Origin of the sequence: Microcoleus sp. N9_A2 (assembly GCF_036701775.1) — a bacterium.
Classification (GTDB): domain Bacteria; phylum Cyanobacteriota; class Cyanobacteriia; order Cyanobacteriales; family Microcoleaceae; genus Microcoleus.
This window is the reverse complement of sequence record NZ_JAUBRH010000010.1, coordinates 57,672-114,626: the sequence shown is the minus strand read 5'-3', so window position 1 is coordinate 114,626 and position 56,955 is coordinate 57,672. Positions and strand designations below refer to the sequence as shown.

The 56,955-nt window shown below is 44.4% G+C and carries 46 protein-coding genes, 1 tRNA gene and 2 pseudogenes (1 of these 49 cut by a window edge); 27 read left to right on the top strand and 22 right to left on the bottom strand.

All coding sequences use genetic code 11. The annotated features are described in order from the left end of the window. Positions 1–209 precede the first annotated feature (209 nt). A complete protein-coding gene (locus QUA44_RS08865) occupies positions 210–1,079 on the bottom strand; it encodes a lipid kinase (protein WP_333251240.1) in 870 nt (289 codons plus the stop codon). Between the two features lie 228 nt (positions 1,080–1,307). Here QUA44_RS08865 and QUA44_RS08860 point away from each other — a divergent pair, with 228 nt between their 5' ends. Next, on the top strand, positions 1,308–2,606 hold the full coding sequence (locus tag QUA44_RS08860; RefSeq protein WP_333251242.1) for a HEAT repeat domain-containing protein: 1,299 nt from the start codon (positions 1,308–1,310) through the stop codon (positions 2,604–2,606). 131 nt (positions 2,607–2,737) lie between these two features. Here QUA44_RS08860 and QUA44_RS08855 read toward each other — a convergent pair whose 3' ends face one another. The 14 genes from QUA44_RS08855 to QUA44_RS08790 form a co-directional block, all read right to left on the bottom strand. Next, positions 2,738–3,874, bottom strand: a complete 1,137-nt coding sequence (locus tag QUA44_RS08855; RefSeq protein WP_333251245.1) for a DegT/DnrJ/EryC1/StrS family aminotransferase — start codon at positions 3,872–3,874, stop codon at positions 2,738–2,740. Between the two features lie 7 nt (positions 3,875–3,881). Beyond that, positions 3,882–4,955, bottom strand: a complete 1,074-nt coding sequence (locus QUA44_RS08850) for a FemAB family protein (RefSeq protein WP_333251247.1) — start codon at positions 4,953–4,955, stop codon at positions 3,882–3,884. Continuing rightward, positions 4,952–5,842, bottom strand: coding sequence for a phytanoyl-CoA dioxygenase family protein (locus tag QUA44_RS08845; protein ID WP_333251249.1), 891 nt, complete (start codon positions 5,840–5,842; stop codon positions 4,952–4,954). Before QUA44_RS08845 ends, QUA44_RS08850 begins: the two co-directional genes overlap by 4 nt. 119 nt (positions 5,843–5,961) lie before the next feature. Beyond that, positions 5,962–6,672 (bottom strand): sugar transferase, encoded by a 711-nt coding sequence (locus tag QUA44_RS08840; RefSeq protein WP_333251251.1) that lies wholly within the window; start codon positions 6,670–6,672, stop codon positions 5,962–5,964. A 238-nt stretch (positions 6,673–6,910) separates the two neighbouring features. After that, positions 6,911–7,672 (bottom strand): class I SAM-dependent methyltransferase, encoded by a 762-nt coding sequence (locus QUA44_RS08835; RefSeq protein WP_333251254.1) that lies wholly within the window; start codon positions 7,670–7,672, stop codon positions 6,911–6,913. 53 nt (positions 7,673–7,725) lie between these two features. Next, positions 7,726–8,799 carry a FemAB family protein gene (locus tag QUA44_RS08830; protein WP_333251257.1) on the bottom strand — a complete coding sequence of 358 codons (1,074 nt, stop codon included), beginning with the start codon at positions 8,797–8,799 and terminating at the stop codon, positions 7,726–7,728. An 85-nt stretch (positions 8,800–8,884) separates the two neighbouring features. Next, positions 8,885–9,832: an NAD-dependent epimerase/dehydratase family protein gene (locus tag QUA44_RS08825; protein ID WP_333251259.1), complete on the bottom strand. Its 948-nt coding sequence runs from the start codon at positions 9,830–9,832 to the stop codon at positions 8,885–8,887. Between the two features lie 76 nt (positions 9,833–9,908). Further along, positions 9,909–11,072, bottom strand: coding sequence for a glycosyltransferase family 4 protein (locus QUA44_RS08820; protein WP_333251261.1), 1,164 nt, complete (start codon positions 11,070–11,072; stop codon positions 9,909–9,911). Positions 11,073–11,110: 38 nt separating this feature from the next. Continuing rightward, positions 11,111–12,307, bottom strand: a complete 1,197-nt coding sequence (locus QUA44_RS08815) for a glycosyltransferase (RefSeq protein WP_333251263.1) — start codon at positions 12,305–12,307, stop codon at positions 11,111–11,113. A 23-nt stretch (positions 12,308–12,330) separates the two neighbouring features. Next, positions 12,331–13,485, bottom strand: coding sequence for a hypothetical protein (locus QUA44_RS08810; protein ID WP_333309639.1), 1,155 nt, complete (start codon positions 13,483–13,485; stop codon positions 12,331–12,333). A 187-nt stretch (positions 13,486–13,672) separates the two neighbouring features. Further along, a complete protein-coding gene (locus tag QUA44_RS08805; protein ID WP_333251268.1) occupies positions 13,673–14,779 on the bottom strand; it encodes a hypothetical protein in 1,107 nt (368 codons plus the stop codon). 63 nt (positions 14,780–14,842) lie between these two features. Next, complete coding sequence (locus QUA44_RS08800) at positions 14,843–16,042, bottom strand: glycosyltransferase family 1 protein (protein ID WP_333251270.1); 1,200 nt, start codon at positions 16,040–16,042, stop codon at positions 14,843–14,845. Further along, positions 15,990–17,324 (bottom strand): oligosaccharide flippase family protein, encoded by a 1,335-nt coding sequence (locus tag QUA44_RS08795; RefSeq protein WP_333251273.1) that lies wholly within the window; start codon positions 17,322–17,324, stop codon positions 15,990–15,992. Before QUA44_RS08795 ends, QUA44_RS08800 begins: the two co-directional genes overlap by 53 nt. An 80-nt stretch (positions 17,325–17,404) precedes the next feature. After that, complete coding sequence (locus tag QUA44_RS08790) at positions 17,405–20,191, bottom strand: polysaccharide biosynthesis protein (protein WP_333251276.1); 2,787 nt, start codon at positions 20,189–20,191, stop codon at positions 17,405–17,407. Positions 20,192–20,605: 414 nt separating this feature from the next. Here QUA44_RS08790 and QUA44_RS08785 point away from each other — a divergent pair, with 414 nt between their 5' ends. Continuing rightward, positions 20,606–22,822 carry a polysaccharide biosynthesis tyrosine autokinase gene (locus tag QUA44_RS08785; RefSeq protein WP_333251278.1) on the top strand — a complete coding sequence of 739 codons (2,217 nt, stop codon included), beginning with the start codon at positions 20,606–20,608 and terminating at the stop codon, positions 22,820–22,822. A gap of 27 nt (positions 22,823–22,849) precedes the next feature. Here the strand turns inward: QUA44_RS08785 and QUA44_RS08780 are convergent, their stop codons facing one another. Next, complete coding sequence (locus QUA44_RS08780; RefSeq protein WP_333251281.1) at positions 22,850–26,272, bottom strand: PAS domain S-box protein; 3,423 nt, start codon at positions 26,270–26,272, stop codon at positions 22,850–22,852. An 820-nt stretch (positions 26,273–27,092) separates the two neighbouring features. Here QUA44_RS08780 and QUA44_RS08775 point away from each other — a divergent pair. Together QUA44_RS08775 and QUA44_RS08770 are read left to right on the top strand one after the other, a co-directional pair. After that, positions 27,093–28,067 carry a LysR family transcriptional regulator gene (locus QUA44_RS08775; RefSeq protein ID WP_333251283.1) on the top strand — a complete coding sequence of 325 codons (975 nt, stop codon included), beginning with the start codon at positions 27,093–27,095 and terminating at the stop codon, positions 28,065–28,067. Between the two features lie 121 nt (positions 28,068–28,188). Then, a complete protein-coding gene (locus tag QUA44_RS08770) occupies positions 28,189–29,253 on the top strand; it encodes an anthranilate phosphoribosyltransferase family protein (RefSeq protein ID WP_333251285.1) in 1,065 nt (354 codons plus the stop codon). Here QUA44_RS08770 and QUA44_RS08765 read toward each other — a convergent pair. Continuing rightward, positions 29,237–29,461 (bottom strand): hypothetical protein, encoded by a 225-nt coding sequence (locus tag QUA44_RS08765; RefSeq protein ID WP_333251288.1) that lies wholly within the window; start codon positions 29,459–29,461, stop codon positions 29,237–29,239. The two genes, QUA44_RS08770 and QUA44_RS08765, sit on opposite strands and share 17 nt — an antisense overlap. On the opposite strand from QUA44_RS08765, the gene QUA44_RS08760 reads away from it, so the two are divergent. From QUA44_RS08760 to QUA44_RS08740, 5 genes are all read left to right on the top strand, one after another. Further along, complete coding sequence (locus tag QUA44_RS08760; RefSeq protein ID WP_333251291.1) at positions 29,450–30,055, top strand: molybdenum cofactor guanylyltransferase; 606 nt, start codon at positions 29,450–29,452, stop codon at positions 30,053–30,055. The two genes, QUA44_RS08765 and QUA44_RS08760, sit on opposite strands and share 12 nt — an antisense overlap. Positions 30,056–30,152: 97 nt before the next feature. Then, complete coding sequence (locus QUA44_RS08755; RefSeq protein WP_333251294.1) at positions 30,153–31,328, top strand: aminotransferase class V-fold PLP-dependent enzyme; 1,176 nt, start codon at positions 30,153–30,155, stop codon at positions 31,326–31,328. A gap of 426 nt (positions 31,329–31,754) precedes the next feature. Then, a complete protein-coding gene (locus tag QUA44_RS08750; RefSeq protein ID WP_333251295.1) occupies positions 31,755–32,102 on the top strand; it encodes a DUF6717 family protein in 348 nt (115 codons plus the stop codon). Between the two features lie 14 nt (positions 32,103–32,116). Continuing rightward, positions 32,117–33,463, top strand: coding sequence for an LCP family protein (locus QUA44_RS08745; RefSeq protein WP_333251298.1), 1,347 nt, complete (start codon positions 32,117–32,119; stop codon positions 33,461–33,463). 20 nt (positions 33,464–33,483) lie between these two features. After that, positions 33,484–34,008: a pentapeptide repeat-containing protein gene (locus QUA44_RS08740; protein WP_333251300.1), complete on the top strand. Its 525-nt coding sequence runs from the start codon at positions 33,484–33,486 to the stop codon at positions 34,006–34,008. A gap of 127 nt (positions 34,009–34,135) precedes the next feature. On the opposite strand, the gene QUA44_RS08735 is transcribed toward QUA44_RS08740, so the two are convergent. The 3 genes from QUA44_RS08735 to QUA44_RS08725 all read right to left on the bottom strand — a co-directional run bounded on the left by QUA44_RS08735 (position 34,136) and on the right by QUA44_RS08725 (position 38,220). After that, entirely contained in the window at positions 34,136–35,389 is a 1,254-nt protein-coding gene (locus QUA44_RS08735) for an S-layer homology domain-containing protein (RefSeq protein WP_333251301.1), read from the bottom strand. Positions 35,390–35,795: 406 nt separating this feature from the next. Further along, positions 35,796–37,367 carry a GmrSD restriction endonuclease domain-containing protein gene (locus tag QUA44_RS08730; RefSeq protein WP_333251303.1) on the bottom strand — a complete coding sequence of 524 codons (1,572 nt, stop codon included), beginning with the start codon at positions 37,365–37,367 and terminating at the stop codon, positions 35,796–35,798. A 160-nt stretch (positions 37,368–37,527) separates the two neighbouring features. Next, positions 37,528–38,220 (bottom strand): GDSL-type esterase/lipase family protein, encoded by a 693-nt coding sequence (locus QUA44_RS08725; protein WP_333251306.1) that lies wholly within the window; start codon positions 38,218–38,220, stop codon positions 37,528–37,530. A gap of 80 nt (positions 38,221–38,300) precedes the next feature. On the opposite strand from QUA44_RS08725, the gene QUA44_RS08720 reads away from it, so the two are divergent. The 9 genes from QUA44_RS08720 (at position 38,301) to QUA44_RS08680 (ending at position 44,164) form a co-directional block, all read left to right on the top strand. Then, positions 38,301–38,534 carry a DNA-directed RNA polymerase subunit omega gene (locus QUA44_RS08720; RefSeq protein WP_333251308.1) on the top strand — a complete coding sequence of 78 codons (234 nt, stop codon included), beginning with the start codon at positions 38,301–38,303 and terminating at the stop codon, positions 38,532–38,534. Positions 38,535–38,786: 252 nt separating this feature from the next. Then, a complete protein-coding gene (locus QUA44_RS08715; protein ID WP_333251310.1) occupies positions 38,787–39,434 on the top strand; it encodes a hypothetical protein in 648 nt (215 codons plus the stop codon). A 401-nt stretch (positions 39,435–39,835) separates the two neighbouring features. After that, positions 39,836–40,204: a DUF1818 family protein gene (locus QUA44_RS08710; RefSeq protein ID WP_333251312.1), complete on the top strand. Its 369-nt coding sequence runs from the start codon at positions 39,836–39,838 to the stop codon at positions 40,202–40,204. Positions 40,205–40,241: 37 nt separating this feature from the next. Next, positions 40,242–40,315: transfer RNA gene (locus QUA44_RS08705), tRNA-Pro, on the top strand. Positions 40,316–40,583: 268 nt separating this feature from the next. After that, entirely contained in the window at positions 40,584–41,597 is a 1,014-nt protein-coding gene (locus tag QUA44_RS08700) for a tyrosine-type recombinase/integrase (protein ID WP_333251315.1), read from the top strand. A gap of 704 nt (positions 41,598–42,301) precedes the next feature. Then, positions 42,302–42,529, top strand: coding sequence for an ISAzo13-like element transposase-related protein (locus tag QUA44_RS08695; protein WP_333251364.1), 228 nt, complete (start codon positions 42,302–42,304; stop codon positions 42,527–42,529). Positions 42,530–42,597: 68 nt separating this feature from the next. Beyond that, entirely contained in the window at positions 42,598–42,810 is a 213-nt protein-coding gene (locus tag QUA44_RS08690) for an ISAzo13-like element transposase-related protein (protein ID WP_333251365.1), read from the top strand. Between the two features lie 22 nt (positions 42,811–42,832). Then, positions 42,833–43,132, top strand: a complete 300-nt coding sequence (locus QUA44_RS08685; protein WP_333276469.1) for an ISAzo13-like element transposase-related protein — start codon at positions 42,833–42,835, stop codon at positions 43,130–43,132. Between the two features lie 309 nt (positions 43,133–43,441). Further along, positions 43,442–44,164, top strand: coding sequence for an HAD-IC family P-type ATPase (locus tag QUA44_RS08680; protein ID WP_333251316.1), 723 nt, complete (start codon positions 43,442–43,444; stop codon positions 44,162–44,164). Here QUA44_RS08680 and QUA44_RS08675 read toward each other — a convergent pair. Then, complete coding sequence (locus tag QUA44_RS08675; protein ID WP_333251319.1) at positions 44,120–45,337, bottom strand: transposase; 1,218 nt, start codon at positions 45,335–45,337, stop codon at positions 44,120–44,122. The genes QUA44_RS08680 and QUA44_RS08675 overlap by 45 nt on opposite strands. Before the next feature lie 330 nt (positions 45,338–45,667). Here QUA44_RS08675 and QUA44_RS08670 point away from each other — a divergent pair, with 330 nt between their 5' ends. The 9 genes and pseudogenes from QUA44_RS08670 (at position 45,668) to QUA44_RS08630 (ending at position 55,324) form a co-directional block, all read left to right on the top strand. After that, a complete protein-coding gene (locus QUA44_RS08670; protein ID WP_333251322.1) occupies positions 45,668–46,339 on the top strand; it encodes a glutathione S-transferase in 672 nt (223 codons plus the stop codon). A 159-nt stretch (positions 46,340–46,498) separates the two neighbouring features. Next, positions 46,499–46,699 (top strand): hypothetical protein, encoded by a 201-nt coding sequence (locus tag QUA44_RS08665; RefSeq protein WP_333251325.1) that lies wholly within the window; start codon positions 46,499–46,501, stop codon positions 46,697–46,699. A 407-nt stretch (positions 46,700–47,106) separates the two neighbouring features. Next, complete coding sequence (locus tag QUA44_RS08660; protein ID WP_333251328.1) at positions 47,107–49,398, top strand: DEAD/DEAH box helicase family protein; 2,292 nt, start codon at positions 47,107–47,109, stop codon at positions 49,396–49,398. A gap of 568 nt (positions 49,399–49,966) precedes the next feature. Next, positions 49,967–50,722, top strand: coding sequence for a DUF6920 family protein (locus QUA44_RS08655; protein ID WP_333251330.1), 756 nt, complete (start codon positions 49,967–49,969; stop codon positions 50,720–50,722). 11 nt (positions 50,723–50,733) lie between these two features. After that, complete coding sequence (locus QUA44_RS08650; RefSeq protein WP_333251332.1) at positions 50,734–51,756, top strand: NADP-dependent oxidoreductase; 1,023 nt, start codon at positions 50,734–50,736, stop codon at positions 51,754–51,756. A 355-nt stretch (positions 51,757–52,111) separates the two neighbouring features. After that, positions 52,112–53,095: a J domain-containing protein gene (locus QUA44_RS08645; RefSeq protein WP_333251333.1), complete on the top strand. Its 984-nt coding sequence runs from the start codon at positions 52,112–52,114 to the stop codon at positions 53,093–53,095. Then, complete coding sequence (locus QUA44_RS08640; RefSeq protein ID WP_333251335.1) at positions 53,092–53,388, top strand: chaperone modulator CbpM; 297 nt, start codon at positions 53,092–53,094, stop codon at positions 53,386–53,388. Before QUA44_RS08645 ends, QUA44_RS08640 begins: the two co-directional genes overlap by 4 nt. A gap of 438 nt (positions 53,389–53,826) precedes the next feature. Continuing rightward, a pseudogene (locus QUA44_RS08635) lies at positions 53,827–54,309 on the top strand (ferrochelatase); the annotation flags it as partial. Positions 54,310–54,366: 57 nt separating this feature from the next. Then, positions 54,367–55,324 (top strand): annotated as a pseudogene (locus QUA44_RS08630) (IS701 family transposase). A 166-nt stretch (positions 55,325–55,490) separates the two neighbouring features. Here the strand turns inward: QUA44_RS08630 and QUA44_RS08625 are convergent. Then, positions 55,491–56,955 carry the 3' portion of a mechanosensitive ion channel gene (locus tag QUA44_RS08625; RefSeq protein ID WP_333251338.1) on the bottom strand. The gene runs 212 nt beyond the window's last position, so only the last 1,465 of its 1,677 coding nucleotides appear in the window; its start codon lies beyond the right edge, outside the window — the gene reads right to left on this strand; the stop codon is at positions 55,491–55,493.

The window sequence follows — 56,955 nt, the reverse complement described above, 5'->3', positions numbered from 1 at the left end:
ATATATGAACAGGCAAGATGCCTGTTCCACAACATAATTATATATGAACAGGCAAGATGCCTGTTCCACAACATAATTATATATGAACAGGCAAGATACCTGTTCCACAACATAATTATATATGAACAGGCAAGATACCTGTTCCACAACATAATTATATATGAACAGGCAAGATGCCTGTTCCACAACATAATTATATTAGTTGTGAGTTATGAAGGAGCTATAACTGCTAAAGCTTGGGGAATCACTCGGAACTTTGCAGGCGTGTAAGTTGTGATTTCACCGTCGGTATTAATCGGACGGCGTTTGCTAGTATTAACCTCAAATTCTTGACCGTGCAAGGCGCGAACGTTAGGCCAAGTAGTATGATTTCCTTGCCTCATAGCTGGCAGCAAAGCAATGATTTGCCACCAGTTTTTTGTTTCCAAACTGTACAAATCCAGTCGCTTGTCGTCGATTGTGGCATCCTCGGCTACTGTCATTCCACCGCCGTAGTAGCGGCCGTTGCCAATAGCAATTTGAATGGTTTTAACATTAAAAGATTGATTATTTACCTTAATTTCGGCTCGAAACGGTCGCGCTGACAAAATTGTCTGCAAAGCAGTAAAAGCATAAGCTAAAACTCCCCAGCGCTGCTTTACGTCTTTAGTTAGCCGCTGGGTAATTTCCACGCTCAATCCCAAACTTGCCACATTAAAAAAATGTTGGGCGTTCACCCAACCTAAGTCTATTAGCCGAACTTTACCGCTGGCAATTACTTGACAAGCTGCTGATAAATCTGTAGGAATTCCCAGAGTGCGAGCGAGGTCGTTCGCAGTTCCCATCGGCAAAATACCCAAGGGTAATTTGGTGTCTATCAAACCTTCTATGGCGGCGTTGAGAGTGCCGTCGCCGCCGCCGATTATTACTAATTCGACTTGATTTTGGTAGCGCCGAATTGTGTCGGGAAGTTCGCGGGCGTGGTCGGTAGATTCTAGAATTAACTCAAAACCCAGTGCTTCTAATTGTACAGTGGCTTGAGATAATAGCTTTTGCCCTTTTCGGGAGTGCTGGTTTACTAAAAGTAGAGCTTTCTTCATTTGTTAATTTTTAATTAGGAATATTGCGTATTTTAAATTACAAAAAGTATAGCTTGATGCCTTAACTGCATGAAATTAATGCTTTACTTCCATTTTACCAGTTATGATGGATTGACAAAAATGTTAAAAAATGGATAATTGTAGCAAAAGATTCGTAAAAAGTAGCTCCCTCCCGCTCTGACCTAGCAGCAAAAAACCTCGCTTCTCGATCGAACTTAATTTAAAATCATGTATAATTTTTTACAAAAAGCCCAAGTCGCTGCCGATCGCCAAAACTGGCCCCTGTTAGTCGAATGCTTGCAGCAAGTGACAGCCAAGGCCGGCAAGCCGCAGGAACAACACATTTTAGAGCAAGCTGTCAGTTTAGCAATACAAGCCTTGGAATGGGGCGATTTTCAAGACCGTTGGGAAATTGCTAAAGTATTGCCCAATCTGGGAAATGGCGCGATCGCACCTTTAATTGCCGTGCTCGAAGACGAAGACGCAGACACGGAACCCCGGTGGTTCGCCGCCCGCATTCTCGGAAAGTTCGATCGCCCGGAAGTGATGCAAGCTTTAGTAAAATTGGTCAAAAATTCCGACGAAGAATTGAGCCAAATCGCCGCCGAAACCCTAGGGAATTTCGGCCCGACAGCCGTAGAATCCCTCGCAACTCTCCTACTCCAAGAAGACTCGCGACAGTTCGCAACAGCAGCACTCGCCCAAATTCGCCGCACCGAAACCATCGCACCGCTGTTGAGCGTAGTCGGAGACTCTCAAGTTGCGGTGCGGGCGCACGCAATCGAGGCCCTGAGCAGCTTTCACGATTCCCGCATCCCGCCGTTACTGGTAGCAGCACTCAAAGATCCGGCGACAGCAGTCAGAAAAGAAGCCGTGCGAGCTCTCGGGGTGCGCGCCTATTTAGATGCAGAATTAGATTTAGTTAACTTGCTCAAACCTTTGCTTTCGGACATCCGATTAGAAATTTGTCAGCAAGCGGCGATCGCGATCGGGCGAGTGAAAACCGATGCTGCAGCGGCTGCTTTATTTGAATTGCTGCGATCGCCCATAACTCCGGTTGAATTGCAAATCGAAACTGTGCGCGCCCTAAGCTGGAGCGAAACTGCAACCGCTTTAGCATATTTGCAGCAAACCTTAATTGCCGAATTAACCAACACAAACTCTCCTGTTTGTCAAGAGATTGTCACTGTTTTAGGGCGAGTGGAAAAGCCGGAATTAAAAGCCAAAGCTGCTGAAATTATGCTCAATTTGCTCGCAAGCAATCATCCCGCCGTGGAGTCTGTGGAAATCAAACAATCTTTAGCTTTAGGGTTAGGGAAATTAGGGGATATGAGAGCGCTAGATGTCCTGATTAAAATGTTAGCAGACGCCGACACAAGCATCAGGCTACACTGCATGGCAGCCCTCAAACAGCTAGGTGCTGCCGAAACGAGGCAGCAATTAGAAAGTTTAGTTAAGCAAGAGAGTCTCGAACCAAGATTAAAACAGGGAATTGCGATCGCCCTGCAAGAATGGCAAGAAAATTAATCAAAAGACAGAATACCCAAATCCCCAACTTCTTGAAGAAGTCGGGGATCTAATAGCGATCGCATCTTTCTTCTTCCTGACCTCCGTTACATCCGTCGAGCGAATCCGTAGCCGAACTTCCTTCGGCTATATCATCGATTTTCTTTGTGAATTTGGGCGATCGCACTTGTCACCCGCTCTAAATCTTCATCAGTTAAATTAGAGCCAGAAGGCAAACAAAGCCCGTACTCAAATAACTCTTGGGCCACCGCACCTTCAATACATTCGCAATCGGCAAATACTGGTTGTAAGTGTAAAGGTTTCCAAACCGGACGCGCTTCTATTTTCTCTTGAGCAAGTGCTAAACGAACTTGTTCTCTATCTGCACCGAAAGCTGCCGGATCGATTGTTAAACAAGTCAGCCAGCGAGTAGATTTTCCAAAAGCAGCTTCCGGCATAAATTCAATTCCCGGCAAGTTTCCTAAAGCTTGTTTGTAAAAGTCAAAATTGTGTCGTCTCGCTTCAACTCGCTCCTCCAAAACTCGTAATTGACCGCGACCAATTCCCGCCAAAACATTGCTGAGACGATAATTGTAGCCAATTTCTGAATGTTGGTAATGAGGAGCGGGGTCGCGGGCTTGTGTTGCCAAAAAACGAGCTTTTTCTACCAGTTTTTGGTCATCAGAAACTAACATTCCGCCGCCGGAAGTGGTAATAATTTTATTGCCATTGAATGAGAAAATGCCAATTTTACCAAAGCTTCCAGGCGATCTATTTTTGTAGCTAGCCCCTAAAGATTCGGCCGCATCTTCTATTAGCGGAATTTCATAAGCATTGCAAGCTTCCAGAATTGGGTCGATATCGCAACTTTGACCGTAGAGGTGTACGATAACCACAGCTTTGGGTAATTTACCAATTTTTGCTCGTTTCTCAAGCGCTTCTCGGAACAAATCGGGGTTGAGATTCCAAGAAGTGCGATCGCTATCAATAAAAACTGGTTTTGCGCCAAGATAAGTAATTGGGCTAGCAGTCGCAATAAAAGTCAGAGTCGAGCAAAAAACCTCATCTCCCGAACCGACACCAATTAATTGTAAAGCCAAATGCAAAGCTGCGGTACCGGAACTAACAGCCGCTGCGTGTTTAGCGCCAACTACCTCGCAGAATTCTTGCTCGAAAGCGTCTACATGGGGGCCGACGGGGGCGATCCAGTTGGTATCAAAGGCTTCTTTGACAAACTCTTGTTCGAGGGAACCCATGTGAGGTGTTGAGAGGAGGATTTGTTTTGTCATCTTATCTTCAGTTGGGAGCTCGATAGGCAGGAAAAAAGTTTGACTTGAGGAGTTCTTCAGGCTGAATGTTTAAAAAATTTGCCCGCACTCCCACTAAATAATTATATTTTTCTTGGTCTGCAATCAGCCGCCCTGTAAGAAAATTGTGTCTTTGTCGGGAGAAACCTGACTTGAAAGTGTACAGCCTATCTTGAGAGCCTCCTACACCCCCTCCTAAATGTAAAAATTCATTGCCCCGTTCTTTTGCCCAGTATCGGACATAATCTAACAATAAATTAAAAGGAGAATCGTGCAAAAACTGAGTTTTCGTTCCGCCCAAATGAGCTTGAACTATCCCGCAGCATTCAAAAAACAAACAAGCAGCAGTAACTTGCTCTTCCCATTCTACAATACATAAATGAATTGCTTCGCCGAAGTTGAACAGTTGTGCAAAGTAATCTGGTTTATAATAATAAGATTGGCTCGATTCTACGCGATTCATTGTCTCTTCATAGATTTTTTTTAATTCATTCATATATTGCTCCACAGGAACCATTCTGGCAGTAAAACCAAGTCGCTTGCACTTATTAATTGTACTTTGATGACCTCTTCTAGTATGAGCCCACAGTTCAGCCTCAGAAAGTTTTAAATTAACTGAGACAGTTTCTCCGCTGACCGTGAAATTTCCCGGCTCAAAAATTTCATTAAACTTGCAGTTAAGGATTGGATGCAGCCGAAAAAAAGCTGAACACACACTTTTGCTTTTTAACGCACCTGTCAGTTCATTCATTGCCAAATCAGGAAAACCAGGAGTGTTAGCTGCTGCTTCACTTAATAAAATTCCCGGGTATCCATAGGGTGAGACAGCATCAAAAATTGCCTCGGATGTTGATTCTGGAGGCAGGATGTCATCACACCGACGCAGCAAATAAGGTACAAAGAAAATTTTGTCGCCGTCAACTATCACAACAGCTTCAGGATTTGTATTGGTTCTGCTCGATTCCAAAGCAGCGTACTCAGGCAAATCATAAACGTCGTGGCGCAGTTTTTGCAGAGTTTTCAGCCACAAAGTATTTTGTAGATCGATGATTTGAACATTCATAGTTTATCTTCTTCCGACCACAAGACGGGAAACACTGCTGGATCGCTGAAATCCGGGTCGCCGTTGGGCAATTTTCTACACAAAACTTCGTCAAAGATATGAATCTGCTTTCCTTGCTTGTTCCAAAAAGGCTGATAGTGGTTTGCCCGATCTTGGAGGTGGACTCCCATTGCTAAGCGGAAAGAATCGCTGTTATTGGGGTAGCTGCCGTGAATCGTCCAACGATGGTGAAAGCTTACTTGACCTTTTTTTAATGTCATAGCTATTTTTACCACTTGCTTTCCTTCTTGGCGAAATTTTTCTTCAAAATCCTCCAGGTTTGTGTGATTGAAAAACCGCACATTTTCGAGACCAGACCACTTGTGACTGCGATCGAGTACAACCAGCGGCCCTCTAGCTTCGTCGAAGTCGTGAAAGGGAATCCAAGCTGTTAGCAAGTTGTGGGAACTGCAAGTGGCCCAGTAAGCGCCATCTGCGTGCCAGCCGACTGTAGTTTTACGCTCTTTTGTTGGTGGTTTGTAAACTAGCTGATCGTCCAATAATCGAATCTGTTTTGTTCTGGCCAGACGCGCCGCGATCGCGCCAATTATTGGGTGAAGCCCCAATTTGCTAAGTTGCTTATTTTGCAAAGAAACAAATTCGTTATTGCGAACTAGATCCCAGCCATCTTCTGGCTTCCAGTCGCTATATCCTTTGCTGACGGGAAGTTGTGCGTCTCGTTCTCCTCGGTAGAACCTTTCGCTGCCTGAAATTGCCTCGTCAATAAGCTGATCTGGGAGTACCTTTTTTGAGATATACCAGCCGTGTTCTTCGTAAAAAGCGATATCGGCTTCCGTAGGTAAAAGTGCTAGCTGTTCCTCCGAAAGACCGTAGGTAAAACTCTCCATTTTTAGTGTCTTCTAGATTAGGCAATAAGACAAGCCAGGGATTAAATCCCCTGGCTCATAGCTTAAGTCCTTTTTAGAGGACTCTCAAAAATCTTTAGTCTGTTTTAATAAACGAACCGCTACCGGATCTCACTGCTAGTTTGGCGATCGTCAAGCAGACCTGTGAATTCTGGAGCTGTAGTATAGCCTTCTTGGTTAATTCCGTCTCTTTTCAAGACTTTCAATACTGTCAGAAACAGAATTTTTAAGTCAAACCACAGAGTCCAATTATCGACATAGCAAACATCAAGTTTGAATTTAGCATCCCAGCTAATAGTATTGCGACCATTGACTTGAGCCCAACCAGTAATTCCAGGCATAACATCGTGGCGGCGCGCTTGTTCTGGAGTATAGCGATCGAGGTATCTGACGAGTAAAGGACGAGGCCCAACAAAACTCATGTCACCTTTGAGAACGTTCCAGAGTTGAGGGAGTTCGTCCAGACTTGTTTTGCGAAGAAATTGACCTAGGGGTATGAGACGCTGTTCGTCGGGCAGCAAATTGCCATCAGCGTCGCAATCGCTGGTCATAGTGCGAAACTTGTAGAAATTGAAAACGCGACCGTTTTTACCGGGACGGGGTTGGCAGAAAAAGATTGGCCCGCCCATGCGGATGTAAATGGCGATCGCAACTATTAATATTACGGGAGAGAAAACCAAAAGGGCGATCGCTGCACATAATCTATCTAATACCCACTTAACTAATTGGCTGGCTTTTTTGGGATTTACTCGTTGATTAAGTTGCGATATTTGTGAGTTTGATTTGATCGGTAGTAATTCGTAAATACTCATGATTATACACCCTAACAGCAATTTACTGTACTTCCCTGAGTCTTGCACGATCGGGGTTTGTACGGTAACGGAGCCTGTCAGCTTTACAGAAACTTTAAATAACTTCGGTGTTTTATGAAGCTTTTGTGAACCTCTGGTTGGGGCGATCGCTTACCTTTACATAACTTTAAAAATTGATAAGGGTGTAATATCTGAAGACACGACACTGCCGTGTCCCTACCCTGTGGTGTACTAGAATCTACTTCTTGCAAACAAAGTAAAGCATCCCTGCAATTGGTTCATTTTTTAACGATTCTATGTCATCACAAATCTTACCTTGGCCAATTTGATAACTAGAACCAACGGAAACTATTTTAAACCCGACTTGTGTCAAACTTTGGTGAGCCTCTTGTACTTTATACCAATATGGGTAAGGGCCGCGATCGAGTAGCGCCCAAAAGTTATATTTTCCGCCCAGCTTAAGCCAAGGAATATATTGAATTGAGCGATTCGCTCCAGATAACCTCCTCAACATACTTAAATATGCTAAATATACTACAAACGGACTTTTGATTCTCGATTCAAAATTTAAAAATGAGAAAAGTGCTGTCCCATCATTTTTGAGAATCCGATAAGCCTCTCTCAAAGCTTTTAATCTTTTTTCATCTTCCTCTATCAAAGACACAATTTGCTGCAAGTAAATTATCTGCTCGAAACCCGAACTTTCGTAACTTAAATCAGTTGCATCCTGCACTTCAAAAGAAATACTCTGACTTGGATCTCTCTGCTTTGCTTGTTCGATCAACTCAGGCACATAATCATAACCGTAAAGCTCTTGAAAACCTAAATCTTTCATTTCCAGCAGAATTCTTCCCCCAGCCGTGCCAGCTTCAACTGTTTTTCCATTTTTATTCAAATATTTGAGAATTAGGTAATTTTCGGCTTCATTGAGACCTTTTTTATCTGCCCAAGCCTCAAACTCTACTGTACTGTAAACTTCTTTGTTGTTGATAATTGGCATATGCTTTTCAAGTGTTCTTCAAAAATGGTGCAAAATTTCAATTTTCTTTAACTTTATTTTGGACAGCGATAAGCAGGAAAAAAAATTGTACTCAGTAGTTCTTCAGCCTCCATATTTAAAGACTTTGCTCGCAATTCAACCAGATGGCGATATTTTTCTTTATCTATAATTAAGCGCAGCGTCAAAAAGGTGTGCGTCTGCTTAGAAAAACCTGCTTTAAAATGATAGAGGCTATCCTTGCCACCTCCAACACCTCCCCCCAAATGAAAAACTTCATTGCCACGTTCTTTAGCCCAAAATCGAACATAATCGAACATCAGCTTGCTGGGTGCTTGTTTAAAAAACTTGTTTCTGGTTCCTCCCAAGTGATATTGAATTATTCCACAACACTCGGTAAATATTCCCAAACAAGTAACTTGTTCCTCTAATTCTACTATACACAAGTGGACTTTTTCACCTAATTTATATAAATCCGAAAAGTATTCATCATCAAAATAGTACGATTGCCCAGCTCCTACCCGATCCATTGTTTCATGGTAAATTGAAATAAACTCGCTGATATACTCCTGAAAGGGAACCATTCTAGCAGTCATTCCCGAACGTTTCAACTTATTAATACTGGTGCGATGTTCCGGTCTAGTTTGACTCCATATTTCTGTTTCTGATAGTTTCAAATTAACAGATACAGTTTCTCCATTTAGGTTGCAAATATCAGGAGATAAAAAATCATTGAAGCCGCTGTTAAGTATGGGATGCAGCCGAAAGAATGCCGAACACACTTTCTTGGCACCTAATGCAGAGATTAGCTGATTGATTGCCAACTCTAAAAACTCTTTCGTAGTAGCTGCCTTATCACTCAACAGAATTCCCGGATAACCATAGGGGGAGACAACATCAAAAACTTCTTGTGTTGTTAAGCGTTGGTCAAAGATGTCATCACACTGACGCAACAAATAAGGCAGAAAAAATATTTTGTCATCTTCCGCTATCAAAATAGCTTCTGCTACGGCGTTGTACCTAACAGACTCTAAATATAGATACTCAGGCAAATGATAGATATCGTGGCGAACTTTTTCCAGAGTCTCTAACCACAAAGAGTCTGATAAACCAATTACTTGAATATTCATTTTATGATCTGCCAAATAAAAATTGATCTCATGTTCGGTTGAATCGCTTCCGGTAGCTGCATCTGTCAAGTAGGTTAAGTAGGCCCTAAGCATACAACGACTGCACCCATTCCCATTCTTGTCTCAATCCTTCCCTCAAAGAAACCTGTGCCTGATATCCCAATATTTTCTGAGCTTTCGATACGTCAGCGCTAGTATCCCGCGCATCTCCTTTGCTCGATTCTAGGTAATTGATGCGAATCGGGCGATCGACAATGTGTTCCATTGTGTGAATAACTTCTGCTAAAGCAACTCGACTTCCCCCTCCTATATTGAAAATTTCGCCCACAGCTTCTGGAACTTTAGCAGCAGCTAAATTAGCAGCAATGCAATCGCTGATAAACGTAAAGTCTCGGGTTTGCTGTCCGTCTCCGTAAATTGAAATCGCTTCGCCGCGCAAAATTGATTTAAAAAATATGTGGAATGCCATATCGGGACGCTGGCGAGGCCCGTAAACGGTGAAATAGCGCAACATGGTTGCCGGAACGCCGAAATTGTGATAATAAAGCGAACACAAACGTTCAGCGGCTAACTTAGTAATTCCGTAGGGAGAAACTGGTTGAGGGCAGGCAGTTTCGCTGGTAGGGAAAGTTTCAGCATTGCCGTACACCGATGAAGAAGAAGCTAGTACAAATCTTTTCAGTTGCGGTGCATCTTTTGCTGCTTCTAAGATTACCTGAGTTGCATTGATATTGCGATCGGTGTAGCTGCGGAAACCCTCTCCCCAACTAGCGCGGACGCCTGCTTGCGCTGCTTGGTGATAAATGACTTCTGTATTAGCTAAGAGCGATCGCCAATCCAAAGATAAAATATTCTCCTCCAGAAGTTTAAAGTTGGGATTTTTTGCAAAATGAGAGAGATTTTTTCTCTTCAATTCGGGATCGTAATAATCGTTGACTTCATCAATGCCGATGACTTTCTCACCTTGCTTTAACAGAGTTTCTACTAAGTGAGAGCCGATAAAACCTGCCGCGCCTGTAACGATATTACTCATTGGTTAATTGTTAATTGTTGATTGTTGGTTGTTGATTATCTATCACCCAAGCCATAGCCTGAAAAACTTTGAAAATTTAGACGTTCGTCACCCCCAGTTCTCGATAGAAATTTTCCAGTCTCTCAAACACAAAAGATTCATCATATTCAGCTTCAACTCGCTGACGACCCGCTTGACCGTAGGCCGATCGCACCTCCGAGTTGGATAGCAATTTCCCCAAAGCTTCTGCTAATTTTTGACTATCTTGAGGTGGGACGATCAAGCCTGTTTCTTCGTGCAAAACTGCTTCTCGACACCCTCGGATATCTGTAGCAACAACTGGCAAACTCATAGACATTGCTTCCACGATAGATCTAGGTAATCCCTCATGGGTGAACGTAGGCAATGTGAAAATATCTAACAGCCCTAAAATTTCTGGTATGTCTTGACGAATCCCTGTCAAAGTAACATTATTTTGGATGCCAAGGGTGCGAATTCGTTCCGTTATTTCCGTATAAAAAGGTTCCGGATCGGTACTGAGTTCGCCACCAATAATCAAAACGTGCAGGTTGGGAAATTGCGAGACTAACTGGGCTGTTGCTTCAATCAGGTATCCGCTGCCTTTTTTGCGAGTTAAACGACCAATCGTACCGATAATTAAGTTGGCAGTATCGGCGATACCTAAAGATTTTCTTAATTGGGCTTGATGATGGGGGTCGAGGCGATCGCGATTAAAGCGATCAATATCCACACCGTTGCCGAGATAAGCAATTTTCTCCGGCGGACAAAGACCTAATTTCTTAGCTGTAGCGATATCTTCATGATTCTGGCTCAGAATCAGGTCAGTTAATAACGCAGCAAATTTTTCAACATTAGAGTATAAAGTATATTCTTTGGGGGATGATTGATCGTGAAAAGGCAAGCCGTGAGAAGTGTAAACGATACGTTTTACCCCAGCTATTTTAGCAGCGATCCGCCCCAAAACCGCAGCAATGGGAGTATGTACGTGAACGAGGTCGTACTGATGTTTTCGGATTAAATTAACCAGAGTATAGATACTTTTAATGTTAAGAAATGGTGAAATTTTCCGGTCTATTGAAATAGGGTGAATCGTGTATCCCTGCTGTTGTAATTTTTCAACATCCGAGTCGGGAGAGCAGGCAACTTCAACTGATAGATTACGGGATAGTAAGTAATCTATCTGAGGTTTCAAAAGCACTTTTGCCGTGGCTCCGAGCGCACAAATATGCAGAATTTTCATTGAGGTTAACGTTTTGGAAGTGAATTTTTACAAAGAATTTAGTTTTCGGTCTTCAGCCATGCTTCTGTCTTCTCTTTTAAATAACGGTAGAAAGCAATCCTCCGATATTGAAGCACTTCGTCTGTATACTCTTTGGCTTTGTTTAAGTTACCAGCCGACATCCGAGCCATGCGATCGGGATCGTTCGCTACCTCGCAAATTTTACTAGCCAAGGCAGCCGCATCCCCTGGCGGCACCAGATCCTCATGCGACAGCAATTCGGGGATGCCACCCACGGTGGAGCCAATACATGGCAGTGCGCGTGCCATCGCCTCGACCATTGCTCTGGGTAAACCCTCCTGGTGGGAGGGCATGATGAAAAGGTCAGCTCGATCCAACTCTGCGCGTACAGCATCACCAGCAGTCAACTGCCCCCGAAAACAGACTCGCTCCCCTAACCCCAGGGTTGTTGCTAGGGCTTCCATTTCCGAGCGGTGCTTGCCGTCTCCAACCCAAACTAACTTGATGTCTAATCCTTCCCGCACGCAGATAGCCACCGCTTCGATCGCCGCATCTGGAGCTTTATATAGTTGAGCCAATGTACCAACAGCAATCATTGTCAGCGGACTACCTGCGGGCTGGGGCGATCGGGGAACAGACACGCAGGTCGTGTCGGACAACTCCGCCATCGAATAGTAGGTGGAGAAAGTGTTTTGTCCCGGCGGATATCGGCGTTGCAGAGCTCTTTCGGTAATATAGGCACTGGTGGTAGCGTTGGCACATTGGCGTCGCAATTGACGCGGGAACCACCAGCGGAAAAACGGGCGCAAAGGGTTCTTTACCGAACCGGGCGCGAAGACATCGTAAGGATCGGCGATGACATATACGCCATAGGGATAGCCTGTTTGCCGCAGTTGGAGTTCGACATTGTTGGCAGCCTGAGAAGAAAGATACAAAATAACAGCATCTTGCCCATTAACGGCATCTCTGGCAGCACGCTGAACCTGCGGCGCTTTCAGGAGATACTGCCACGGGCCTATATAGTACGGTAGGGGGGCTAATGAAACTCTTTCACCGTCGGCGCGTACCCAGTCTGAAGGTACGGTAGGTACGTCGCGGACGCGCGCCGCCACAATTACTTCATCGAAAACACCTAAGTAACGACTCCAGTAGGAATGGGCGAAGCCTGTCTGCGTCCACACCGATCCATCGGGCGTGCGATCGAACCGATGATCTACAGCTACAACAACTTTCATCTTAAATAACTCCTCTGAACCAATTATTTTTCAAGTTTGTAAATATGAACTTCTAAAGGCTTGATTAAGCCAGAAAGCTTGCCATCTTTGACGAACATACCAGCAGGACGATTTTGGAACATCGGTCGTGCCGATTGTAGACCGGCAGGGATTGCAAGAGCAACTTCTTGAGGGCGATCGTAGGACGTATTAATGACAGCAGCCAAAGCTTGCCCTTTAAGTTCCCAAATTCCAGCGAATATATCTCTCGTGCGGGTATTAATTTTCTTCAAACTGCCATCCAGCAACATCGGACTTAGCTGCTTAATTTCCGGCACTAAAGACTTCATGCCCTCCCACAAATCTGGATTGTCTGGCAAATGCCAGCCCCCATAGCCCCGATAGTGATAACTGTAGTAAATAATCCCTTTAGCCCCTGCCAATATGGCTTGATATGTCATATTTCGCACCTCCTCAGCAGTTGGCGGACGTGCGTTCTTGTATTTATCTGAGTCGGCAGTTGCCCAATCGAAAGCCTGTACATTTACGTAAACTGCTTTATTATATTTTACGGCGGCTTTATGAGCAATGGAAACCATTGAATAAGTCGAACCTAAATCCGGATCGCCTTCTCTAATCGGATAGGTTTGAATTGCCAATATATCAGAACAATTGGCAAAATTCCCGATTTGATTTGTGTAGCCCGTCACGTAAGTTACATGATTTGGATCTGTTGCTTTTACCTGTACGTGATATTTTAAAACTTGTTCAGGAGTGCGCTTGCCGTTATCAACATCATCTGCAAGGTTCCAGCCAATAACAGCAGGTTTGCGTTTGAAGGCATTTACCAAAGTAAGTATGTTAAAATCAGGTCTACTAATAACATAAATCCCAAGTCGATGAGCCTCATCGAGAAATTTTTCGTAGTTATTTAGTGTGATGGCGGAGGCGTGAACTATATTGAAACCACCAGCAGCAATTTGCCGGATGTGTTCTATAGGATTATCATCGGGAGATTCCCAGGAAGCTTGATAAAGTCCAAAGGGAAAAAATGGTTGACCATCGACCATCGTAGTACCATCAGCACGAATATAAAACTTCTGATTTCCTTGGGATGCTGCAACAACTTCTGCAGCGCTGCACGAAGAGAATAAATGAGAAATTTTACCATGCTTAAAAGCCCAAACAGCAGAAATCAAAAAAATTGATAAAAGGCAAATTATTAAAAAAATGATGGGCTTATTTTGTCTCAATCTCTTCATATTTACCTAGATTAGTATAACTTTAACTTCATGAATTATCGATAATTATCGATTAATTATCTGCAATTTTTAAAACAAAAAAAACGAGCGAGTGTTTTTTTTCATTTAATTTAATTAAGCGTATTTATCTTTTTGCCATAACAATACCTATAGATATCATGTAAGCAATTGTCATTCCAGTTCCTAGCGATCCAAACATACCTTCCCCCATGGATAAAATCCAGAAACACACTGCAATAATTAATGGAGCAATTGCATAACTATCTTCTTTCGCATAATTTTTAAAATACTGATAAGCATAATAAAAACCTGCGATCGCAAAAAACATCAAGAAATAAGCCGCGATAATGCCGTTTTGCCCGAGGATCTCAATCATACTATTGTGTCCTCCCATCCCAAAGTTAAATTCAAAGTAATCACTACCGTAACCTAGTAAAGTTGAATCGTTTAATGTCTGTTTCCAAATATCATCTCTACCGCTTAGTCCTCCTTGAACTTTATCACCTAAAATCCCATCTACCTCTTTTAATACCCCGTTAATTTGTTCAGTACCTATTACCGCCGTGCAACTAAAAATCGCTATAAATATTGTTCCTATTTTATACAAAATTACAGGATTGGATAATAATTGATAAAGAAATAATCCAAACATGGCACAAAAGGCAAGAATTGATGTTCGGGAATTAGCACAAAGAATTACGTAAAAATTTGTCAGCAACAGTAAAATAATTGCCCAAACATAACTAGAAGATTTTTTGGCTGACAAAGCACCGCTCAACACAATCAATATTCCAGCAGCGACTGTTGCGCCGATCAATCCCATTTGATTCGAGTTTGCAAATACACCTTTATACCGCAAAGTAGTTAATGGGTGCGATACTAGGGACGTAACTATATAAGGAACATTGCCTAAAAAAAGTGCTAGTCCCAGCAGTAGGTTTGCCCGTTCTTTCATCAAATTAGGTATAGCATAAAAGAAAATCAAGTTGGCACCAAGCATCAGCCAGAATCCATCCCTAACAATTGATGAATCGTTATTAGCAATACCAGATGCCACTAAGGCCAAACTGAATAAAATCCACAACAATAGAATCGGTAGAGCTTTACTAGAAAAATTTAATTTATTTAACTCAGACATTAGTAAAAGAATTAGTATGCTTGCGCCAACCATAACATAGCGGAGTTTTAGGATTGCCGGATCTAGAGGCATATCTGAACTACCCAAATTCACGAGAGATGCTCCCCCGAGTAAAACCGCTAAAAGTATCACTATAACTATTTGTCGTAGCATAAATTAACTGGTGACGATCGCAGCGTTTTCATAAAACAATGTCAATTTTTCGATACTATTGGCAATATTAAAAGCGCTGTTTTCCAGGACAGGTAGAGTATCAGCTTGGGAAATAGCTGATGTACCACTCCTTGCAGATATAACCGCCTCTGACCAGTCAGATGCTGACTTTGATAAAGAAACTTGTCGCACTAAATGTTTGACTGCATTAGCTTCCTCTGGAACAACATCTGAAAAGACACAAGGCAGTCCTGCTGCCTGTGCTTCAATTAATACTAAACCCAACGCTTCATGAATCGAAGGCAATAGAAACAAATCCATAGCACCCAACATCAATCGAGGAACGTCCGATCGCAGTCCTGCAAATGTAACGCGGTCAGCCAAGCCATTATTCATTACTTTTTGTTGAATCTCCGATCGCAGCGAACCGTCACCGATAAGCAGCAAGTGAATCTTAGGTTCTCGCTTGGCAACTTCTGTCACAATATCTATCAAAAATTTGTGGTTCTTTTGTTCCTCAAATCTGCCGACATGACCGATGACAAAGGCATCGGCAGGGATGCCGAATTCAGCACGAACGGCAACAGAATCAACTATATCGCGGAAGGGTGTCAAATCTACGCCACAATAAAGAATTCGACAACGCGAGTCCGTTTTCCAAGTTTGGTTGAATAATACTTCTACTACTTGGCAGCTAGCGGCTAAACCAAGTGTTGAATATCGATAGATTAACCATTTGGTTAAAGTTAGATACAAACGCCGATGTAATCCTGCTTTGGCATCAATTGCAGAGGTATCGTTATGGCTGTGGGCAACGCGAATCTGTACGCCTGCTTGTTTCGCCCAATAGAGAACGTAACCGCTAAAGTGGTGAACGTGACTGTGAACAATATCATAGGGCCCGTATTCGCGTAGAATTCGTTTAAAGTTGCGAGCGTACAGCCAAGGTTTGGCAGGATTGAGGCAGGGGATAATCTTGCTACCAAGAGCACGAGCTTCGTCATCGTAAGGGCAGGGTTTCTCAGTGTGAACTACAAAGTCCATCTGGAAGCGATCGCGATCGATATGTCGCAAAACGTGCATCAGCCAAGTTTCCACTCCACCCCGATTCATACCGCCAACGACATGAAGGATGCGGATGGGACGCTGTTTAGTCGATATTTGATTTCGTTCCTTGATATTTGTTGAGTCGGTATAGTGCATGAACAATAACTCCGAAACTAAAAACTGCTTGAACGATCGCCCCAACGATCAGCGCGATCGCCGCCCCTCGGACTCCCTGTGTCGGAATTAACCAGAAACAAGCGATCGCAGAACTCCCCGTTACCAAAACAAACAAAGGCATTTGCACCCGAAAGTATCTAGCCGCCGTCATCCCGTAACCCAAAAAGGAAGAAACGTAACCCAAACCCGCAGCCACCATCAGCCACGCGAACAAATCCGAGCGCTCGGCATACTCCGGTTTATAGAGTAAAGTTAAGATTGGTTTGCCGGCAACAACCGCGACAAAAACGCCTCCCGCACCTAACATCAAGCCAACCCCCACCAGCTTCAGCAAAAGTGTGCGAAAAGCAGTGCTATTTCCCGCTGCATAATATTTTGCTAGTCGCGGACTTGCAGACTCCGCTAGCGCACTCACTACCATTTGCCCAACCACCATCAGGTAAGACATGGCAGCGAAAATGCCCAGTTCGCGTTCGCCCAAATATCGCTCGATAAAATATCGAGGAATATTAGTATTCAGCGAAATCAACATCATCACAAAACCCAGAGGTAAAGCAAGCCAAACTAACTTGCCCAAAGTTTTTCCATCCCAGCGGGGGTACAAGGGATTTTGACTGTTTGCAGGTTCAGCATCGGCAACTAATAAATCTGCTCGCTCTCTCCCATGCGAGGAATTATTTAAAATTAATCTACCATTGCGAAGATCCCAGCCGAAGAGAACTAAACCCCACGCAACTGCTAATCCGATCGCTCCCCCTACAACACTCCCAGTCAGGCAAACTCCGATGCCTAAAAGTAATAACGACAAAGGCCCTTTAATCATCAGGGCGATCGCAATTCGATCCATCCGTTCGTGTTGTTGAATCAGTCCGTAAAATACATCACTGATCGACTCGAAAGCCTTTGCTAAGGCCATCGCCAAAATCACCAGCGAAGTCTCCCACCGATATCCAGCTTTGAGCGTAATTCCCGCAATTATCACCAGTGCTAACCCAGTTCCAATTAACCTCAGACCCAGATAATCACTGAAAACATAGTCCCCTTTCGCATCCGTCGCTTGGACACCCCGCAGTTGCAGATTAGTAAACATGATAACAGGTGCTGTCACCGCAAGACCCAAGGTAAATTGACCCACCATTTCAGGGCTGCCCAATTTAGCAAGCACCACCAACATCCCCCACTGGGAAGCAGCATAAACGAGATTGCCAGTGAAAGTCCAGGAAAAATTTCGGCGCAATGTTAGTGGTTTCAACTGTTGCATTACTAGCTAATTGCCTGCTTGCTGATTAGTTAACTCAAAATCGCGTATTTCAAATCTAAACATTGTTGACAAATTCCCCATTAACTTTTAGCAACCTTAGCCCTCATCAAGTTCCCTACCGCCACGCATTCTACAGGCTTCGAGAAAAAGTATCCCTGTCCGTAGACGCACTTCAGAGCTTTGAGTTCAGCTATTTGCCATCTCGTTTCTACTCCTGTGGCAATCATGTCCATACCTAACTCCTGAGTTATGGCAATAATTTTCCGAAGAATTTCTAAGTTCGGGTTGCTAGCATCTAGCCCGCTGACTAAAGAACAATCTAGCTTCAAACTGTCGAATTTCCCATACTTAAGTCGCGTCAATTGGTAGAGCTGAGTTAATGATACATCACTAAGACCACAGTGGTCGATTTGTACTTGCACTCCTAAAGTTTTAATTTGGACAAACACAGACCCAGCTAACTCAGGATTATCCGTCACAACCTCTTCAGGAATTTCTAACCTTAAACTAGAAGCATCAAGATTTGTTTCCTTCAATATTTTGGTAAGCCTCTCGATTAAGTCGGCGTGGAACAACTGTTTGCTAGTCAAATTCACGCTGACTGTTAAAGGAGAGTTAAGACGAAATTGCGACTGCCAAATCCGCATCTGGCTGCAAGCTTGCCGCAGCACCCACTCGCCAATAGGAACAATTAAGCCAGTTTCTTCTGCGGCTGGTAGGAATTCGTCAGGCCAAAGCAAACCTCGAGTCGGATGCTGCCAGCGCAACAGCGCTTCAAAAGCACTTATCTGATTAGTTTCCAGGCAGACGATCGGCTGATAGTGAATCCGAAACTCCTCATTGGCAAGAGCCACCCGCAAATCATTCTCTAGCTGAACAGACGCTGCACTGCTAATATGAGCCACAGCGGTTGTTTTTTGGGCTGTATTGGCGTGCAAATTGGCGGTTGAATACCCTGGTACATACTCAGGCACTAACTGTTGTAGCAGGGAGACAATTAAATTCGCATCATTACGATCGCCTGCTTGACAAAGAGCTTCTACGTCCTGGTCAATATTTTCTTTCACTATGCGACTGGCATTGCCCAAACTGAGAATTTTTTCGTGTTTAGTGCGGTTGTATTTCTCGCCCGGAATAAACAGTTCTTCAAACAATTTTTCTCCCGGCCGCAGCCCTGTAAACGCGATTTCTATGTCTTTACCCACTTCATATCCTGAGAGCCGAATCAAATCCTTGGCTAAATCAAAAATTCTGATCGGTTCCCCCATCTCAAGCATGAATACTTCCCCACCACCGCCGATGACTGCCGCCTGCAAAACCAGTTGAACAGCCTCGGGAATTGTCATGAAATAGCGAGTGATATCTGGATGGGTAATTGTGATCGGCCCGCCCTCAGCAATTTGTCGCTTGAAAGTAGGTACGACACTACCCCGGCTGCCAAGAACATTACCGAAACGAACCACTACAAACGGGTTTTTGCTTTTTTTTGCTGCTTGCAGCACCAGCATTTCGGCAACTCTTTTGCTAGCTCCCATAATGCTAGTTGGATTCACCGCTTTGTCGGTGGAAATCATCACAAATTGTTCCACATTGTATTTCAATGCCAGATCCAGCAGATTTTTCGTCCCCCGCACATTGTTAGTAATCGCTTCCGGCGGGTTTAATTCCATCATGGGTACGTGTTTGTGAGCTGCCGCATGAAAAATGATGTCTGGTTTCACTGTTAGAAAAACGTACTCTAAGCGATCGCGAAAGCGAATATCGGCCATAAAGGCTGTCACGCGAGTAATATCTGTTTGGGTTTGGCTGTTTTTTTTGAGTTCGGACAGGACTTTTCCTAATTCTTGTTGAATGTTGAATACAGAATTTTCTCCGTGTCCGACGATGATGATTTCCGCAGGAGCGCACTTTAATATTTGCCGACAAAGTTCGCTGCCGATGGAGCCACCCGCACCGGTAATTAGAACTTTTTTGCCTCCAATCAATCCCAAGACTTTCTGGGTATCGGTTTGGATGGGGGCGCGGCGGAGCAAGTCGTCAATCTGGACTTCTCTGAGACTACCTAAACTGACACGACCTTTGATGATTTCATTGAGGCCAGGGAGGGTGCTGGTTGGAATTCCCATTGACTGACAAATTTCTACGATTTCCCTAATCTCTTTTCCCGGAGCTGAGGGGATGGCAATTATGACTTTGGCGATATTTAGCGATCGAACTACTTCCGGAATGTTACAGCGATTGCCGACTACAGTCAGTCTGCCAATCTGCTTGGAGATTTTTTTGGGGTTGTCGTCTATGAAAGCGATTGGATCGAGTCCTACCTCCGGGCTCCTCTGCATCGTTTGCATCAGAGATGTGCCTGCACTGCCCGCACCGACTATCAGGACGCGATTGCGCCGCTGAACTTTCCACCGTTTTGGGCTCCATCTTGCGAGGGCTGGAATGCTGAAACGAATCGCCGCCACTAACAAAAAGCTGATTATAGCGTCTAGTAGCGGCAGCGATCGTGGCAGATGTGCGATCGGCGAATTATTTAGCTGGTAGAGTTGTTGGAACAAGATAATTTCCACTGCTAGGGATATACCTATCAGTATCGTTATTTGTGCCATTTCTTCCACACCCGCATACTGCCAGCAACGCTTGTATAAGCCGCCGGCATAAAATACTATAAGTTTGACTGCTACAAATAGTACGGTAATTACAGCCAGACTCTGTAAGTAGGGAGCCAGATTAAATATGCCATCTAAACGAATTTGCAGGGCCAATAACGGTGCGATCGCCAAACAAATTGCATCGATTATCAAAAAATGACGGGTTTTTAATCCCACCAACACTTTACTGAGTTTTCTTATGTTCCTATTCATCATCACACGCTCTGAGACAACTACTTTACCGTAACTATATCGAGTACCTACTGATGAGTTATTTTTTATACCACCCTTTCCGCTGAAATTAATCAGCCTTTTAATCGGGCATCACTCAAGTGATATCATTAAAACGATTACCAAGAATATGTCCCGTCTCCTAATTTTTTTCTAATTAAATTTTTATATCTTAATTGCTGGGCTGATCTTATCCTGTTACTCGTTCCATCGCTCGTAAATTTATAATTATTTACTTTTATTAACAAAGATATATAATTTTGTCGTTATGGGAGCGCAAACATATTTGTTCAAACCATGACAGTGCTTGACTTAAGTGATACAATCGATATCTTCAACAATAAGTTTAAATGCCTAGGGTGTTAGAGTTTACAAAAAATTATTTTTCTGGAGTAACTGATGGAATCAACTGAAACTGGTATGGGATTTCAGGAATACTGGCAGATTCTCAAGCGCAGGTGGCTGCCAGCCTTAGCTGTGTTTGCCTCGGTTCTGACACTCACAACCTACACCACGCTGAAGGAAAAGCCCATCTATGAAGCAGAAGGAAAGCTGTTATTTAAGAAAACAACTCCTGGATCTGCTTTAACAGAATTAGGAAAAGAAATCGGACAGTTGACTCCTGCGGCGGAGCAAAGTAACCCTCTGACTACCGAGATAGAACTAATTCGTTCTATAGAAAACATCCAAAAAACCATCGATAGACTTCATTTGAAAGACGAAAAAAGGAATCATCTCAAAACAAAAGATTTTTTGAAAAACCTAACAGTAGCTACTATTCGGGGAGCTGATATTTTAACTGTTTCATACAAGGACAAAAACTCAAAAAGAGCAGCAGATGTCGTAAAAACAATGATGAATTTATATATAGATAATAATCAAAAAGTCAATCGCCTAGAAGCTGTGTCTGTTCGACAGTTTATTGAAAGGAAACTGCCTAACTCCGACCAAGCTATGCGGAAAGCAGCGGCAGAATTGAGAAAATTTAAAGAAGAGAATAAAGTTGTAAATCTTGAAGAAGAAGCTAAATCAGCAGTAGCCGTTATGGCGCAACTAGAAAGTCAAATCGACCAAGCTAAGTCGGATTTGCTCAATGCCAGTGCTAAGTCTAAAGCATTTGAATACCAATTACAAATGAATCCCCAGCAAGCATTGACCGCCAGCACTCTCAGCCAATCTAGCACTGTGCAGGAAGCTCTGAAAGAGTACAAACAAATAGAGCGTCAGTTAGCAATTGAGCAAAATCGCTACCAGGATAATTCGCCTATAATAACTAGGTTGGAAACTAATAAAGCTACTATGAAAGCTTTACTAGACCAACAAATACAACAAGTTTTAGGCGGGCGAGAGCCGTTGCAAAATCAAAGTTTACAGATTGGAGAGGTGAAACCAAAACTGATCGAAGAATTTATCAAGGTAGATGTAGAACGTCAGGGTTTGGCTGAGCGAGTTACTATTCTATCAAATGCTCTAGCTGACTACAAGCAGCGGGTAAAAGTTTTGCCGAAGCTAGAGAAGGAAAAGCGGGAACTAGAAAGAAAACTCCAAGAAGCCGAAGCTGATTATGAAGAATTGCAGAAAAAACTCCAGCAAATTCGGATTACTGAAAATCAGCAAGTGGGGAATGCTCGGATTATCCAAAAGCCGAGTGCTCCGGAAGAACCAGTGCGTTCTCGCAAGTCTTTATTGCTGGTATCGGGCAGCTTGTTGGGAACTCTGCTGGCGGTAGCTGCGGCGATGCTTTTAGAGTCTCAAGATAAGTCTGTCAAAACTATTGAAGAGGCGAGGGAATTGTTTGGGTTTACTTTGTTGGGAGTGATTCCTTTTCATAAAAAGCCTGACAAAAATACTCGGCGCAATTCCAGGCGGCTTAAATCTACTTCCCTGGATTTAGAGCCATCTCCCCGACAGATTGTTGTTAGGGATACTCCTCATACTTCGAGCAGTGCTGCTTACCGAATGCTTCAGGCAAATCTGAGGTTTCTGAGTTCTGATAAAGAGCTGAAAGTGATTGTTGTCAGTAGTTCGCTACCGCAAGAAGGCAAGTCTACTGTATCGGCTAATTTGGCTGTAGCTATAGCTCAATTAGGACGGAAGGTTTTGCTGGTAGATGCGGATATGCACTGTCCTGTTCAACATCGGATTTGGGAGCTTCCCAATCAAGTAGGTTTGAGCAATGTGATAGTTGGACAAGCTGGGTTTAAGGATGCGATCGCACAAGTTATGGATAACTTAGATGTGCTGACTTGCGGGGTGATTCCGCCTAATCCAATGGCTCTCTTGGATTCGCAGCGAATCACTTTATTAATTAAGCAATTTTCGGCTAGTTATGATGCAGTGATTATTGATGCTCCTTCTCTGAATGTTGCTGCTGATGCTCTGATTCTGGGGAATAAAGCAGATGGGATTTTATTGGTTGTGCGACCAGGAGTTCTTAATTCTGGTACTGTGGCTTTTGCGAAGGAGCTATTGAAGAAATCAAGCCAGCACGTTCTGGGCTTAGTGGTGAATGGAGTAAGTCCTAAAAACGAACCGCACAGCCATTACTATTTTACCAATGAATCTTACACTCAAGAGCAGAGTCCTGGTATCAATAAAATAACGAATAACCAGTAACCAATAACCAATAACAACAGTTAACAGTTAGCTGTTGACTGTTGTTATTGGCAGCCGCACTCCGAAAGTCGAGCCGAGTCCTTCCCCAGGACTTTCGGCCCAGACACTGCCGCCGTGGAGTTCCACGAGATGGCGGACGATCGCCAATCCCAGTCCCAGGCCGCCGTAATTGCGCGTAGAAGTGCTGTCAGCTTGGCGGAAGCGATCGAACACCAACGGCAAAAACTCCTTGCTAATGCCAATTCCCGTATCGCTGACAACGATCGAAACAGAGTGAACCAGAGACGGCCCAGACAAGATGGCGCCACCCGCCGCTCCCGGTTCCCCATCCTCCGAAAGCCTTATTTCCACGCGACCCGACGGCGGCGTAAACTTAATAGCATTCGAGAGCAAATTAGACACCACCTGCTGCAAACGAGTAGCATCGCCCCTCACCGAGCTCAGCCCTTCGCCACAAAAACTGACCAATTCAATTCCCCTAGCTTCAGCATCAGGAATCAGCGCCTTCACCGCCGTTTCTACAATCCGCACCAAATCTACCGGGAACAGCTTCAAACACACTTTGCCACTGACAATCCGGGAAACGTCCAGCAAATCCTCAATCATCTGAGTCTGCAACCGCGCGTTTCGCTCAATAGTCTCCAAACCCACAGCGGTTTTTTCGGCACTCATCTGGCGCTGCCGCAGCATCTGCGCCCAGCCCAAAATTGCGTTCAGAGGCGTCCGCAACTCGTGAGAAAGCGTTCCCAAAAACTCGTCTTTAATCCGGTTGGCCTCTGCAGCTTCCCGGTAAAGCCGCGCATTGTCGATCGCCACCGCGGCATCCCGCGCCAAATCCTCCAGCAAAACCAAATCGCTCTCCCCGCAGCGACGGCCAGATTCCCCGCACAGCAACGAAATCGCTCCCAGAGTCCGCCCGCGAGCGATTAGCGGCACGCAGATTGCCGACAGCACCTGGGATCGCAGCACCAACTGCAGTTCCCTGTCCGGCACAACCGCCTCGATCACCCATTCCGGTATTTCTGCGTATAGCTTCGACTCCCCAGTCCGCAGCACCTTTGCTACTCCGTGCCGTCCCTGGGGGTCTAGTGGCATACGCCGATCGATTTGCCACAGCAGAGCGACTTTGCTCGGATCTGAGTGAGCAACTGCTTGCAAGCGGATCGAGCCGTCGGCATCAAGCAAATGCACACAGCACCAATCTCCCAGCCCCGGTACTGTTAAATCTGCCAAACCTTGCAGCGCCTTCTCATAATCCAGGGAAGCAGACGACAGCAAAGCCAAAGCTTGAGCGTTAAAATAGGCTGTTTGGGCCGATCGCTGGCGATCGTCAATATCGGTACAAGTCCCGAACCATTTGAGAATTTTCCCCTCCGCGTCCCGCACGGGCAATGCCCTGCCCAGATGCCAGCGGTAAGCCCCGTCAGATGCGCGTTTAAAGCGGTATTCCACCTCGTAAGTCTTCCCTGTCTCCACCGAGGTCTTCCAGCTTTCTACAGCATCTTCCACGTCATCTGGATGCAGGGCTAGCTGCCACCCCCAGCCTTGAGTTTCCTCCAGCGTCAAGCCAGTATATTCAAACCAGCGCTGGTTGTAGTAGTCGAACCAGCCGTCGGCTCTGGCAGTCCAAACTATTTGCGGGATGGCTTCAGCGAGGACGCGGTACAACTGTTCGCTGGCTTCGGCTTGGCGACGGGCGGCCTGTTCCCGCGCCAATGCCCAATTCCGCTGTTCTTCGGCCTCTTTGCGAGCGGTGATGTCGCTAATCACGCCGATCCATTTGCAGGGATTACCTTGTTTGTCAAGCACTGCTTTGCCCCGATCGATCCAGTGGAGCAAGCGGCCCCCTTGGCACTGAACGCGGTATTCCTGAAAAAATGGGGCGGCAGAACTGTCTGGCGCACTCAAATACCGATCGACTGCGGCCAAAACTCGATCGCGGTCGATCGGATGCAAGATACTGTTCCAAGCTTCTCTTGTCCTCGGAAATCCGCCTTTTTTGTACTCCAAATGTTCGTCTACGTGACCGAACCACAGCACGATACCCGTTTCGATATTCCATTCATAAATTAAATCACTGGCACTTTCTGCCGCAATCCGAAACCGCTCTTCAGACTGTCGCAGCACTTCCAGAAATTTAAAGCGTTCCGTCACATCCAAAACCAGAGACAGCACCGATACCAACTGTCCCGAATCGCTGTAAAAAGCCGAATTGTACCACTCGCAGTGTACCAACGAACCCCACTTATTATAATTGCTGTTGCGAACTACATTGCAGCGATTTTCTGGTTGTTTTAAACTATAAATTGCCGATTCTACCTCTGACAAATCGCCCTTAGAAATAAAGTTCCATTCGCTAAAATGCTTGCCTAAAACCTCTATGTTTTCCCAACCAAAAATCCTTTGTGCCGCCGGCGACCACCCGCTGAGACGAAAGTTTTCATCCCACTCAATCACCGCTAGGGGCGTATTTTCAAAATGAGAAGTGAGTTTTTGCAGCGCCTCGCGCAGGGATGCTTCTACTTGCTTGCGCTTAGTAATATCGCCAAAAGAAATAGCAATGCCATCGCCCAATTTAACGGTCATAATCCGAAACCAGCCGACAATGCCTTCGCTGTTGTAATAAATCTCGGTTTCGAGGGGAATTCCTGTTTCTAGAACTTCGACGTAACAGTCGAACAAATTGTTATCTTTATGGCCGGGCAGCACTTGCAGCAAGCGCTTGCCGATTAATTCGCCCGGGGTACTCTGCTGAATTTTTGCCGCTGCGGGATTGACGTATTCCCATTCAAAATCCACAATTGTGGATTCGTCGCGAATGCTGCGGAACACGTTAAATCCGTCTAGAGATAATTCCTGAAAAACGCGGAAGCGTTCTTCGCTTTCTTGCAACTTGTCTACAGTGTCAAGCAGGAGTTCCTCGACTCGCTCGCGCTGCGTTATTTCTGCAAGCAATTGCTGGTTAATTTGCTGGAGTTCGGTTGTGGGGAATGCGAGGGAATTTTTAATGGCAGAGTCGGCTTGCGGTCGATCGACCTTTTCAGTTCCCAGCGCCCTATTTCCTGGAAAAGAGGCCGCCCCAGCCATAGCCAAGAATTGAGAAACCCAGGGTATCAGGGACGCTACAGCCCACAAAGAGATGATAGCCGTAACGGCGGCGATCGAACTTGACAGCCCGTAGCTGGGATGCACCAGCATCCAAACTTGCATCAAGTGAGTTGTCCCCCCGCAGAAAAACCAGGCTCCCAATAGGAGAAACCCCTTGCTCAAAGGCACGTCCCGCTGCTTCCGGGCATAGTATGTCAGAAGTGCTGGAATTGAATAATAAGCCAAGGCAATTAACAAATCGCTTACCGCCTGCAGTCCCATCAACTGGGGCTGCCACTGGCAACATCCATCTTGGGGAATAAAATTGTGGTTAAATGACATAATCGAAAGAAATTGCAGCATTTCGGCTTTCCTGTGCGATCGATCATAGTTGCACTTGTGTTGCTGACCCGCTAATTTCTAGTTTATACAGAAAGAAACAGAAAACAAGAGTGACTTGAATCCGGCGATGAAAGTTCACCGCAGGTTTTAACCTGACTGCAATATTCGTACATTTATTGAGAGGCTGAGAGAGAGTGAGGTACTATAAGACCCAAGGAGGTAAAAAATGGAAGGCGAGTTTTAGAGTCCAAAGCCTAGGGAGAAACCAAGCAATTTAGCGCAATTGATGAAGCGATTATAACGACAAAAAACGGATAAAAGCACCCGACTTAAGTCGTGGAGAGATCAAAGTTTGAGATCCAAATTCAAGCTTCCAGATAAATCTGGGGAGTCAATCTAAAATCTAAAATCGACTGACTGTGCAGTTCATTCAAACCTTTTAGCTAGCAGCTTGCCAAATTCTATAAGTTCATCTTTATTAGGCCTCTTGCATAAATATTTGATTGATGGGTTAACCGCAGATTAAAAGCAAATAAACACAGATAAACCCAGATAATTCAATATAGTATGCGAATGAATGCAAGAGGTCTATTGAAGCCGTTTTTTGAGAGGTTTGCAGATTCAGAAATCCCTTCAACATAGGAGAATCGACCTCTAATTGGAGGCTCAGAAATCCTGCCGGAGCAGATTGATGCTTGGAGCGTAGCATCCCCGCCTCTCGCCCCGGAATCAAAACTAATCTGTACCTGTATCAAAGTGTACTAAATTCTTCTACTAAATCGGTTAATGTCACAGATTATCTTCCAGTAAAATTTCTGAAACCATCTCGAATTAAACCTCCATGCGCTTAGAGCAGCTTCAAGCATTTCTTTCAGTTGCTGAAACGGGTAGCTTTCAGCAAGCGGCCCGGAAGTGCGGCGTTACCCAATCGACTATTAGCCGCCAAGTGCAGGGATTAGAAGCGGAAGTGGGTTTGTCGCTGTTTCACCGCACGGCCCACGCGAAACTGACTGTGGGAGGGGAATGCCTGCTACCTCACGCTCGCAAAATCTGTCAGACTTGGCGAAATGCTGCTGAAGAGTTGGGAGATTTACGGGCAGGAAAGCAGCCGGAACTGTGCGTGGCTGCAATTCATTCGGTTTGCGCTGCTTATTTGCCGCCTGTGCTGCAAAAGTTTTGCCACGACTATCCTAACGTGCAGTTGCGGGTGACTTCCCTGGGGAGCGATCGAGCTCTGAAAGTCCTCAAAGACGGTTTGGTGGACATAGCGGTGGTGATGAACAACCGCTATTTTACTCAAGCCCCGGAAATGTTGGTTGAGGTGCTCTACAATGAGCCGATCGAGGTGTTGATGGCGGCGGGTCATCCCCTGGCCCAGTACGATCGAGTACCTTGGCCGGAATTGATTTGTTACCCGCAAGTGGTGTTTAAGGACGGGTACGGAATGCAGCGGATGGTGCAAGAACAATTTGGACGCATGGGTGCTAAACTTCATGCTGTTTTGGAACTCAACACTCTTGATGCTTTTCGGGGTGTGGTGCGACAGGGGGAATTGATTGCTTTGCTGCCGCATTCAGCTTTGGTGGACGCGAAGGGCGATCACACTTTAGCAATTCGGTTGATCGCCCAAGATCGGTCAAATTCCAAGGTTTCGGCTATCGGTCAATCAGTAGCCGATCCGACTTGGACTCGCGAAGTCGTGTTGGTGACAACTCACGATCGAATGCAAATTCCGCCGATCGCCCATTTCTGGAATCTGGTACGCGAATTTGTGCCGCCATTTGATGTAATCAAGCTAGGAAAATCAGGGAGTTAATTCGATAATTTTGAATTGAGAGTTGGGAATTTTAAATTTAAAACGATTCAAATATTACCAATTACTAACTACCACTTACTAACTACCCACTACCAACTACCAATTACTAACTTCAAAAGTTATGAGTGACGCATTTAGAGAATTGCTGCGAAAAATTGGCAGCGGAGTACACACAGGAGAAAACTTAACTCGCTCCGAAGCAGCAGCAGCCACCCGGATGATGCTGCTGGGAGAAGCAACACCAGCTCAAATCGGAGCTTTTATGATTGCCCACCGCATTAAACGGCCCACCGGTGAAGAATTAGCCGGAATGCTCGATGCTTATGAAGAATTGGGGCCTATGCTTGCCCCTCCAAACCGAGAAAAAGGGTTTTCCGTCTCTACCGTCGCCGTGTTTGGCGTTGCTTACGACGGGCGATCGCGCACGGCTCCAATTAGCCCTTTAACAGCCCTAATTTTAGCCGCTAGGGGCGTCCCAACCATCATGCACGGCGGCGATACCATGCCAACCAAGGAAGGTATTCCCTTGATTGAAATTTGGCGCGGTTTGGGAGTTGACTGGAGAAAACTGAGTTTAGAAAAAGTCCAGCAAGTTTTTGACAGTACGGGTTTAGGTTTTGTTTACCTTCCCAAGCATTTTCCTCAAGCCGCCGCTTTAGTTCCCTACCGCCGCGAAATTGGTAAACGGCCACCTTTTTCGACAATGGAGTTGATGTGGTGTCCCTGTGCCGGCGACGTTAACGTTATATCGGGCTACGTGCACCCGCCGACAGAAGGTATGTTTCAAAAAGCCTTTGAGTTGCGCGGAATCAAAAATTATACCACTGTCAAGGGATTGGAGGGAAGCTGCGATTTGCCGCGCGATCGGACTGCAATTATCGGCATTGCTAAGCCGGGTGCCGAGTTTGAGCGAGTGCTTTTAGCCCACGGAGATTACGGTTTTAGCAGCACAAATCCTCCCTTGGAATCAGCCTCTGAGTTATTAAAACAAATGCAGGAAGTGTTGCTGGGTAAACCATCGGAATTGATGCAGTCCGCTATCTGGAACGGCGGCTTTTATCTGTGGCGCAGTGGAGTTTGTTTGGATATGAGCTCGGGTTTGATTGAGGCAGAAAATTTATTGAGCAGCGGTCAAGTCGTGCAAAAACTTGAGGAAGTTAGCAAAGCCGTTAGTGTTTTGAGTTGAGAATGATTAATCGGGTTGTGTGTGCAGTGGGTACGCTACATTGAGCAGGCTTTGTACACAGCACCCTACCGAGAGAAATTTTTCTTCCTTCTTCCCTATTCCTTCTTCCCTCTTCCTTCTTCCTGACATCCGTTACATCCGTTACATAATCCGTTGCCGAACTTCCTTCTTCCTTCTTCCCTCTTCCTTCTTCCCAATGACAAATCATAAAATTGCTGTAATTGTGCTTGCAGGCGGTCAAAGTTCGCGGATGGGTAGGGATAAAGCTCTGCTGGAAATTGAGGGCAAATCCCTATTGCAGCGGGCGTTGGAAGTTGCAGCAGTAGTAGGGCCAGAAGTTTATGTTCTGACTGCTTGGCCCGATCGCTATCGATCGACCTTAACCGAAACATCCCAATTTCTGGTAGAGTACAATCCGGGCTCCGGGCCCTTGGTTGCATTGACTCAGGGATTGACAGAAATTGCCGCCGAGTGGATTTTACTGTTAGCTTGCGATTTGCCTTTATTGGATGCCCAGATTATTCAAAATTGGGCAAGTCAGTTAACCGAGTTTCCCGCATCAACTTTAGCAGTTGTGCCTTATCAAAATTCGCGCTGGGAGCCTTTGTGTGGCTTCTACCGCCAACAATCTCTGCCAAGTTTGCAAAGTTTTATTGACAAAGGGGGACGTTCCTTTCAAGTGTGGTTAAATCAAATCCCCGCAATCCCTCTACCTGTAGGGGAACGAGAAGCAGTAATGTTATCGAATTGCAATACATTAGAAGAGTTTGAGCAATTAAAAGGTAAAATGGGTAACGGTTGACGGTTGACAGTTGACAGTTGACAGTTGACAGTTGACAGTTGACAGTTGACAGACTAATGACTACTGATTAATTACTAATGACTACTGACTAATACTAATGATTAACCAATATTGGTTGCTCGATCGCAATATAACTTTCCTCAATCACGGCTCTTTTGGGGCCTGTCCGATTCCCGTACTGGAAGCGCAAACCAGTTTTCGGGAACAACTGGAAAGAGAACCCTTGCGCTTTTTAATGCGGGAATTTGAACCATTGTTGGATAATGCAAGAAATCAGTTAGCAGCATTTATCGGTGCGAGTGAGGATGACTTGGTTTTTGTCCCGAATGCAACCACGGGAGTAAATGCAGTTTTGCGATCGCTCTGTTTTTCTCCGGGCGACGAATTGCTAACTACAAATCAGGAATACAACGCTTGCCGCAACACACTTAATTTTGTAGCCGAGCGTACAGGTGCTAAAGTAATAGTAGCAGAAGTCCCCTTTCCAATTGAGTCACCCGACCAAATTATTGAAGCAATAATTAAGTGCGTTTCACGGCAAACAAAGTTAGCTTTATTAGACCACGTTGTCAGCCAAACAGGTTTAATCTTTCCCATCAAACAATTAGTAGGCGAGTTAGCTAACCGTGGCGTGGATGTGTTAGTAGACGGAGCTCACGCGCCGGGAATGGTAGCGCTGAATTTAGATGAAATTGGCGCGGCTTACTATACGGGAAATTGCCACAAGTGGCTGTGCGCGCCCAAAGGTGCGGGCTTTTTATACGTGCGACGCGACAAGCAAGATGCCATTCGGCCAACTACAATCAGTCACGGTGCTAACTCGCCGCGCGCTGATAAATCACGCTTTCAACTAGAATTTGACTGGATGGGAACTGTCGATCCGAGTCCTTATTTGTGCGTGCCTGTAGCTATTGATTTTATGGGTTCTTTATTGAGCGGCGGCTGGCCGGAATTGAGGGCCAAAAATCATGCTTTAGCATTGGCGGGGAGAAAAATATTGGCCGATAAATTAGATTTGCCGCTGCCTTGTCCTGATGAAATGGTGGGTTCAATGGCTGTTGTGCCACTGGCAGACTCCCAATCTGATGCGGTTGCAAAGGGAGGAATTCCACCTTTGCAAGAGGCGCTGTGGGAGATTTTTAAAATAGAAGTTCCGGTGATTCCTTGGCCGGATGCTAGTAAGCAGTTGGTGAGGGTTTCGGCTCAGTTTTACAATACTTTGCCGCAGTACGAATATTTAGCTAAGGCGCTGGTTGAGCTGACGAGAATTTGAGCGCGAGCTTTCCGAAAACAAACATAACACCCAACTACAAACAGTTATAGGTTTGTAGTTAGGGTGTAGTTTTCATAATTGTGGTGAATACAGAGTATTCGTCCTTACTACCCACATAATAATTGTTACAAAACAAGGCACAATTTGATCGCAAAATCCGGCAACGAATAACCTTTAACGCTCTTTAAATTTGCCACCATTTACCTCAACTCAAAAAAAGTCAAAAAAACAGCTCTCAATCCCGATAGCCCTAGATTTCGCCAATCCACCCAATCCTAATAAAGTTTGTAAATAACCCGCGAAATTTCCTAAGTTAAAACAGGGTTGTCAAATCGGATAGCGCACAACTTCCGCGCAACAGAATATAATGTATCAACACTTGCATTTTCGCAGACAAAACAAAGGAAAGGAAAAGAGGAGAATACCATGTCCAATGCCATGATGGTAATTTACCCCTATCGCGAACAGTACACCTGGGTTTTTGACGACGAGCGAGTCGGACTTGTCCGAGAACCATTTGTTCAGGGCGTCCCCGAAATGATTAACGCGCTCGTCGCAGACATTCCCAATGCCGATCGAGGTTTCCGACTTTTATTTTCCGCCAACCCATTTCCCGGATATCAAGCAGAAATGCTGTGGTTGAAAGCAGAATACGGCGGTAACTGGTATCGGTGGGAATCCAAAAATCTCGAAGGCTGGCTGTGTCCGGCTATGTTCAAATACTTTCGAGAAGCACCGCCCAAGTTTTACTGCCAAGCTGAAAAACTGCAATAATCAACAGCAAGTCAATGAAAAACTTGTCAATTTTTAAAAGAAACTTTGTTAAACCAGTCGATAAAACCTCTCGAAAAAAGCCTAAATTATTCCTGTATATATTTGGGCTATTTTTCCTAGTTTTCACAGCCGCCATCTCCGCCGCAATCGGGGCAATTACCGCCCTGTTAGCTCCCGTGGAACCGCCAGTTATCAGTAGAGTCTTAGAGGCTACTGGCTTTAACTATTCATCATCCAACTCTGGATACCGCCTATCGCGCCCAGTTAATATCTTGATATTGGGAATTGACCGCGTGCCGGAAGCTGCAGCCAATGGCCCTAAGATGTTTAACGGTCGCAGCGATACAATCCTCTTATTCCACCTCGATCCTAGAGATAAATCTATTAGTTTGCTTTCTGTTCCGCGAGATACTAAAGTCGAAGTTCCCGGAATTAGCGTCAGCAAAATTAGCGAAGCCAATGCCAGGGGAGGAGCAGCTTTGGCGACGCGATTGGTTAGCAGTATGCTGAACAATACGAGAATTGAAAGATACGTGCGAGTCAGCAGCAGTGCGTTTCGGGAATTAGTCGATTTGTTGGGCGGAGTTGAGGTATTTGTACCTCGCGCAATGTCCTATACAGATACCGCCCAAAAGTTAAAAATAAACTTAGCCAAGGGATGGCAAACTCTCAACGGAGAACAAGCAGAACAATTTGCTCGATTTCGCAACGATGGTTTAGGAGATATTGGTCGCATTCAGCGACAGCAATCTTTAATTCAAGCTATTCGGAACCGCCTCACAAGTCCATCAGTATTGGTGCGCTTGCCACAAATTGTTCGATTGATGCAAAAATATGTGGATACAAACCTAAATTATGAGGAAATATTGACCCTGGCAAATTTCGGTTTGCAATTGGAGCGAGAGAATTTTAAAATGGTAATGTTGCCGGGAAGTTCTAGTTCAGAACAAGCCGATTTGAGGAGTTATTGGATTTTAGATGCGATCGGGCTCGATCGCATTATGACACAATATTTCAACCAGAGCGTGCCGGATTTTGCACAAGGACGATTTCGCAATCCAACCGAGTCTGTTTTGCCCAAAAACCTCAAAATAGCTGTCCAAAACGCTTCTAATAAACCAGCAACCGCAAAAACCGTTGCTGAATTTCTCAGAAAAAAGGGCTTTTTTAATGTATCTGTAGTGCAGGATTCACCGGAGAAGCAGCGTCAAAGTCAAATTATTGTTCAGCAAGGCGATTTAGAGGCAGCGAATCTACTGCAAAAAGAGTTAGGCGGCGGTAAAATAGAAGCATCTTCTACCGGTGAAATCAATTCTGACTTGACACTTCGCGTTGGCGAAGATTGGGTAAAACGATTTTAATTAGTCATGAGTCAATTACCATGAGTGCAATATCTGTGAAAAGTGTCTTCCGAATTTTCCTGAGCCTGTTTGTAAGTTTAGTGTTGGCTTTTGGGTGGGTGCTGCTGAGTGCTACTCCGGCATTTGCCCTGCCGAAAACAAATATTAATTACACAAATATTAATTTGTCCGATCGCGATTTCTCCAATTCTGACTTAGCGGGCGGAACATTTGTCGCGGCCGAAATGCGGGGAACCAACTTTCAAGGCGCTGATTTAACTAATGCGATTTTGACTAAAGGAGTTTTGCTGAATGCCAACTTGTCAGGTGCCAACCTCTCCGGTGCTTTAGTAGATAGAGTTACATTCGACGGCGCTAATTTGACGAATGCGAATTTTTCAGAGGCAATTATGACTCGAACTCGGTTTTATGATGCGGCAATTTCCGGCGCTGATTTTACGGACGCGATTATCGACGCTTATCAAGTTACTCTCCTGTGCGAGAAAGCAGATGGTGTCAATCCCGTGACTGGAGCTTCTACCAGCGAAAGTTTGGGATGTCCGTAGCAATTCACACTTAAAAAAATCCCTGGCTAATTATTTGATTAAATGCACCTGTAGCGAGGTAAAATACACACATTAAAGCCCCTCTCCTGCAAGGCGAGGGGTTTGAAAAAAATTCCAAGTGTCGGCTCTATCGAGCGCTACAAATGCCTGTGCTGGCAGTACCAACTACCAAATCGGAATTCAAAAGCAAATCTAAATCGGTGTCGGGATTAACAGCATACAAATCGACTTTATCTCTACCCAAAAACACCCCGATCAAAGTCCCGATTCCCGCGCCCCCCAGCACCTCTTCAGTCGCGATCGCCCGATCGCCCGTAACACCTGCGATCGCCGCCGCTGCTGCAGCACCCAACGCCGTATTCTTAACCAGATTACCAACATTAACGCCCTTGGTAACAGTTTCTTTCCTAGTAATCAGTTGCGAAGTGGCCACCAGAGGCACTCTGCTGCCGTTGATTATACTTAATTCTTGAGCCACAAACTGAACGCCCGAAGCAGTCGATCGCAATTCGCCGCTAATTTTCGAGCCTTCGGGTATCAGCACTTGGCCATTATTACCCGTGATATCCGCAGCCACAGTCAGCGTAATCGGAGACTTGTCATTGGGGCCGAGCAAAATCTTACCTTTTGCATACTCGATTGGAATAGTCACCCCGCTGGGAATTTTCACAGCCACAGATTCGCTAACATCAATCTTGGCAATGTAAGGAGAATTAATTGCTCTTGCTTGATTGGTACTCACCAATGTTTGATAGATAAAAGCAGCTACTTCAGCTCGCGTTGCTGACTTGTTCGGTTTGAGAGATTTAGGATTGGGATAGCTGACAACCAACTGTTTTTCAGTAGCAGCAGCAACGCTTTTGACAGCATAACTTTGAATCTCACCAGCATCGCTATAGTAGCTGAGAACATCTTGAAAATCGCACGTAGGCTCATAGCCCATGCCGTTATTTAAAGCGACTACAACTTGAACGCGAGGAATCTGCTGTGCCGGTCTGAAAACATTGCCGGGATAGCCAGACATCCATCCCATTTCGTAAGCTTGGGCGATCGCCCCGCTTGCCCAAAAATTAGACGGAACATCGGCAAACCCCACAGCAGCGCGGGTTTTTGCCTTTTTCACAGAACGGATCATTGCCGCGAATTCAGCCCGCGTTACCGGTGCATCCGGGCGGAAAGTGCGATCGGGAAATCCTTTGATAATTCCTCTTTCTGACAAATCTTGAATAAAATCTTTTGCCCAGTAGTTATTATTAACATCCGAAAAAGCTGTCTGAGCAAAAGAAGGCGCGGGAGCTAGCATCGGCGCTGCGGTTCCGGCAACTGTTCCCAATGTTAATAAAACAGATGTACCGGATTTGATGCGATGTAATACAGACATTTTTTGATTCTCCAATTTACACAATTTTTTTATTGAGGAGAACTAAGCTTTTGATAGGCTGATTGATTCTGCCCAACTTGCTTTTTCCCTCTGTTATGTAATCATTATTGAAGAATTTTACTTCGTGTGCGGGGAAGATACGGTCTTTTAAAATAAATATTTTTATGGTGATTGGGTAATTTTAAAATGCTTAAATTCCTTAAAATCCTTATGTTGCTTATCTCCCTTATCTACCTGGTTTCTGCAATTAACAGGATTTACGGACAAAACCGTTTGATATGCGATCGCGATCGCATACCAAATTGTATGAGATTGATTTAACAAAAAAGCAATTGCCTGTCGCTAAAATTTAACCATCGGCGATCGCAATATTTTGGCTCTACATTAAATCGAATACAATTTTTTTTCAATTTTTATAGGTAGTATTGCAGTAGGGGTGAGTTAATTGTGCGTTTTTTAAAGTTCCTAAACCCCCATCAGCTTTTCTTGTAATATGATCGATACTATTAAATCTGCAAGGCAGATACCCTCCACAAATTTTACAAACTGGCCAGCCTGGTAGAGCCTCTCTGATAAACGCAGATGCTTTGGTTTCTCTAGAAAATTCTTTACTCACAATTTCCCCAGTGTCGGCTTTCTTTGGAATTTTCAGAGTCGCAAATCTTTTATCGCCGGATCTTATTTCTGTGATAACATTCTTTTTATCTATACCTCCTGACAACTTATTAATGACTTCTAAGTAGAAGTCTCTCACTAGCTCTCTAGCTTGTAATGCGTCACTCTTCTTGGCAACAAGTTGTGGAACCATATCATAATTCCAAATTACCCATTCAAAGTCTTTTCTTACCTCGATCAATTTAGACCAAGATTTAGTCTGTTGTAAATGTAAAATTAAACTAACCACCCCATAAAAGGAACCAATTTTTGGCTTTCCTTGTTGAGTATAAAAGTATACCAGTGGATGTAAACCCAGAGATGAAGGATCTTTGCTATTGATTCTTTGAGCCACTTTTTTGCACTGCTTTAGTAGCTCAATAGTTTTATCGCCTGTTGAATCTTCTCCCAACTGATTATCGGTTGATATGTTATTGACAATATTTATAAATTCTAAAATCAATTCCAGCTTATCCGAAGATGAAAGATTCCCCACAATTGGTACATCTAAGGTTTTAATGGGATTTGAAAGTTTGGGCTGAAATATAAGTTCGTGTATTTCTTGCGCTACTGTTTCAATCTCATCCTGTTTTTTTTCAGAGAACTCCGACCAATATTTATGACCATTACCACTTCTCACGATCGCACGCGCAGCCACACCATTAGGTGTTTTACGTGCTAGTAGCAACCTCATCTCAGTCTCGCTAATGGGAGCTGCTTTCTGGTTGATTTTGAAAAAAGATTCCTCCGCTTTCATAGCATCACCTTCAACCCATTGAAGTGAAATCGCTGAGGCCCCTAAGTTCCTAGCTCTTTCGAGCATTTTAGGATTAACTTGACCAGGCTGTGAAGTCAATGATTGATAATCTTTGTAAGCTCCTATTTTCTCTTTAATTAGTTTGCGAGTTTCTTTGGCTGCCTCTTTCTGTTCGTCAGTGATGTTGCCGTCATAAAATAGTTTAGAAATTTTACCATCCCCATAATCATCATTAATCCAAGCAAGTAACGAACTCAGTCGATGAGAACCATCAACAACAAAATAGTGGCTACTACCTCGCCAAAGAATAACTGCGGGAATTAAATCTCCATCTAAAAAACTTTCAATAAACTCGCATATTTTTGCTGCATCCCATTCATTACTTTCTCTTTGAAAATCCGGTTTTCGCAAAAACGGATAGAAAAAAGAACTTTGTTCTAGGTCGCGAATACCTATAGTGAGGATACTTCTTCCCATATTGCGTTCGGGCTGATCTTTAATCTCAAATGCGTCTCGGGGAATAAGTGCATCTAGACTAACTGGGGAATTTTTGGATAATTTTGCCATTTTAGGTACCGATTGTTACTTTTTAGTATTTCTTGAGTTTTCGCTTAATAAGCTTCCGTTTGAGCGTTGCAAGCCAGGTCAATTTTGATGGCTGGAGCAGGTGGCATATTGAGAGTTCAGAATGCCACGGAAGTCAGCCATGATGACGAATGACTACTGACTAATGACTAATAGAGACTAGCGGCTCCCAACTCGTTGCATCTTCAAATAAAGATTGATACCCCGCTGCATTGGGATGCAGCCCATCTGCAATCAGGCGCGATCGCCACCAATCACTCCCCCGATCGATCCATTTATCAAAAATATCTAAATAGAGAATTCCCCGCAACTCACAAGCTAATTTCGTTGCTTCTTTATACCGATATTGGTCAGCATGACTGTAATACAAACAATCTTGAAAAGGCATTTTACTTTCATCCACCGGCACCATCCCGACAAATATTACCGGGCAAAGTTGTTGGGATAGGTTTAATAAATTATCCAAAACAGTTTTAAAATGTTCAAAATCAGTATAGCTGCGCCCCGTCGGTGACTGCACCCTCGCCGAATCGTTGAGGCCGACGGAAAGTATCATAGCATCCGGGACGCGGTTTCTGAGCTCGCCCCGGTGGCGAAACTCGTTTTCGAGCCGCTGGGAGACTTGATAGGTGCGATCGCCCCGAACGCCCAAATTGTATAAAACGTGTCCTGCACTCTCCGGTAACATCCACTGGCGCCGCAATCTTTCCACCCAGCCACCGCCTACACCGTCGCCGAAACCGTAGATTAAGCTGTCGCCGAAAGCAACCAATTTGAGGGGATGAGAATTTACCCGATGCAAGTTACCAAAGGAATAGGCTGTTGCTGCCTGCATAAGCAATGATACTCAGTTAATAAATTATGAATCTTGACATACTAGACTAGAATGTAACATTACATAAAGTAGGGAGTCTCATGGCTAATAAGCGTCCACCCTTCGATTCAACTCAGCTTACCCGTCGGGCGGAAGAGTTGATTAACGGTGCATCCAACCGCTATCGGATTACGGTGCAGGTGGCGAACCGCGCAAAACGCCGTCGCTATGAAGATTTTGACAATATGGACGACCATCAAATGAAACCTGTAATGCGGGCGATATTTGAGATGTCGGACGAACTGACTCAGCCGGAAATTATCGGAGACATCTAGACTTTGGGAGTTTTGGGTTTTGAGTGGTGAATTGCGAGCAATTTTTGTCAACTCAAAACTCACAACTTTTTCCAACTAGACTTGGGCGCACGGGACGAGAAACCCGGTTTATTCCTAGCTGCCTCGTTAACAAAACTCTGATTTTTCTAATAAACCGGGTTGAGGAGTGTAAATCCTAAAATTAGAAACTAGGACATCTGCTTGGGGGTAAGTTTATGAAATTATTCTATTTTTCAAATTTTTGTCAAAACCGTGAATATATTAAAGCAGGGCTTAAGTTTTCTGTTGGTTACTTTGAGTGTAGCGATTTTCACGCTTTTGAGTTGGGTATTGGAATCCGGGGAACTGAGTCTGTCGGCTTTGGAACCTTCGCTGCTGCGGAGTTCTGAGTCTGCCTCAGTGCAGCGGGTGGCTCAACAATCTGCACCGCCGCAAGTGAGGGTGCAAGATGCGTGGAAATTTGTGTACGAAAAATTGCCGGATTTCCCGATCGAGAATAACTACATTTCCAAAGAAACAGGAAAAGTCGATCCTACTAATACTTTAGTCGGGCGGTTGATTCGATATCACGTATTTGTCAAAGGACGGCCGCCCAATTACCGCTTAGATTGGAAGTTGACTTTAGCTGACTATTTGGGGGCGACTCCCGATTATTTGGTGGAAAGTGTGTATCCCGGAAACGACGTTTTGCGATCAAATCCAATGGAACAGGATCGTGGTGCTATTCAAAGGTTAAATAGATCACAGCGGGATGCTTTGGTTCAAGCTTTGGTTGATGTTTTTACGGAGAATTCCGAGCGTGGGCCCACACCGGCGGCGGGGGAAAAACCACAAGGGCGATCGAATTCGCCGGAGATACCGCAGCCGCAGCCGGGAGATGCGAAGTTGCTGGCACCTTAATACTCAGGAATGCAGAAACCTGGTTTTTTACGGAAATACTGCATCCCGGCCTTTGAAAATGGTAAAAAACCCGGTTTCTTTCGTATTTATGGGTAATATCAAATCTGTTAGCATCGGAATTATTCCTATCTCTATTCTCGACATCTGCGTGAATCAGCGTCAATCCATTGTCATCTGCGGCCTGAGAAATTATCTTTTTTTTACCACCGCAGATACAGGCAGATGCAACACAGATTAACGCAGATGAATTAGATCAATTTCGGTTTCACCATCGGGAATTGTTGACCCTTCGGCTTCGCTCATGGCATCGCTGTTGACGGGATTTGACTCTTCCGATGCAACCGGAATTGATATAAGTCCTACTAATCCAAAATCTAAAATCTAAAATCTAAAAACCCTCAATGGTGGAACGTGTAATTAAGACTGGTAGCGGATGGCGTTTGGGATGGAACCCGGAGGCGGAGGAGTTTAAGGGTTTGGTGGCTGGCGACGGTTGGGCGATCGAACTAACGGAGGCTGAGTTGAACGATTTTTGCCGATTGTTGGGGCAATTAGCCGGCACAATGAGTCAGATGGCCTCTGAGTTGATGGACGAGGAAAAAATAGCCATTGAAGCCGAAAGCGATTTGCTGTGGGTGCAGGTGGAAGGCTATCCCGAAGCTTACAGTGTGCAGTTGATCTTGAATGCTGGCCGTCGCTGCGAGGGTTTTTGGGCGGCGGCTGCGGTTCCGAGTTTGGTGCAGGCTGCAAAAGTTTTAAAAGTTTTTTGACTTTTTTGGGAATTCTATGCTAAGCTATTAAAGCTGTCGGGGCGTAGCGCAGCTTGGTAGCGCACTACTTTGGGGTAGTAGGGGTCGTGGGTTCAAATCCCGCCGCTCCGATAGATGGAATCCTTATTTTATAAGGGTTCCATTATTTTTACTAGATAAATCGTAGGTTACGCATTCTCAATAAGGGGCCGACAAAGGGTGACATACTCAGACAGAAAGTGCGATAAATCAGGGATATGCCAAAAGGCTCAGTAAATATAGAAGTTTTCAAAGATCGGTTACGGCTTGCCTGGTCATGGGAGGGGGAAACGCTTCTGGCTCTATCTCGGTTTGCCGGATTCGATCGTCAACCGTAAAGCCGCTTCCATCAAAGCTTGACATGACCAGTGGGAATTTTGACCCATCTCTGGCAAAATACAAACCCCAGAAACAAGAATCCATCTCTGTTTCTGACCTGTTTCACCAATTTATCGAGTACAAGCGCCGGAAAATCGAGCCTGCTACTTTCGCTAAATATCTTGGACTTCAAAAACACGTTTCTGTGTTTTTCAACAACAAAACAACAATTTCTGTTTCTGAAAATGTTGCTGAGAAATTTAGAGATTGGCTATTATCCGATCGCTCCCTTGAACCGGTGACGGTACGCGAACGGATTGTGATGATGAACGCTTGCTGGGAATGGGCACAGAAAAAGAAGCTGGTTCTCGAAAATCCTTGGGAGAAAGTCAAAGTCTCGGTCGCGCCCAAACAGCGCCCAGAACCGTTCACGCTGAAAGAAATAAGCGCGATCGTCCAGAAATTCCGCTCTGACTCAAATCTGACACATTATGCGGACTATGTGGAATTCAAATTTGGTGTTGGGCTCCGCACCGGTGAAGCAGCAGCGCTTCTCTGGCGACATTGCTCGCAAAACTGCGATCGCACCTGGATCGGAGAAAGTTTGAGCAATCGTGATCGGAAAGCAGCCAAGCGGAATAAAGATCGCACCGTGCCGCTAACAGCACGGCTGCAACAACTACTGCTCGATCGCCGAAAAGAGAATCAGAAACCGGATGATTTAATTTTCACCAGCATTGAAGGCAGAGCGATGGCGTACCGCCCCGCAAGCTACGACTCCAAAAATTTCTGCAATCGCTACTGGAAACCTGCGCCTGCATCCCTTGGAATTGATTATAGAAAACCTTACAATACCCGACATACGCTAATTTCGCATGGTTTGGAATCAGGCATGAATCCTGTTTCGATCGCAGCCCTTACCGGCCACGATGTCCGCACTCTCTACGAAAATTATGCCGGACTTGTCAACCCGCCAAAACTACCAGATTTGTTCCCTGTTTTCGACCCGGTTTCTGATGTTGACTGTCCGGTTTCTCACCGAGATACCTCTCCATAAATTTCTGATGATCTGGATGATTGATATCCCCACCACAGGTTATCAATTGTTTAATCAGTTGTTGATTGTATAGAATTTTTCCGCCAGGATTTCTACCCCAGTGAATTCCTTCTATAAGTCTGTTTTGTTGTCTGTGCTGCAGAAGGTTTCGATCGCTACAATTAAGGAATGAAAATTTAATAACATAAGCAAGGTATAATAAACAAATGAGTGAATATCAATTAATTGATATTTGAATTTCTTGGTCAAAACTTATCCTTTTTCGATATCCACCCTGTTTTTGTCGCTAATAATTGGTTGGTTGATTCAAGTAATTTTCTCCCGGTAAATTTATGTATTACTCCTCTGAAATTACTGCTCAGATGCGGAAATTTTATCAATCTTTATCGGAAAAAGATCGACGAAGATATGCAGCAATAGAATCCCAAAAACTTGGCTGTGGTGGAATTAGTTACATAGCGAGAACTTTATCAGTAGACAGGAATACAATAGCCAAAGGCATTAAGGAATTAAAAAGTGAATCATAGACTACCTTTAATCAACAAAGAATTCGTCAAAAAGGAGGAGGAAGAAAAACTAGCGATTCTCAGATACCTGGTTTGAATGAAACTTTTTTAGAAGTCTTAAAAAATTATACAGCAGGAGACCCAATGGATGAGAAAATCAAATGGACTAATCTCACTCAACAAGAAATAGTTTAAGGCCTGAAACTTCATGGCATAACAGTCAGCGTGACGGTTGTTCAGAAATTATTAAAAAAGCACGGATATGTGAAACGTCAAGCTCAAAAAAAAAAAAAAATCACAAATAATCGTAATCAACAATTTGAAAATCTTGTCACAATTACTGAAGAGTATGAGTTACAGGGAAATTCTATCATTATTATGGATGCCAAAAAAAGGAATTTATTGGAAATTAATATCGCTCAGTAACTCTGTATACTACCGAAACAGTTACCACATTTGACCATAAGTTTTTCAGTTTGGCTGATGGCCAAGTAGTGCCTCATGGAATTTATGATGTGCAACATAACCGAGGATATTTAAGCCTAGGCACAAGTAAAGATACGAGTGAATTTGCTTATGAATCGATTAAATCATGGTGGATAAATTACGGAATCTCTCTCTACCCTCAAGCAGGTTCAATTTTGATTAAATGTGATGGAAGTGGCAGTCATAATTCTAATCATTATATCTTTAAATCGGATTTATAAAAATTAGTCAACGTAGCTCCATATAAAAATCAAAATAGCACATTATCCTCCTGATGAATCCAAGTACAATCCTATTGCAAATCGCTTATTTCTTCATGTAACGAGAGCTGGTCAAGGAGTGATTTTTACCAGCCTTGAGTTGGTCAAAGAACTCATGGAAAAAAACCACACAAAAACCGGACTTTCTTTGGTAGTAAATGTGCTTGATAAAATTTATCAAACTGGTCAAAAAGTAGCTGATGGATTTAAGAATACCATGAAAATTATTTTTGATAAATATTTGCCAAAATGGAATTACCGTGCAGTTCCGACAATTGAGTAGATATAGCAATCCTAAATCATTTGTGAATTTCTTACTCCCTCCCCTTGATAAGGGGAGGGTTGGGGTGGGGTAAAAAGTTTACGACTCCTGCAAGGATTGCTATAGTGGAGTTATTAAATTTTCATTCCTAAGTTGCTGGCAAAGTTGAAGTAGCCGTAGGGTGCGTTGCCGTTGACAATCCCTAAGTTTGACAGACAATCTCACAGATCCGCATCTGACCAACAGGGCCCAGACACAACACTCCAGTGCCCTCCGCCCAAAACTTTTTTTGTAGCAATATTTTGTAGAAATCGTATTAAATAACAAACAATGAATTCACAACTTTCGACGTTTTGGAGCTTACCAGCCGATCGCGTGCTGACTCAGGTGAAGTCTACAGCCGCAGGTTTAAGCAGTCAGAATGCTAAACAACACCTGAGCGAATACGGTGCGAACAGCCTGAAACAGAAACAGCAATCGAACTCACTGACGCTGTTGCTCAATCAGTTTAAGAGTCCGATTATTTTAATTCTGATTTTTGCCGCTGTGCTGTCGATATTTCTGAAAGATGCGGCAGATGCGATCGTCATTTTGGCGATCGTCCTAATTAGCGGATTATTAGGATTTTGGCAAGAAAGGGGAGCGACAAATGCTGTTGAAAAATTACTGGCATTGGTGCAAGTAAAAGCAACGGTGTTGCGGGATGGTAAATCTCAAGAAATCCCCAATGAAGAGGTGGTTCCGGGTGACATTGTGTTGCTTAACGCTGGCGATAGTATTCCCGGTGACTGCCTGATTTTAGAGTCGAAAGATTTGTCAGTGAATGAAGCGGCGCTGACTGGGGAAACTTATCCGGCTGACAAACTTAGTGGCGTTTTGCCTGCTGAAACTGATCTCGGTAAGCGCACTAACATCCTTTATATGGGTACTAATGTTATCAGCGGTACTGGCAAAGCAGTGGTGGTGCATACCGGAAAGGAGACTGAGTTTGTTGACACTCCTCGGCTATCAGGCGCGAGGATTCTTGCTTGGGCCAGTCGATTTGCTCGTTGATGTCACCACCAATGAGTAGAGCTCGTTCTGTCCGATCGCGTTAATTTCGGTGTGCCCCACCGTATTCAAAGTGATTCCTGCACGGGCTTTCAATCCGAGGGCCAAAATGTTGAGCGCTGCGTTGTGATCTCTGTCTAATACCGCGCCGCATCCACAAATATGGGTTCTGATCGACAGCGATTTTTTGACTCTATTGCCACAGGCTGAGCAATCTTGAGATGTGTACTGAGGAGCAACAGCAACAACCATTTTGCCGTACACTTTTCCAAAGTATTGTAGCCACTGAGCAAACTGATTCCAAGCTGCATCGCTAATTGATTTAGCAAGCTTATGGTTCTTGACCATATTCCTCACCTGCAAGTTTTCGTAGGCTACGAAATCGCTAGATTTTACTACGCACAACGCTGTCTTAATGGCGAAGTCTTTGCGCTGCCTACTAACTTTAAGGTGTTTTATTCCTAACTTGTTAATCGCTTTTTTACGATTACTAGAACCTTTCTTCTTTCGGGAAACTCGTTTCTGCGCTCTCTTTAAGGCTTTTTCGCTTTTGCGAAGATAGCGAGGGTTAGGGATTGTCTCACCATTACTGTCGGTATAGAAATGGTTCAATCCGACATCTATTCCAATAGCTTTACCTGTGGGAATAGATTCCTCTGCCCGTTCCACATTGATGCAAAACTGAGCATAGTAGCCATCAGCGCATCGCACAACCCTAACTCGCTTAATTTCACTAGGAGCATAGAAATGCAAGTCTCGACTACCGACTAATTTAAACGTCCCAGCAGCAAAACCGTCCGTAAATGTTAGGCATCTTTTGTCGGCAGAAAGCTTCCAACCTGATGTCTTATACTCTACTGAGCGAGTGTGTTTTTTAAACTGCGGGTATCCTTTTTTCCCTGGCTTTTGGGCGATGCAATTAGCGAAGAAACGTTGAATAGCAAAAATGGCACGTTCGGCCGAAGCCTGACGTGCCATTGAGTTAAGTTTTCGGGCCCATTCAAACTCTTTAGCCATGACGGCGCATTGTTTGTACAGGTCAACTAACTTAACTCCTTGATTGTCGATCCAGTACCTAAGAGCTTTGTTTCTGACAAACTGAGCTGTACGGATCATCTCGTCGATGACCCGATATTGCTGTGCTTTGCCTTTTAACTTCAACTCTAATACAATCATGAAATGATCCTATCACGTTTATAGAACCCATTTGACATCTTTGAGTTTTTGGGTTGGGTGACGAGAAATACCGAGAGAAACCCGGTTTCTGATATTTACGATCATGGCGAGAAACCGGGTTTCTACGAGTTTTTGGGTTGGATGACGAGAAATACCGAGAGAAACCCGGTTTCTGAGATTTACGCAGAATAGATCTCAAATGGGTTCTATAGAGTTTTGTGTCTATAAAATAAACTATTTGAAAATTCTTTACATTATGCGATCGCAATTAAAGCCGTCCTATAAGAACGGGGCTTTGACCCAATTTTTTGGTAAGCTGAGAAGAAAAACATGATTACTGTCCACCACTTGAACAACTCTCGCTCCCAGCGAGTGCTCTGGCTGCTAGAGGAACTCGACCTAGAGTATGAAGTCAAGCGCTACGAGCGCGACCCGAAAACAATGCTCGCTCCCGCGTCGCTGCGTGCAGTGCATCCACTGGGCAAGTCTCCCGTGATTACCGATGGTGCGCTGACTCTGGCTGAATCCGGTGCGATCGTCGAATACTTAGTTGACCGTTACGGTGGCGGACGACTCGCTCCAGAGCTTGGCACGCCGGAACGGTTGCGATACATCTACTGGCTGCATTATGCTGAGGGCTCTGCGATGCCCCCGCTAGTGTTGAAGCTAGTCTTTAACCAAGTCGAAACAAGTCCGATGCCGTTTTTCGCTCGACCCATCGCGCGGGCAATTGTGGCTCGCGTCAATAAATCGTTCATTGATCCTCAAATCGCACTGCATCTGGGTTATGTAGAAGCAGAACTTGAGAAAAGCTTATGGTTTGTTGGTAGTGAGTTTACCGCAGCCGATATTCAGATGAGCTTTCCATTGGAGGCGGCGGCTGCACAGGTAGGGTTGGACAGCAGCCGACCGAAACTGATGGGCTTTCTCGATCGCATTCACGCACGTCCCGCATACCGCCGTGCATTAGAACGTGGCGGGGCATATGATCTGCTGAATTAAGTGGAAATCCTTTCCTAAACTGAGGTGAAGCGTTCAGCCCGAAACCATTGTTAATAATGCTGGAAAGTCTGTGATGCCTTTGACATCATCACACCCTCTATTGTTGAGGCGATCGCAAGGTGCAATTGACGATCGCTGAACGCTTGAAGTTACCCATCAATGACATTAAAGTTGCGATCGACGCTCAGCGCGAGCGCACACGTGGAAGAGGATCACAACGGCAATCTGAGATTTACGCGGAATGGCGAGACGCTGACAATGCACCCCCCGAAGCACAAAGATTTATCTGATTTGAACAAACGATGTGCCAGTCATCGCGATCGCCTACGCTTTGACAAAAGAAGTCCAACAGAAAGCTAAAATATTGGGAGAAAAGATTCAGAACAAGAATGGAGTTGATGGGGCAGTTCAAGCGCTCGCGAGCTGTCTTCAGCAAAAATGAACCTGAGAGATGGCAATATTTTCCCTATGGTGCAGAATTTACATTCACGCACAATTTTTTTTTGGCGATCGCCTCTGCACGCTTTAGCAGACGATTGTTGAAGAGATCGCAATGACCTTGTAATAAAAGATGCGGTAATGTTACGTTAAAATAAGAATTAAGCCTCAGTTGCGTGATAATAGATAGGTATACTGCTCGTTCTATCGGTGGAGGTGCAGCCGAAAGCTTATCTGTCATTATCCATAGTTCACCTACTTTGGAGTTATCGATAGAGCAGCAGTCGGACAAGCCACAAATTTAAAGTTATCTTCAGTTTTTCATTAATATGCAAACTATTGAAGTTGAATACTCAGGTCAAATCCAAGTTAATAAAGGCAAAAATCCTAGAGAACTTTACGCCCATCAAAATGAGGCAATTAAGGCACTTGATCAGAAAAATAAGTCTCCTTTTGAGGGTTTGTTAGTTTTGCCTACGGGTGGTGGAAAAACGTTGACAGCCGTTCATTGGTTACTACGCAATTTCATCGACAAGCGTAAAAAAGTTTTGTGGATTGCTCATCGACATGAGCTACTTGATCAAGCGTTTGAAACCTTAAAATTTAGTGCTTACCCATCATTACTAAGTGATACTGAAAGATTCAAGTATCGCGTGATTTCTGGTCATCCCAAGCACGATCGCCCTGTTAACATCGAAAAAAGTGATGATATTATTATTGCCAGCAAAGATAGTTTAAACAGTGGGCTAAATTACCTCACAAATAATTGGGTTAATCATTCCGACGCGATACTTTTAGTAGTGGATGAAGCCCATCATGCAACAGCAAAGACTTATCGAAAATTAATTGACAGCATTAAGCAAAACTTTAAAGATAGAGGAAAAGCAGATGGTTTCAGAATGTTAGGGTTGACAGCAACTCCATTCAGAACAGATAAAAGTGAGCAAGGTTTGCTTAAAAAAGTTTTTCCCGATGACATTATCTTTTCAGAACACTTGAGGACGCTCATTACAAGAGGAATTCTTGCAGAACCAGTTTTCGAGAACTTAGAGACCGAGCTAGATTTCTATAAAGAATTAACAGACAGAGATATTAGATCAATTGAGGACTTCGACAAATTACCTAAGAAGGTTGCCGAAAAAATTGCGATGTCGAGTATCCGCAATAAACGGATTGTCGATCACTATGTTGAGAACCGAGAAAAGTATAAGCCCCTTCTGGTTTTCGCAGTTGACATCCAACACGCGATCGCATTAAACGGATTATTTAAAAAACGAGGAATAAACTCTGACTTCGTGGCATCAAAAATCATAGACGAAGGCACTGGAGCTACAATTTCTGTAAAAGAAAATTCAGAAAAAATCAAGCGCTTCAGGGCCGGAAAACTCGAAGTTCTCATAAACGTAGAAATGTTGACCGAAGGAACTGATTTGCCTAATGTTCAAACAGTTTTTCTGACACGCCCAACTACTTCTACACTTTTAATGACCCAAATGATTGGTAGGGCTTTGCGCGGACAGAAAGCAGGAGGTACAGAAAAAGCCTATGTTGTAAGCTTCATCGATAATTGGGAAGATAAAATTAACTGGGTTAATCCTGAAAAATTGACTGATATTGATGGCGCTGAGTTTGTTGATAGAGATATCGAGACAATGAAGAGAATTGCTCGACTTATCTCAATTGAAAAGATAGAAGAGTTTGCCCGTATGATGGATGATTCCATCGACACTACTGCTTTAGAAAAACTAGATTTTCTGAGGCGGGTTCCTGTTGGAATTTATCGCTTTTCTATTCTTGAATCTTCTGAGTCTGCTGAACCAGTGTCTAGAAACGCTGAACCAGTGTCTAGAAACTATGATGTACTTTTATATAACGGCACTGAGGAAGCCTATGATAGTTTTGTTAATGACCTAGATGCTGTATTTAAGAGTGTAAATATCCAAAATAGAGAAGTCTTGACTGACGAGGAGCTGGAATATTTACTGCAACTAACGAAGAACCTCTACTTCCCAGACTATCCTTTCCTGCTTGGATACAGAGATGATGATGTTAAAAATATTTTACGCTTCTATGCTCAAAAGGAGATGGAGCCAGAGTTCATCGCTTTTAGTGAGCGTAGAAAGTGTGATTTGTCAATTGTGGCAAGACATATCTACGAGAATGATTTAACACTTAGGCAAATAAATGAATATCTTACATCGCTATGGAATGACAGTAAATCCTTTTGGCAGGTTTTATTTGGATATAATTACCCTTATTTCAAGAAACAGGTAGATATCGAAATCAATAAGCTACTTGGAGTTTACCCCGATGTAACAATTACCCCGCCAATTGTAATTCCTGATACAGTTCCATTAGAAAGCCTTTCATTTGTGGAAATCGGAGAGCGTGATCCAGCAGAGTATCGGGATCTTAAGGATGCTGTCTTTGCCAAGTATACTGACGGGAAAGGATTCATCGTCTGTGCCTCTAGTGGGTTTAAGAGCCAGATGCGAATAGATTTTCAAATTGACCACATTATACCAATGTCAGAAGGTGGCTTAACTACATTGAAAAATCTTCAAGTATTGTCGCGTAAAGCACACACAGAAAAAACTCGGTTAGAGAATCTAAAAAGGTAGTGACTCGCAAAGCTTGAACGAATCCGCAGTATAACAATTCGCTTGGAGCAGACTGCTGAAAGATATTGGTACTGAGTGCAAGGTTACTTGCAGCCGCTCAAACGAACCGTTATGCCGAATCGATAAGTCCATTAAGATTATCTGTTTCAGTTCGAGATTAGGCAAGCGAATATAGTAGACTTCGTTGGTTAGTTCGGAGAGATTATTAGCGATCGCACTCTAAAACACATCAAATCATCTGAGAATATTTGTTTTTGGGTGGAATAGCGATCGCCTACAGCAAACTTTAACGGTCAAGTCATCGACATTTTCTGCTTGCCAAAGTGGTTCGCCGATCGCATTTTCACGCTCTATGGTGGCTTGCTGATAGTTGCGCTTCTGCTTCTTGTGATTAGATTGTTGAGTTGATGGGCAATCAGAATATCCGCCTGCGGATACATATATATATATGATGCGATCGCTATTCTGGATGATATAACCAAAAGCTTTTAACCAGTAACATACATCGTATTTTTAACCAAACCTTCAGCGCAAAGTGCTGTATCTTACCCTTTCCACCTTTAAAAAGATGACTAAAATCCCAGAAATTTCTCTAGACGATTTGTGGGAATCAGCACCGAAGAGCGATCGCCCCTTCCATCCTGAATCATTCATCAATCTTCCCAATCTAGCCCGCCGCTATTTGGAGAATGCGATCGCCCCCGGTACACCCCTCGCATCCGCTGTTCGACTGTGGATGCACGGTGAAATCAAACTCGATCAAAAATGGCATCCCTTCAAGGGAGAAGAAGTTATCTACGGTCATCGGGGGATGATCTGGCGGGCGACGACTTGGGCGAAGGGATTGCCGATTTGGGGAGGCGATCGCATCGTGGATGGTGTTGGCGAGTCGCAGTGGAAAATCCTGGGGCTGTTTCCAGTGGTGCAGGCATCTGGTGCTGATATCACCCGCTCTAGTGTGGGCCGAGTTCAAGTAGAGTCGATGTTGCTGCCTTCCATTCTCTGCAATCCCGACATCTCTTGGACAGAGTTGAACGCTTCACAGGTACAAGCAAACTTCACAGCCCTCGGCGAACCTGTCAAACTCACCCTCACAGTTAGCGATCGGGGAATGTTGGAGCAAGCCAAAATCGATCGCTGGGGTAATCCAGAAGGTGAAGCGTTTCACTACGTGGATTTTGGGGGAATTGTCGAGCAAAGCAGTACCTTTGACGGCTACACAATCCCGACTCGTCTCCGCGTTGGCTGGTTTTTGGGGAGCGATCGCTTTGAGTCTGAAGGCGAATTCTTCCGCTGTGCGATCGATAAAGCAATCTATCAATAAAGGAGTCATTTATGTCTAAGTCAATGAACCAACAAATCCTGCTCAAAAGTTACCCGACGGGAGAACCCAAAGAGAGTAATTTTGCCGTTGTCGAAACAGCAATTCCAGAACCGCGAGAGGGAGAAATACTCAGCAGCACCATTTACTTGTCTCTCGATCCGTATATGCGAGGGCGAATGAGCGATCGCGAGTCCTATGCAAGTCCGGCAAAGTTAGGCGAAGTCATGGTGGGGAGCACTGTCAGCCAAGTAGTGAAATCAAACAACCCCAAATTTTCAGCAGGAGACTTCGTGCTGGGATATGGCGGTTGGCAAGATTATGTGATCGCCAAAGCCGAAACCTTGAGAAAACTCGACCCCAGTCAAGTACCAATCTCTTACGCATTAGGCATTACCGGAATGCCCGGAATGACCGCTTATTTTGCACTGCTAGATATTGGCAAGCCGAAAGCCGGCGAAACAGTCGTGGTTTCTGCTGCTTCTGGTGCTGTTGGTGCGATCGTCGGTCAAATTGCCAAAATCAAGGGTTGTCGGGCAGTAGGCATCGCTGGCAGCGATGAAAAATGCGATTATGTTGTCAATGAATTAGGATTTGATGCCTGCATCAACCGCAAAACTCAAGACCTGAATTCAGCATTAAAAGCTGCTTGTTCAAATGGAATCGATGTCTACGTCGATCATACGGCTGGCCCGATTCTCGAAGCAGTTTTGCAACAGATTAATCTGGGAGCCAGAATTCCTTTAGTAGGTTTAATCTCCCAGTATAATGCCGAAAATCCACCTCCCGGCCCTAATCTGATGCCACTATTGGTTAAACGTGCGCTGATTAAAGGGTTTCTGGTTGGCGATTACCAGCAGCGTCACGAAGAGTTTATCAATGATATGTCTCAGTGGTTGCAGGCAGGCAAACTGAAGTACAGAGAAGACATTGTAAAAGGGTTGGAAAACGCACCCCGCGCCTTTATTGGTTTACTGCAAGGGGCCAACTTTGGCAAGTTAATCGTTCAGGTTAGTGAGGATCCAACAAATAATTGATAGCATCAAAAAAGATTGAGTATTTTGACCAGCATGACCTATTAGACTTTTTGCAAAAGTCCTTTTAATTAATTTGGGGGATGGGCGAAACGCCTATCCCACAAGAAAGAAAAAAATGGAATGGGTATTTTCCCCGTTCTGGTTATTTTTACAAGAGATCTATTTATGAGGTTTTTGAGTGCAGAATCATCTGATTTTGAGTAATCAATAAATTCACCTAATTAAACGTCAAATACAAATCGCTCAAAATGTCGCTGTGTATGTCTTCTTCCTTCTTCCTTCTTCCTTCTTCCTTCTTCCTTCTTCCTTCTTCCTTCTTCCCTCTTCCTTCTTCCTTCTTCCTTCTACTTAAATCATGCCAACTGCAACCGACTTCAAAGATTACTACACCATTCTGGGAGTCAGCAAAACTGCAACTCCTGAAGAAATTAAGCGAGCCTATCGCAAACTAGCCCGCAAACATCATCCAGATGTGAATCCCGGCAATCCAGAAGCTGAGGATAAATTTAAAGATTTGAATGAAGCCAACGAGGTTTTATCAAATCCTGAAACGCGCAGCAAGTATGACCAATTTGGGCAGCACTGGAAGCAAGCAGGGGCTGGCGGCGCTCCTCCCAGAGGAACTAGCACGAATGCCGGGGGATTTGATTTCGATCCGTCCACCAATTTCGACGAATACAGCAATTTTGATGATTTTATCAAGGATTTGCTGGGTCGCGGCGGCCAAAGCCGATCGCGACAAACTTATTCGGGTACCTCGACTCAGGCTGATGATTTTGCGGGATTTCGCACTCAAGCACCTGCACCTGATACTGAAGCGGCGATCGCGCTTTCGCTTTCAGAAGCATTTCACGGCGTGCAGAAACGCTTGCAGTTGGACGATGAAACCCTTAACGTTCGCATTCCCGCAGGTGCTAAATTAGGCAGTCGGATTCGGCTGAAAGGAAAAGGTCGCGTCAGCCCTTTTTCTCAACAGCGAGGCGATTTGTATCTGACGATCGAACTATTTCTCCACTCATTTTTTAAGTTTTCAGGTGATAATTTAAGTTGCGAGGTTCCTATTCGCCCAGATGAAGCTGTTTTAGGTACTCAAATCCAAGTGCCAACGCCAGAGGGGGGTGTGATGATGACTGTGCCGAAAGGGGTGAGTTGCGGGCAATTGCTGCGGCTGCGCGGCAAGGGTTGGATATTACCCAAAGGCGATCGCACGGATCTGATTGTAAAACTTCAGATCGTGTCTCCGAAGGAGTTGAGTGAAATCGAGCAGGAGTGTTATGAAAAAATTAAGGCGAGTAGCAGTTTTAACCCGCGTTCCGCAATAGAAGAGGTGAGACTATGACCGAATTTAGCTTGTCCACTATGGTTGTTTCCCCAGATGGCGATCGGCTGTATACGTTTGAATATGCAGCTTTGGTGACGGAAACTTCAACGATGATAATTGAGCAATTTGTGCAAGTGGGGTTGATTGAGCCGATCGGCTCAATGTTGCACGCGCGGGAAATTGCGCGCATTGGTCAAATCCAACGGTTGCGCCAGGATTTAGGACTAAATCTCGTAGGGGCGGTAATGGTTGTAGATATGGCGCAGGAAATCGCCCAACTTCGGGCCAGGCTAAAAGCATTGCAGGCTTGACTTGAGAAAATATTATTTCTGTCATCTTCGCTCCTGGACGCATGGGTGGTCAGAAAGCGGGTTTATTTAGACTTGAATTGCATAAATCTTTGAGGCGAGCCGGTCAACCGCAGATGTCAGGCAGATAGACGGAGATGAACGCAGATAATTAAAGATAGTTTGCGACTTTTATAAGACAATACAGTTCACTTAACAATTTTTATTCCCCGGAGATCCCCCTAAATCCCCCTTAAGAAGGGGGACTTTAAGAGCTTTCTTGTTCCCCCCTTTTTAAGGGGGGATCTTTCTTAAGTGAACCGTATTGTTTTATCAGAGGTATTTTGTCTTTGATTAGTCCATAACCATTAATCAAATCTGATACCAGTCGAGTCTTTGTTATTCGATAATTTTTGAAACAAAACCGCTTTTGAAATATTTAATATTCAACCCAATAATCCAATGATTAATCATCAATTTCAATCGACCGATTCCGCCGCATCTCAAAGTGAAAATCGCGTTGCAGTGTTGCTGGCAGGTTATGGTGAAGTGCAATCTTACCGCGATCTGAGTCGCTACAATCAAGCTGCAACCAAGTACATCGCGGCTCAGTTTGTGCCAATCCCAGATTGGCTGTACCCCTTGGCTGGTAAGTTTCTGGCGCTTCAAGATTTGTACAATTTTGGGGTCAAGCATCATCAGTTCATGTCACCGGAAAATGAGATATTTGAAAAACAGCGCCTCGGCATTGAAACAGAGTTGCAAGACCGATGGGGCGATCGCGTGCAAGTGTTCAAGGGATTTTATTTTTGTCAACCTTTTGTGCAGCAGGTTGTCGCAGACCTGATTCAGCAGGGCTTTGGGAATTTATTGATCTATCCTTTGCTGGTTGTCGATTCTGCCTTTACGGGAGCAATTGCGATCGAACAAGTCAATGAAGTTATTGCAGCAAACGCACCTCAGAATAATCCTCAACACTCTCCATATAGAAAAGTATATGTTATTTTTTATCTCATAACCAAAGTTTGGGGGTGTAATCGGTTAGCAGAGATATTGGGAGATGTTTCGCATGATTCTATCAATCGCTTTTTATTAAGAGAAAGATCTGAACAGAAAGATTTATTCGAGACAGCTCGGAAGATTATCACCAAGCGAAGGAGGGATACTGAGTATTGATGATACAGTAATAGAAAAACCTTATAGCGACCCCAAAAGTACAAAACTAATAGGTAATTTTTGGTCTGGCAAATACCATAAAACGATGATAGGGTTAAACTTGATTACCCTGTATTATAGTGATATCAATGGTAATTCAGTCCCGCTCAATTATAGAATATATGATCGAGAAGAGGGGAAAAGAAAAAATCAATATTTTATAGAAATGACGACGAAAATCATGAATTGGGGGGTGAAGCCCAAAATAGTTACGGGTGATAGTTGGTATTCAGGAGTGGAAAATTTAAATTTTCTCAGAAACCAGAAATTGGGGTTTTTATTCGCAGTCAAAAAGAATAGAACTGTCTCAAGTGAAACCAAAAAGTATTGTGCAGTAGGGATTATGGACATTCCAGATGAAGGAATAATCACTCACTTGAAAGAATTTGGATTTATAAAATTGTTGAGGAAAGTGTTCAAAAAATATGACTCTAGACACTATATTTTATATTTACCAAACTCGGAAAAACTCCGAGAAACAACTAGAAGTCAATTTGTCACGATTCATGATATTCATTGGGGCATTGAAACCTTTCACAGAGCAATCAAACAAGTCTGTGGAATTTGTCTGTTCATGGTGAGAGATACCAATGCAATCAAAACTCATATATTTTGTTCACTTCAAGCATTTGTTAAATTGGAGTTGATGCGGTCTAAAAAAATAATTAGTAATTGGTATCAAATACAAAGAAATATGTTCAGTTTAGTTATACGTGAGCATATTTTTGGCTTTCCTTCAGAGTGATGCTATGGTCGAGAATACATAGATAATGTTTTTGGTCAATGCGTAAGTCCTACAGTCTATAGCTGTATCCTCAAATTCAAAGGCTTTGCGATTGCTTCGCGACTCTCACAATGAAATTAATCAAAAAAAAATGGCGTTTGTACTTGACAAACGCCATTTTATAGAATTACAAACGTGGCGTCTTATCTTGTTTAAACGACGCTAACAATTCGCGAATTTGGTCGGCCGCAATCTCGCGCCCGCCCAAACCAAAAGCTAGAGCAATCCCAACTGCGATCGCCCCAAGCAGCAGCCCGAAAGCCAAATTGACAATATCGCTGCCAATTCCCATCTGTTGCAGCGCCAAGGCCGAAACAAAGGCAATAATCGCAATCCGAGCCGCTTGGCCCAAAAGCCTCGCTTGGCGAGTTCCAGAACTGGCAATCAAACTAAACGCCAGATTCGCCAAGTACAAGCCGATCGCAAATACCACCAAACCGGCTAGCACCCGGCCTGCAACTAGGACAATACCGCTAACAATCGCCGTCAGCGCTGGAATTTGCAGCACGTCGGTAGCCGCCACCACTGCAAACAGCAGGATGCCCACCTGCACCACAATGCCGACAAACTCAGAAGGCGTGCGGGCTGGAAGTTCGGGTTCCTGAAGAATCGTTGCCTCCGGATTGATCGAACTTGGCGGTAGCCTCAGCGACTGTTTCGGTGGCTGCACTCCCAACCAAGAAAAGACATTGTTAAAGCCAATTCCGGTCAGGATATTAGTAACCAAATCGCCTACCCAGCGCCCCAAAATGTAAGCAAGCGCCAGAATCAGCGCCGCCGTGAAGATTTTGGGAACCGCACCCAAAATGTCGTTGAGCATCGCGATTGCAGGCTGCGAAATCGCTTGAATGTCCAAAGCGTTCAGAGCTGCGATCGCCGTTGGAATCAAAATCAAAACATAGACGATCGTCCCGACAATCCACGACAGCGATTGTCCGCCCGAAGTCCGCGAAATTCCAAACCGAGCGCCCAAATTGTCCGCCCCAGCAGCAGCCAACAGATTTGTGACAATCCGCCGCACCACCATAGCCAGCAGCCAGCCGACAAACCCAATCAGCACAGCTTCCAGAATTTTTGGAATGGCCGCCAGAATTTGGTTGAGTAAATTATTAACTGGCAGCAGAGCCTGCTGCATTTCCAGCGAGTCGAGAATCAGCGGCAAAAACAGCAGAAAAATGAACCAGTACAGCGCATTCGCCACAGTATCGCTCAGCAGCAAAGGGCGCTCGCTGGGCACAGTTCCCACCTCCTGATTCAAGCGCTCGTCCACGCTAAAAGTCCGCATCGCCCGCGATACGGCCATTTTGGCGACAGTTGCCAACACCCAAGCAATCCCCAACCAAATTAGCGCCCCGGCTAACTTCGGCAAGAAACCGGTAATTTGATTGAGAAAAGTATTGAGGGGTTGCGAGACAGCCGTTAGATTCAGCCGATTGAAAAAGGCAATTAGGAAAAAGACAAAAATGATCCAGAACACCGCTGCGGAAATCCATTTTTCCACTTGCGGGGCTCCAGCTCCTTCTGGGCGGCCTGTAATCCAAGCAGCCAGCCGATTGTCGATCGTAGTCTTCTTGAGCAATCCCCCGACGACA

Coding starts and splice junctions, on each gene's coding strand:
- QUA44_RS08865 (WP_333251240.1), bottom strand. CDS start 1,079: ATGAAGAAAGCTCTACTTTTAGTAAACCAGCACTCCCGAAAAGGGCAA.
- QUA44_RS08860 (WP_333251242.1), top strand. CDS start 1,308: ATGTATAATTTTTTACAAAAAGCCCAAGTCGCTGCCGATCGCCAAAAC.
- QUA44_RS08855 (WP_333251245.1), bottom strand. CDS start 3,874: ATGACAAAACAAATCCTCCTCTCAACACCTCACATGGGTTCCCTCGAA.
- QUA44_RS08850 (WP_333251247.1), bottom strand. CDS start 4,955: ATGAATGTTCAAATCATCGATCTACAAAATACTTTGTGGCTGAAAACT.
- QUA44_RS08845 (WP_333251249.1), bottom strand. CDS start 5,842: ATGGAGAGTTTTACCTACGGTCTTTCGGAGGAACAGCTAGCACTTTTA.
- QUA44_RS08840 (WP_333251251.1), bottom strand. CDS start 6,672: ATGAGTATTTACGAATTACTACCGATCAAATCAAACTCACAAATATCG.
- QUA44_RS08835 (WP_333251254.1), bottom strand. CDS start 7,672: ATGCCAATTATCAACAACAAAGAAGTTTACAGTACAGTAGAGTTTGAG.
- QUA44_RS08830 (WP_333251257.1), bottom strand. CDS start 8,799: ATGAATATTCAAGTAATTGGTTTATCAGACTCTTTGTGGTTAGAGACT.
- QUA44_RS08825 (WP_333251259.1), bottom strand. CDS start 9,832: ATGAGTAATATCGTTACAGGCGCGGCAGGTTTTATCGGCTCTCACTTA.
- QUA44_RS08820 (WP_333251261.1), bottom strand. CDS start 11,072: ATGAAAATTCTGCATATTTGTGCGCTCGGAGCCACGGCAAAAGTGCTT.
- QUA44_RS08815 (WP_333251263.1), bottom strand. CDS start 12,307: ATGAAAGTTGTTGTAGCTGTAGATCATCGGTTCGATCGCACGCCCGAT.
- QUA44_RS08800 (WP_333251270.1), bottom strand. CDS start 16,042: ATGCACTATACCGACTCAACAAATATCAAGGAACGAAATCAAATATCG.
- QUA44_RS08795 (WP_333251273.1), bottom strand. CDS start 17,324: ATGCAACAGTTGAAACCACTAACATTGCGCCGAAATTTTTCCTGGACT.
- QUA44_RS08790 (WP_333251276.1), bottom strand. CDS start 20,191: ATGATGAATAGGAACATAAGAAAACTCAGTAAAGTGTTGGTGGGATTA.
- QUA44_RS08785 (WP_333251278.1), top strand. CDS start 20,606: ATGGAATCAACTGAAACTGGTATGGGATTTCAGGAATACTGGCAGATT.
- QUA44_RS08780 (WP_333251281.1), bottom strand. CDS start 26,272: ATGCTGCAATTTCTTTCGATTATGTCATTTAACCACAATTTTATTCCC.
- QUA44_RS08775 (WP_333251283.1), top strand. CDS start 27,093: ATGCGCTTAGAGCAGCTTCAAGCATTTCTTTCAGTTGCTGAAACGGGT.
- QUA44_RS08770 (WP_333251285.1), top strand. CDS start 28,189: ATGAGTGACGCATTTAGAGAATTGCTGCGAAAAATTGGCAGCGGAGTA.
- QUA44_RS08760 (WP_333251291.1), top strand. CDS start 29,450: ATGACAAATCATAAAATTGCTGTAATTGTGCTTGCAGGCGGTCAAAGT.
- QUA44_RS08765 (WP_333251288.1), bottom strand. CDS start 29,461: ATGATTTGTCATTGGGAAGAAGGAAGAGGGAAGAAGGAAGAAGGAAGT.
- QUA44_RS08755 (WP_333251294.1), top strand. CDS start 30,153: ATGATTAACCAATATTGGTTGCTCGATCGCAATATAACTTTCCTCAAT.
- QUA44_RS08750 (WP_333251295.1), top strand. CDS start 31,755: ATGTCCAATGCCATGATGGTAATTTACCCCTATCGCGAACAGTACACC.
- QUA44_RS08745 (WP_333251298.1), top strand. CDS start 32,117: ATGAAAAACTTGTCAATTTTTAAAAGAAACTTTGTTAAACCAGTCGAT.
- QUA44_RS08740 (WP_333251300.1), top strand. CDS start 33,484: ATGAGTGCAATATCTGTGAAAAGTGTCTTCCGAATTTTCCTGAGCCTG.
- QUA44_RS08735 (WP_333251301.1), bottom strand. CDS start 35,389: ATGTCTGTATTACATCGCATCAAATCCGGTACATCTGTTTTATTAACA.
- QUA44_RS08730 (WP_333251303.1), bottom strand. CDS start 37,367: ATGGCAAAATTATCCAAAAATTCCCCAGTTAGTCTAGATGCACTTATT.
- QUA44_RS08725 (WP_333251306.1), bottom strand. CDS start 38,220: ATGCAGGCAGCAACAGCCTATTCCTTTGGTAACTTGCATCGGGTAAAT.
- QUA44_RS08720 (WP_333251308.1), top strand. CDS start 38,301: ATGGCTAATAAGCGTCCACCCTTCGATTCAACTCAGCTTACCCGTCGG.
- QUA44_RS08710 (WP_333251312.1), top strand. CDS start 39,836: ATGGTGGAACGTGTAATTAAGACTGGTAGCGGATGGCGTTTGGGATGG.
- QUA44_RS08700 (WP_333251315.1), top strand. CDS start 40,584: ATGACCAGTGGGAATTTTGACCCATCTCTGGCAAAATACAAACCCCAG.
- QUA44_RS08680 (WP_333251316.1), top strand. CDS start 43,442: ATGAATTCACAACTTTCGACGTTTTGGAGCTTACCAGCCGATCGCGTG.
- QUA44_RS08675 (WP_333251319.1), bottom strand. CDS start 45,337: ATGATTGTATTAGAGTTGAAGTTAAAAGGCAAAGCACAGCAATATCGG.
- QUA44_RS08670 (WP_333251322.1), top strand. CDS start 45,668: ATGATTACTGTCCACCACTTGAACAACTCTCGCTCCCAGCGAGTGCTC.
- QUA44_RS08665 (WP_333251325.1), top strand. CDS start 46,499: ATGACATTAAAGTTGCGATCGACGCTCAGCGCGAGCGCACACGTGGAA.
- QUA44_RS08660 (WP_333251328.1), top strand. CDS start 47,107: ATGCAAACTATTGAAGTTGAATACTCAGGTCAAATCCAAGTTAATAAA.
- QUA44_RS08655 (WP_333251330.1), top strand. CDS start 49,967: ATGACTAAAATCCCAGAAATTTCTCTAGACGATTTGTGGGAATCAGCA.
- QUA44_RS08650 (WP_333251332.1), top strand. CDS start 50,734: ATGTCTAAGTCAATGAACCAACAAATCCTGCTCAAAAGTTACCCGACG.
- QUA44_RS08645 (WP_333251333.1), top strand. CDS start 52,112: ATGCCAACTGCAACCGACTTCAAAGATTACTACACCATTCTGGGAGTC.
- QUA44_RS08640 (WP_333251335.1), top strand. CDS start 53,092: ATGACCGAATTTAGCTTGTCCACTATGGTTGTTTCCCCAGATGGCGAT.